Source organism: Streptomyces sp. GL_140 (genome assembly GCF_057834465.1).
In genome coordinates this window covers 5,686,343-5,744,013 of record NZ_CM174404.1, presented here as the reverse complement: position 1 = coordinate 5,744,013, position 57,671 = coordinate 5,686,343, and the positions used below count along the sequence as shown (strand labels likewise).

Below are 57,671 nucleotides of genomic sequence, written 5' to 3'. Positions count from 1 at the left end.
ACCTTGCGCTGCGCCTTGACGATGCGCGAGGCGGCGATCATTTCCATCGCCTTGGTGATCTTCTTGGTCGCCGTGACGGCACGGATACGACGCTTGTAGACCCGGAGCTGCGCTCCCATGAGTCAGCTTCCTTCCGTCGTCACTTGGAGACGTTGACGGCCGGCGCGTCCTCGCCGAGGAGCTTGCCGTCCGAGGTCTCGAACCCACGCTTGAAGTCAGCGATGGCGTCGGCAATGGCAGTGAGGGTGTCGTCCGACATCTTGCCGCCGTCGGCGATGGAGGTGAGGAGGTCCTTGCGCGAGACGCGCAGGTGCTCCAGCAGCTCCGACTCGAAGCGACGGATGTCGTTGACCGGGACCTCGTCCATCTTGCCGGTGGTACCGGCCCAGACGGAGATGACCTGCTCCTCGACCGGCATCGGCTGGTACTGGCCCTGCTTGAGGAGCTCGACCAGGCGCTTGCCGCGCTCCAGCGAGTTCTTCGAAGCGGCGTCCAGGTCGGAACCGAAGGCGGCGAACGCCTCCAGCTCACGGTACTGGGCGAGGTCCAGACGCAGTCGGCCGGAAACCTGCTTCATGGCCTTGTGCTGGGCCGAGCCACCGACGCGGGAGACCGAGATACCGACGTTCAGCGCCGGGCGCTGGCCCGCGTTGAACAGGTCGGACTCCAGGAAGCACTGGCCGTCGGTGATGGAGATGACGTTGGTCGGGATGAACGCCGACACGTCGTTCGCCTTGGTCTCGACGATCGGCAGACCGGTCATCGAACCGGCACCCATGTCGTCGGAGAGCTTGGCGCAGCGCTCCAGCAGACGGGAGTGCAGGTAGAAGACGTCGCCCGGGTAGGCCTCGCGGCCCGGCGGACGGCGCAGCAGCAGCGACACGGCGCGGTAGGCGTCGGCCTGCTTCGACAGGTCGTCGAAGATGATCAGGACGTGCTTGCCGGCGTACATCCAGTGCTGGCCGATGGCCGAACCGGTGTAGGGCGCCAGGTACTTGAAGCCGGCCGGGTCGGACGCCGGGGCGGCGACGATCGTCGTGTACTCGAGCGCACCGGCGTCTTCCAGGGCGCCGCGAACGGACGCGATGGTCGAGCCCTTCTGGCCGATGGCGACGTAGATGCAGCGAACCTGCTTGTTCACGTCGCCCGAGCGCCAGTTGTCGCGCTGGTTGATGATCGTGTCGACGGCCAGAGCGGTCTTGCCGGTCTGACGGTCACCGATGATCAGCTGACGCTGGCCACGGCCGATCGGCACCATCGCGTCGATGGCCTTGTAGCCGGTCTGCATCGGCTCGTGGACCGACTTGCGGACCATGACGCCGGGGGCCTGCAGTTCGAGGGCGCGGCGGCCCTCGGTCGCGATCTCGCCGAGGCCGTCGATCGGGTTGCCGAGCGGGTCGACAACGCGGCCGAGGTAGCCCTCGCCGACGCCGACGGAGAGCACCTCACCGGTGCGCTGCACCGGCTGGCCCTCCTCGATACCGCTGAACTCGCCGAGGACGACCGCACCGATCTCGCGCTCGTCGAGGTTGAGGGCGAGACCGAGGGTTCCGTCCTCGAACTTCAGCAGCTCGTTCGCCATGGCGGAGGGCAGGCCCTCCACCTTCGCGATGCCGTCGCCGGCAACGCTGACCGTACCGACCTCCTCGCGCGAGGCCGCGTCCGGCTGGTACGACTGGACAAAGTTCTCCAGTGCGTCCCGGATCTCCTCCGGCCGGATCGTGAGCTCCGCCATCTGGGTTCCCTGCTCTCCTTGTTGGGCCTGAAGCTTCTTAGGGGTCTGGGGGCGACCCCCAGGAATCTTCTGCAAGTTCTGCACGGCCCAACCGGGCCGCTAGGAATGCGTTGTTCTAGTTTTGGCTGGTCAGCCGGCCATGCGGCGCGACGCCTCGGCGATGCGGTCCGCGATGGTGCCGTCGATGACCTCGTCGCCGACCCGCACCTGGATCCCACCGAGGACCGTGGGGTCCACGTCGAGGTTCAGGTGCATCTGGCGGCCGTAAAGCTTGGCCAGCACCGCGCCGAGACGCTGCTTCTGCACGTCGCTGAGCGGAACCGCGGTGGTCACCGTGGCGACCATGCGGTTGCGGCGCTTGGCGGCGAGCGTGGAAAGGGACTCGAGGCCCGCTTCCAGGCTACGTCCACGCGGGTGCGTGACGAGACGCGTGACGAGACGCTCGGTGACGGCGTCCGCCTTGCCTCCGAGCAGGCTGTGGAGCAGCTTGCTCTTGGCGGCCACGGTCGCGGACCGGTCGGTCAGCGCGGAGCGCAGCTCCGTGCTCGACGTGACGATCCGGCCGAACCGGAACAGCTCGTCCTCGACGTTGTCGAGAGCGCCCGCGGTCTGGGCCGCGGTGAAGTCGGCGGTGGACGCCAGCTCCTCCAGCGCATCGACCAGGTCACGGGAGCGCGACCAGCGGGACCGCACCATTCCGGACACCAGGTCGAGGGTTTCCCCGCTGACCTGGCCGCCCAGCAGGCGGTTTGCCAGCTCGGCCTTGGCCTCGCCGGACTGCGCCGGGTCCGTGATGACCCGACGCAGCGAGACCTCACGGTCGAGCAGCGCGGTGACGGACGCCAGCTCGCCGGCGAGCTTCGCCGCGTCGACGGACGTGTTGTCCGTCAGCGCGTCGAGACGCTCGCGGGCGGTGGCCAGCGCGTCGCGGCTCGCTCCGTTCATCGGGCGGCCTCGGCCTTCTCCTCAAGCTCGCTGAGGAAGCGGTCGATCGTGCGGCTCTGCCGGGCGTGGTCCTCGAGGGACTCGCCGACGAGCTTTCCGGCCAGGTCGGTGGCGAGCTTGCCAACGTCCTGACGCAGCGCCTGAGAAGCGGCCTTACGGTCGGCTTCGATCTGGGCGTGACCGGCAGCGATGATCTCCTCACGCTGCCGCTGGCCCTCTGCGCGCAGTTCTTCCTTGAGCGCAGTGCCCTGCTCCAGCGCGTCCTGGCGCAGGCGCGCGGCCTCGTGCCGGGCTTCGGCGAGCTGGGCCTTGTACTGCTCCAGCACGCTCTGAGCCTCGGTCTGAGCGGCCTCAGCCTTTTCGATACCGCCTTCGATGGCCTCGCGGCGCTCGTCCAGAACCTTGTTGATGTTCGGGAGGAGCTTCTTCGCGAGGAAACCGAAGACGATGACGAAGGCGATCAGACCGATGACAAGCTCGGGGATCGGCGGAATGAGCGGGTTTTCCGTCTCAGCCGCGAGAACCAGGAGGTTCACATCAGTGCCTTTCGTCTAATCGGACTAGTGGTCGCGGTTCGTCAGCTGTAGACGAACGGCATGACCAGACCGATGAGGGCGAGCGCCTCACAGAAGGCGAAGCCGAGGATCTGGTTGGCGCGGATCAGACCGGCAGCCTCGGGCTGACGGGCGAGAGCCTGCGTGCCGTTACCGAAGATGATGCCGACGCCGACGCCCGGGCCGATGGCCGCGAGACCGTAACCAACGGAGCTGAGGGAACCGGTGACGCCATCGGCGGCAGCGAGGATCTGGGACATGCCAGTTCTTCCTTCTCTTTCACGGACCGGTGGGGGTTGGCCACCGGACGACAAGGGGTTTGTGGGGGGCGGGCCGGACTCAGTGGTGCTCGGCGAGCGCGCCCTGGATGAAGCTGCAGGCCAGGAGGACGAAGACGTACGCCTGGACGGCCTGGATGAAGAGCTCGAAGGCGGTCATCACGATGACCATCACGAACGAGACACCCGCGTAGGCGATGCCGATGCCGTTCAGCAGGTACCAGCTGGCGATCGTGAAGAGCAGCAGCAGGGTGTGACCCGCGAACATGTTCGCGAAGAGTCGGACCGCGTGGGTGAACGGGCGCACCAGGACGTTCGAGAAGAACTCGATGACCATGACGAGCGGGAGAACGCCACCCAGGCTCTTGTCGTAGCCGGTGAGGTTCTTGAGGCCGCCGACGAAGCCGTGACGCTTGAAGGTCACCGACATCCAGGTGAAGTACACCAGGGCCGCGAGGATCGCGGGGTACGCGATGATCGCCGTCGCGGGGAACTGAGCCACCGGGATGATCGACCAGAGGTTCAGGACCCAGACGAAGAAGAACAGCGAGACCATGAAGGGGACGTACTTCTCGCCCTCCTTCTTGCCGAGCGTCTCGTAGACGATGCCGCGGCGCACGAAGTCGTAGCCGGCCTCGGCGACCATCTGGAGCTTGCCCGGGACGACCTTCGGCTTGCGGAAGGCGGCCCAGAAGAAAGCGACGATGACGACGGTGCCCAGGAGCGCCAGCAGCATCGGCTTGTTGAAGTACGCGCTGGTCTGGCCGGCCGTGCCCCACATCGGCTCGAAGAGGAACGAGTGCAGGCCCGGGCCGGGGAAGCCACATCCGTCGAAGATGTGACAGTCGGTCTCGAAAGCGAGCACCTGCGTCGGGTCAGCACTCACCGCGGGCTCCTTCAGCGTGGCGCATAGGTACGGCAACCTCGTTGTGTCGGCGCGGCGGACAGCCGCTGTTCGGCACTGGACTGGTGTAACGGGTGTGGTGGCGGCGGTCGGGTATCGAGCCTCGCGATGGGACAGGCGTCAGCTCAGATGCCCGCGCCCGCATTGCCACAGTTGAAACCGGACGATAGCAGCATCCCGAACGCGCACTTATTCCGCCCCTACCCCTCACGACTTCTGGCCCGAATTTCCGGGCTTGTCGCCCTTCATCGAGTCAGGTTCGACGTAGAGGATCTTGGCCTTCATATGAGCACGAGCCTGCGCGGCGATCCACACGAGGGTGGTGGCGACGAGCGTGATCGCGAAGGCCTTGGGGTGGAAGAGCGTCGTGTTCTTGAACACGGCGAGGAAGACGAAGAGCAGCAGGATCTGGGCCGTGTAGAGCATCAGCCCCATGGCCTGGAACAGGTGCGGCAGTGATTTCGCCGTGCGCTGCAGCACGAGGAATCCGATGCCCATGAACAGCATCACCAACACCGTCGCCACGACGGCGCCCACGGCCCCCTTGCCACCGACGACGATCCCACTGATGACGGCGGCGAGAGCGCCGGCGACAGCTGTGGGTACGGCGGATTGCAGGAGGGATCGGACGTCATCTGACCGCATGGCGGTTTGCTCCGCGTGGTGGTGGGGGCACAGGGACTCGTACAGGACGAGAGTAAGCCCGGTCCGAGAGGGAACCTCGGGCCAATGGACCGTCGCACTACGGTCCTTCGGCTCTGTCGCCGGGTTTAGTGAACGGTATCACAAAGTATTTGATGAGAGCTTTACCCGAGGAGTGTGCTGACTGTCACACATGAGAGTGACCCTGCGCGTGTGTGCGCGACAGCCAAGTGGCTTGTCTGGTAAAGGACGTTCATGTCCGACATGTACTCAGCGCGTCAGCGCGAGGACTCGGCCTTACGCCGGTCGGGGAAGCGCGAACGGGGGCCCACCGCGGTCGCTCCGTTGACGCCGGACACCCCGGCCGCGATCGGCCGCACCGGCTCCGGCTCGACGGCGGAGGCGTCCTGGAGGGCGGCCTCGGCGGCGCGTTCCGCGTGCCGGTAGCGCGGCGGTACCAGTCGCTCCGCCCACTGCGGGGCCCTCGGGGTGAAGCGCGGCAGCAGGAGCAGGAGCAGGCCCACGGCGCTCAGGGCGGCGATCGCGAGCACGATCCACATCGAGGTGGAGTGCACCGAGTACGCCACCGCGCCGAAGGCGATCAGTCCTGACCAGAAGTACATGATGAGCACCGCGCGGCTGTGCGAATGCCCGAGCTCCAGGAGCCGGTGGTGGAGGTGTCCGCGGTCCGCCGCGAACGGGGACTGCCCCTTCCAGGTGCGCCGCACGATGGCCAGGACCAGGTCCGCCATCGGGATCGCGATGATCGTCAGGGGCAGGATCAGCGGGATGAAGACCGGCAGCATCGCGTGCGTCGCGTTGCGCTCGCCGCCCACGAAGAGCGCCATCGCGTCCGGGTCGACCTGCCCGCTGATGGAGATGGCGGCGGCGGCCAGCACCAGGCCGATGAGCATCGAGCCGGAGTCCCCCATGAAGATCCGGGCCGGGTGCATGTTGTGCGGCAGGAAGCCCAGGCACATGCCCATCAGGATCGCGGCGAAGAGGGTCGCGGGCGCCGCCGCCTCGATCCCGTAGCCGAACCAGATCCGGTACGCGTAGAGGAAGAAGGCGCAGGCCGCGATGCAGACCATGCCGGCGGCGAGGCCGTCCAGGCCGTCCACGAAGTTCACCGCGTTGATGGTGATCACGACGAGGGCCACGGTGAGCAGGTTGCCCTGCCACGGGGTGAGGGCGACCGTGCCGATCCACGGCACCGGGATCCACAGGATGGTCAGGCCCTGCATGCACATCACGCCGGCGGAGATCATCTGCGCGCCGAGCTTGATCAGGGCGTCGAGCTCGAACTTGTCGTCGAGCACTCCGACCAGCCAGATCAGGGCCGCACCGGAGAGCAGGGCCCGCGGCTCGTTCGACAGCTCGAAGACACCGTTGAGGTTCTGCAGGTGGTCCGCGACCAGCAGGCCGGCGCACAGTCCGCCGAACATCGCGATGCCGCCGAGCCGCGGAGTGGGCTCGCGGTGCACGTCGCGGGCGCGGATCTCCGGCATGGCGCCGACCGCGATCGCGAACTTCCGCACGGGCCCGGTGAGTAGATAAGTCACCGCGACCGTGACGCAAAGCGTCAGCAGATATTCACGCACGGGCTGCCCCAGATGTATCGCCGGCCATCTCAGCCCCACACACTAGCTGCGATGTACTCGCTGTCGGGGACGCGCGGGGGCGGTATCCCGGTTCCGGCACCTCCCCCTTGTCCCTACTTAAACCCCATACGGTGGAAAACCGGCCACCATTTCGTTGACGTCCCTACGGATCTTCGCGGGCTCCCCGCCCGCCAGCGCCGCTGTGAACAGTGCGGCGATCGTGCCCATCTCCTGCTCCCCCATCCCCTGCGTGGTCACGGCCGCGGTGCCGAGCCGGATGCCGCGCCGGTCCCCGTAGGGCAGGGCGCAGGTGTCCAGCACGATGCCGGCGGCGGCGAGCCTGCCCCGGGCGGCCGGACCGTCGATGCCCAGCGGCGAGGGGTCGGCGGTGATCAGGTGGGTGTCGGTGCCACCGGTGGTGATCTCGAACCCGCGGGCGGCCAGGGCGTCGGCCAGGGCGCGCGCGTTGGCGACCACCCGGTGGGCGTACGAGGTGAACGCGGGCCCCGCGGCCTCGCCGAAGGCCACCGCCTTGGCGGCGATGGTGTGCATCTGGGCGCCGCCCTGGGTGAAGGGGAACACCGCCCGGTCGATCCGCTCGGCGAACTCCTGGCCGCACAGGATCATCCCGCCGCGCGGGCCCCGGAGCACCTTGTGGGTGGTGGCGCACACGATGTCCGCGTAGGGCACGGGACTGGGCGCGGCCCCGCCGGCGACCAGCCCGATCGGGTGGGCGGCGTCGGCGATGAAGAAGGCCCCCACCTCGTCGGCGATCTGCCGGAAGACGGAGTACTCCGGGTGACGGGGGTAGGAGATGGATCCGCACACGATGGCCTTGGGCCGGTGGGTGTGCGCGAGCTCCTGCAGCTGCCCGTAGTCGATGAGCCCGGTCTCGGAGTCCACCCCGTAGGCGACGAAGTCGAACCAGCGTCCGGAGAAGTTGGCGGGCGAACCGTGTGTGAGGTGCCCCCCGGAGGGCAGCCCCATGGCCAGCACGGTGTCCCCGGGCCGCAGCAGCGCCGCGTACGCGGCCAGCACCGCGGCGGAGCCGGAGTGCGGCTGCACATTGGCGTGCTCGGCCCCGAAGAGGGCGCAGGCCCGTTCGACGGCGATCCGCTCGGCGAGGTCGGCGTACTCGCAGCCGCCGTGGTGGCGGGCGCCGGGGTAGCCCTCGGCGTACTTGTTGGCGAGCACCGACCCGAGTGCGGTGAGCACGGCGGGAGAGGTGAAGTTCTCGGCGGCGATCAGCTGCAGGGAGCCCGCCTGCCGCTGCGCCTCGCCGGCGAGCACGTCCGCCAACTGGGGATCCTGCTGGCGCAGCAGGTCCATCGGCTCGGTGATGACGCTCATGGCGCGACTCCAGGGGGTACCGCGTACCGGGTACCAGCCACTGTAGGCCGCTGCCGCGCATCGCGCCTCGCGGCGGGCCGCGAGGGTCAGCGGGAAGCCGTGACGCCCGTCAGGGCCGTGACCACGGGGTCCAGCGCCTGGTTGATCTCGTCGCCGATCGACCGGAAGAAGGTGATCGGCGCCCCGTACGGGTCGTACACCTCGTCCGCGTCCGGGGACGGCGCGAGCAGCCACCCGCGTAGAGCCGCGGCGGCCCGGACCAGCGCCCGTGCCCGCTCCGCCATGCCGTCTTCCAGCGGCGGCAGCGTCGCCGGGTCTATCGCCCGGACCAGCCGGGTGAACTCCTTCAGCGTGAAGGTCCGCAGTCCTGCGGAGTGCCCCATGGAGATGACCTGTGCCCGGTGGTCCCGGGTGGCGGTCAGCACCAGGTCCGCCCGTATGACGTGCTCGTCCAGCAGCTCGCGCCCGGTGAAACCGGACGCGTCCGCTCCGAAGTCGGCCAGCACCGCGGCGGCGTTGGCCTCCATCGGGGCACCCTCGTGCCCCCACGTGCCGGCGCTCTCGACGATGAGATCCCCGGTGACGAGGCCGCCCAGCCGGTGCGACAGCGCATGCCGCGTCAGCCGCTCGGTGATGGGCGAGCGGCACACGTTGCCCGTGCTGACGTGGAGTATGCGGAAGGTGCTGTCCCCGGCTATGCCACGCCCCTCAGGGCTCACGGGGCCACCTCTAGGTCGGGTACGACCTCCCGCAGCTGCTCGGCGGTCAGCGCCCCCTCGCGCAGCAGGACGGGAACCTTCCCGGTGACGTCGACGATCGACGACGGCTGGATGCCCGGAGTCGGTCCGCCGTCCAGGTACACGGACACGGAGTCGCCCAGCATCTCGCGCGCCGCGTCGCAGTCCTCCGGCGCCGGGTGCCCGGTCAGGTTCGCCGAGGACACCGCCATCGGGCCGACCTCGGTCAGCAGCTCGATCGCGACGGGGTGCAGGGGCATGCGTACGGCCACCGTCCCGCCGGTCTCGCCCAGGTCCCAGGCCAGCGAGGGCTGGTGCTTGGCGACGAGCGTCAGCGCGCCCGGCCAGAAGGCGTCGACGAGCTCCCACGCCTGCTCGGAGAAGTCCGTGACCAGGCCGTGGAGGGTGTTCGGGGAGCCGATGAGCACGGGGGTGGGCATGTTGCGGCCGCGCCCCTTGGCTGCGAGCAGGTCACCGACGGCCTCGGCGCTGAAGGCGTCCGCACCGATCCCGTACAGGGTGTCGGTGGGCAGCACGACGAGCTCGCCGCGGCGCACTGCGGATGCGGCTTCGCGCAGGCCCGTCTTGCGGTCCGTCGCGTCGTTGCAGTCGTATCGCCGGGCCATCAGCGGGCCTCCTCGTGCAGCAGGGTGATGTCGGGCTTCCGCGCGGTCGTGCCGGTCACGGCATGGCCTTGCGGGCGGTCGCGAAGCGCGGCCGGTTGTTGAGGTCGGGGTGGTCGGCGGCGTCGGCCCAGCCCCGCTCCTCGGCGAAGATCCACGGGACCTGGCCGCCCTGGGTGTCGGCGTGCTCGATGACCACGATGCCGCCGGGCCGCAGCAGGCGGTGGGCGGTGCGCTCGATGCCGCGGATGGTGTCGAGGCCGTCCTCGCCGGAGAAGAGCGCCATCTCGGGGTCGTGGTCCCGGGCCTCCGGGGCCACGTACTCCCACTCGGTGAGCGGGATGTACGGCGGGTTGGAGATGACCAGGTCGACCTGTCCGTCCAGCTCCGGCAGTGCGCTGAGCGCGTTGCCCTGGTGGACGGTGACCCGGGAGCCCTCGGCGTTCTTGCGGGTCCACTGCAGGGCGTCCTCGGACAGCTCCACGGCGTGCACGCGCGAACGCGGGACCTCCTGCGCCATGGCGAGCGCGATGGCGCCCGATCCGGTGCACAGGTCCACGATCAGCGGCTCGACGACGTCCATCGCCCGGACGGCCTGTATGGCCCAGTCCACGACCGACTCGGTCTCGGGCCGGGGCACGAACACCCCGGGCCCGACCTGGAGCTCCAGGTACCGGAAGAAGGCACGGCCGGTGATGTGTTGGAGCGGCTCGCGCGCCTCGCGGCGGGCTACCGCCTCCCAGTAGCGGGCGTCGAAGTCCGCGTCCTTGACGTGGTGCAGTTCCCCCCGTTTGACGCCGTGCACGAAGGCCGCGAGCTCCTCCGCGTCGAAGCGCGGTGAGGGCACGCCGGCGGCGGCCAGCCGCTGAGTGGCCTGGGCCACCTCGGCAAGCAGCAAGTTCACGCTGGTCCTCCGGGCTGCTGTCGTACGGGGTTCGGTGCGGGGGGGGTCCTGCAGGGGTACTGCGCGCGGGCAGGTCGGCCCGCGTCACGCACGGGTCAGTGCGCGGACGCCAGCTTGGCGGCGGAATCCGTGTCGACACAGGCCTGGATGACCGGGTCGAGGTCCCCGTCGAGCACCTGGTCCAAGTTGTACGCCTTGAAGCCCGTCCGGTGGTCCGAGATCCGGTTTTCCGGGTAGTTGTACGTACGGATCTTCTCGGAGCGGTCCACGGAGCGCACCTGGCTGCGGCGCACGTCGGAGGCCTCCTGCTCGGCGGCTTCCTGGGCGGCGGCCAGCAGGCGCGAGCGCAGGATGCGCATCGCCTGCTCCTTGTTCTGGAGCTGGCTCTTCTCGTTCTGGCAGGAGGCCACCACACCGGTCGGGATGTGCGTGATGCGCACGGCCGAGTCGGTGGTGTTGACGGACTGGCCGCCGGGGCCCGAGGAGCGGTACACGTCGATGCGGAGGTCGTTCATGTTGACCTCGACCTCGACCTCCTCGGCTTCCGGGGTGACGAGCACGCCGGCGGCGGAGGTGTGGATGCGGCCCTGGGACTCGGTGGCCGGAACGCGCTGGACGCGGTGCACGCCGCCCTCGTACTTCAGGCGGGCCCAGACGCCCTGGCCGGGCTCGGTGGCACCGTTGCCGCCCTTGGTGCGGACGGAGACCTGGACGTCCTTGTAGCCGCCGAGCTCGGACTCGGTGGCGTCGATGATCTCGGTCTTCCAGCCCACGCGCTCGGCGTAGCGCAGGTACATGCGCAGCAGGTCGCCGGCGAACAGGGCCGACTCGTCGCCGCCCGCGCCCGCCTTGACCTCGAGGAGCACGTCCTTGTCGTCGCTGGGGTCGCGCGGTACGAGCAGCAGGCGGAGCTTCTCGGTGAGCTCCTCGCGCTGTGCGCTCAGTACCTTGACCTCGGCCGCGAAGTCCGGGTCGTCGGCCGCGAACTCCTTCGCCGTCTCGATGTCCTCGGCGGACTGCTTCCAGGCACGGAAGGTCGCGACGATCGGGGTCAGCTCCGCGTAGCGCTTGTTGAGCTTGCGCGCGTTGGCCTGATCCGAGTGGACCGAAGGGTCGGCGAGCTTCTTCTCAAGATCGGCGTGCTCGCCGATCAGTTCCTCGACCGCCTCGAACATCGGGGGCTCCTGATGGTGAAAGTGAAGAAAAGGGCTGCGGGACGAGAAAGGCGCCGGCCCGGCTGCCCCCGTAGCAACAGGGTGCAGCCGGAAACCGGCGCCGGAGGCTCGCTACTTCTGTGCAGCCTTGCCGAAGCGGGCCTCGAAGCGGGCCACGCGGCCACCGGTGTCGAGGATCTTCTGCTTGCCCGTGTAGAACGGGTGGCACTCGGAGCAGACCTCGGCTCGGATGGAGCCCTCGGTCAGGGTGCTACGGGTGGTGAACGACGCGCCACAGGTGCAGCTGACCTGGGTCTCGACGTACTGGGGGTGAACATCGCGCTTCAAGGTGTCTCCTAGATTCGGGAGGGCGCCGGGTCGCAGGAGCCGAATTGCGCGCTGCGTGAACCGGGGCCGACAGACCAGTCTGCCAGGACCGGGCTGCCTGTCAAAATTCTGAGGACGCCTCCCTCAACGGCAGGGCCCCACGAACTATTCCGCGCCCGGACTCGACCCCCGTGACCAGGCGTTTCGCCGGTCCGGCCGACTACTGGACGATCGAGCCGACCGCGCCCTTGTCGCCGGCCGAGTTCGCGGTGGCCTCGGCGGGAACCGGCCGGTCGGCCAGGAGGGCGTCCCACACCATCTTGGACTCCTTGGTGAGCGGGACCACGCGGTTGGGGTCGCGGACGTCCCCGGTCACCGGCAGGGTGATCATCTGCATGCTGTCGGGGCCGATGCCCTGGAGGCTCTGGGCGAAGCCCATGAGGGACTTCACGTCGCCGAGCGCCTTGTCGGTGGTGAGCGCCTTGGTCGCGGAGTCGGCTATGTCGAAGAGCTTCTTCGGGTTGTCGAAGACGCCGATGGACTTGACCTGCTTGATCAGGGCCTTGATGAAGGCCTGCTGGAGCTGTATTCGGCCGAGGTCGCCGCCGTCGCCGACGCCGTGGCGGGTCCGGACGAGGCCGAGGGCCTGCTCTCCGTTCAGCCTGTTGGCACCGGCCGGCAGATCGAGGTGGCTGTAGTTGTCCTTGATCGGCTTGCTCGTGGTCACCTCGACACCGCCGAGGGTGTCGATGATCTTCTTGAAGCCCGTGAAGTCGACTTCCAGGTAGTGATCCATGCGGATCCCCGACATCTTCTCCACCGTCGCGACCGCGCAGACCGCCCCGCCGACCGTGTACGACTCGTTGAACATCCGGCGCGGGCCGCCCGGGTCCGTCCTGCCGTTCGACGTCTTGCAGGCGGGCCTGGTCACCAGGGTGTCGCGCGGTATCGATACGACGGTGGCCTTGCTGTGGCCCGCGTTCAGGTGGACGAGCATCGCGGTGTCGGAGCGGGCGGAGCCGCCGTCGTCGTGGCCGTACTCGCTGTTGGCGCCGCCGCGCGAGTCGGAGCCGAGGACGAGTATGTCCATGGAGCCGTTGTCCACGTTCTCGGGACGGTTCTTGCCGAGGGCCGCGTTGATGTCGACCGTCTTCAGGTTCCCGTTGAGCTTGAAGTAGAAGTAGCCGAGCCCTGCCCCGCCCAGGACGACCACTCCGGCAGCGGTCCACGCGACGACGGCGACGGCCTTGCGGCGCTTGGCCGGCTTCCGCCGTCGCCGGCCGCCCGCGGCGGCCCTGCGGCCGCCGCTCCTGTTGTCCTGGCTCATGCTTTCTCTGCCTGCCTGTCCTCGGCTCGGTGCGAATCGGTTCCCCGTTCCCCCTGACACAGACGGACGGACGTCTTCAAGGGTTCCACGCCCGTTTCGGGGCCGGAACCGCTCCCCCGAAGGGGACGGAACCGAATAAACATCGCGTAATGCCGCCCCTACCTGCGGTTTCCCTCCGCGGCGCGGAGTGGCTCCGGGGGCCGAGCCGGGTACGGAGTGTGGCCAAGGTCGCACCCGCGCACGCGGCCCCGTAGGCCTGCCCCGCGGAAAACGCGACCGCCCCCGTCGCGGGTGCGGCGGGGGCGGTCGGGTTCAGGCAGGTGCTACGAGGAGACCTCAGTCGTCGTTCTTGCCGCCGGGGGTCGTCTTCGCGATCTGCATGAGGAACTCGGCGTTCGACTTCGTCTGCTTCATCTTGTCGAGGAGCAGCTCGATGGCCTGCTGCGAGTCGAGCGCGTGCAGCACCCGGCGGAGCTTCCAGACGATGGCGAGCTCCTCGCTGTTGAGGAGGATCTCCTCCTTGCGGGTGCCCGAGGGGTCCACATCCACGGCCGGGAAGATGCGCTTGTCGGCGAGCTTCCGGTCGAGCTTGAGCTCCATGTTGCCGGTGCCCTTGAACTCCTCGAAGATCACCTCGTCCATGCGCGAGCCGGTGTCGACCAGCGCGGTGGCCAGGATGGTCAGCGAGCCGCCGTCCTCGATGTTGCGCGCGGCACCGAAGAAGCGCTTCGGCGGGTACAGCGCGGTCGAGTCGACACCACCGGACAGGATGCGGCCGGAGGCGGGGGCGGCGAGGTTGTACGCACGTCCCAGGCGGGTGATGGAGTCCAGCAGGACGACCACGTCGTGGCCGAGCTCGACGAGACGCTTGGCGCGCTCGATGGCCAGCTCGGCGACGGTGGTGTGGTCCTCGGCCGGGCGGTCGAAGGTCGAGGAGATGACCTCGCCCTTCACCGACCGCTGCATGTCGGTGACCTCTTCCGGACGCTCGTCGACCAGGACGACCATCAGGTGGCACTCGGGGTTGTTGACCGTGATCGCGTTGGCGATCGCCTGCATGATCATGGTCTTACCGGTCTTCGGCGGGGCCACGATCAGACCGCGCTGGCCCTTACCGATCGGCGACACGAGGTCGATGATGCGGGTGGTCAGCACGCCCGGGTCGGTCTCCAGACGGAGCCGGTCCTGCGGGTAGAGCGGAGTCAGCTTCTGGAACTCCGGGCGGCCGCGGCCGGATTCGGGCGCCATGCCGTTGACGGAGTCCAGGCGGACGAGCGCGTTGAACTTCTCGCGGCGCTCGCCGTCCTTGGGCTGACGGACCGCACCGGTGGTGTGGTCACCCTTGCGCAGCCCGGCCTTGCGGACCTGGGCGAGGGAGACGTACACGTCGTTCGGGCCGGGCAGGTAGCCCGAGGTCCGGATGAACGCGTAGTTGTCGAGGATGTCCAGGATGCCGGCGACGGGGATCAGGACGTCGTCGTCGGCGACCGGGGTCTCCGCCGGCGCGAACTCGTCGCGGCCACGACGGCCACGACGGTCGCGGTAGCGGCCACGACGGCCGCGACGGCCGTCCTCGTCGAAGTCGTCCTGCGGGCCGTTGTCCTGACGGTCCCGGTCCTGACGACCGCCCTGCTGGCCCTGGCCCTGGCCGCGGCCGCCCTGCTGCTGACGGTCCTGACGGTCGGTCCGGTCCTGCCGACCGCCGCCCTGGCCCTGACCGGCCTGGCCGGACTGGCCCGCCTGGGCCTGGCCCTGACCCTGGCCGCCCTGAGCCTGGCCGCCCTGGCCCTGCTCGTCGGCCTTGGGACCGCGGTCGCGGCGCTCACGGCGCTCGCCACGGTCGTTGCCGCGCTCACGGCGGTCGCGACGGCCGCGGCCTTCGCCTTCCTGGGCCTGCGCCTGGCCGGAGACGGCGGTGGCGGCCTCGACCTTGACCTCGGCCTGGGCGGCCGGAGCGGTCTCGGTCTTCTGCTCGACCTGCACGACGGCGGCGGGGGCCGAGCTCTCGGGGCTGCCCGAGGGGGCGGTCGCACGACGGCGGCGGCGCTCGCCGACCGGGGCGTCGTCACTGGCCGGCTGGCCCGGGATGTCGATCTGCGCCTGGGTGGCGGTCTTCTCGGCGGGGGCCTCGGCGGCCTCGCCCGTACGGGCCTTGCTGGTGGCGCGGCGCTTCGGCTTGGCCTCGGCGGCAGTGTCGGCGGGCGCGGAGGCCGCTGCCTTGGGGGCGCTGCTGCCCGCCTGCGCCTCCTTGATGACCTCGATCAGCTGGCCCTTGCGCATCCGCGCGGTGCCCCTGATGCCGAGGCCCGACGCGACCTGCTGCAGCTCGGCCAGGACCATGCCATCGAGGCCGGTGCCGGAGCGGCGACGCTTGGTCGCGGCGCCCGCGGCGGGGGCACTGGTGTCGACATTGGTGTCGGCAGCGCCCATCAGATCGGTGGTGTCGCTCACGAAGGGTCCTTCCCTGGAGCGGACGTCGGCCTGTCTGGCTCGGCGACCGGTTGTGCTGTCCGACGACAGTCCATTACCTGATGGGGCATGGGCTGCAGCCGGGGCGGTGGTCCGCCCGTATAGATACGGCGGAGAGAAACGTGCATGTGCATGGGTGGTTCCGGCGAGAAGCCCCCGAGCTGGAAGCGTGGGAATGTCACGCCGATTCCGGAGCGTGCTCGAAACTGCTGGCAGCGATCAAAGCAGTCGGGGAGGCTCCCGGAAGAAAGGTGGTCCCTGATAGGGACACTGAGCACCAAGCCATGGCGGCTTCGGATGCGCACTTGAGACTAACACTACCGGATCCAACAGATATTCCCCCTCTCAATCACCGGCAATCGCGCCCTTCCGCGCGGGCGGCCTGCCCGGGCCGCCTGCACCCGGGAGCCGGCGGTGGGCTTCCCTCGCCCACCGCCCGCGGCAACTCTCAGCCGCCCTGAGTTCCCAGCGGAAGTACGCTCGCGCCCGCGGCGTCGAGGGCGAGCCGGTTCGCGGCCCACCCCTCGCCCGCGAGCTGCGCGACCTTGTCGGCCGCGCCGTTGTCGACCAGCGCCAGGACCGTGGGGCCCGCGCCGGAGATGACCGCGGGAATGCCGTCCGCCCGCAGCCGGGCCACGAGCGCCACGCTCTCGGGCATCGCCGGGGACCGGTAATCCTGGTGGAGTCGGTCCTCGGTGGCCGGCAGCAGGAACTCGGGACGCCTGGTCAGGGCCTCCACGAGCAGGGCCGCACGGCCCGCGTTGACGGCCGCGTCCACGTGCGGGACGGTGCGCGGCAGCAGGCCGCGCGCGGTCTCCGTCAGGACCGGCTTGGAAGGTACGAAGACCACCGGAACGATGGAATCGGCGGGCTCCATGCGGATCGCCTTGGCGCTGCCGCCGTCCATCCACGCGAGGGTGAAACCGCCGAGCAGACAGGCGGCGACGTTGTCGGGGTGGCCCTCGATCTCGGTGGCGAGCTCCAGCAGCGCCGCGTCGTCGAGCTTGGCCTCTCCGCCTATGGTCACGGCGCGGGCGGCGACGATGCCCGCACAGATTGCGGCGGAGGAGGACCCCAGGCCGCGGCCGTGCGGGATCCGGTTGGCGCAGACCACCTCGAGGCCGCGCGGCTGGCCGCCCAGCAGGTCGAAGGCGGTACGCATGGAACGTACGAGGAGGTGGCTCTCGTCCCGCGGAAGGGTGTCGGCACCCTCGCCCGCGATGTCGATGTTGAGGCCGGAATCGGCCACGCGGACGACGACATCGTCGTAGAGCCCCAGGGCCAGGCCCAGGGCGTCGAAGCCCGGGCCGAGATTGGCACTGCTGGCGGGGACGCGCACCCGTACGGCGGCGGCGCGGAACGCTGGACCGGCCATCGTCCGATGACACTCCTTGTGACTGTGCGAGACGAGATATTCGCTGGCTCGCTGTGAATGTACTGGAGAACGTACGACACCCGAAGGCCCTGTGGGCAGCACCGCGGACATATGCGCGGCGGCGGATGTAAGTACAGCCTATCGAAGGAAGGTTCTTCTCCGACATAGGGCGCACGGCAGGCGCACGACGCGTGTCGCGGACACGCGTGGGCGCGGCCGGGCTTCTTGCGGGGTTATCCGTGCCGTACGGCCCGAGTTGCCGGATTCCTCAGCCTTCGAAAGACTTCCGGAATCCGGCAACTCGGCCACTACGGGTACTGCCGTGCTCCTGGGCCGCGCTACCGGCTCAGACGAGTCCGAGGCGCACGGCGGCGGCCTCGGCGTCGACCGGGATGGTGATCGGCTGCGGAGCGCCGGCGACCGCCCAGTCGGGGTCCTTCAGGCCGTTGCCGGTGACCGTGCAGACGATCTTCTGGCCGGGGTCGACCAGTCCGAGCTCGGCGGCCTTGAGCAGGCCGGCGACCGAAGCGGCCGAGGCAGGCTCGACGAAGACGCCCTCCTGGGCGGCCAACAGGCGGTAGGCGGACAGGATCTGGCGGTCCGTCACCTCGTCGATGAAGCCGCCCGACTCGTCCCGGGCCGCCAGGGCGTAGTCCCAGGAGGCCGGGTTGCCGATCCGGATCGCGGTGGCGATGGTGTGCGGCTCCTTGACGACCTCGCCGCGCACGATGGGCGCGGACCCGGAGGCCTGGAAACCCCACACGCGGGGCGTACGGGAGGCCAGGCCGTCGGCCTTGTACTCCTTGAAGCCCTTCCAGTACGCGGTGATGTTGCCGGCGTTGCCCACGGGCAGCACGTGGATGTCGGGGGCGTCGCCGAGCGCGTCCACGATCTCGAACGCGGCCGTCTTCTGGCCCTCGATGCGCACCGGGTTGACCGAATTGACCAGCGCCACCGGGTAGTTGTCGGACAGCGCGCGGGCGAGGTCGAGGCAGTCGTCGAAGTTGCCGTCGACCTGCAGGATCTTGGCGCCGTGGATCAGGGCCTGGCCCATCTTGCCCAGCGCGATCTTGCCGCGGGGCACGAGGACTGCGGAGACCATCCCGGCGCGCACCGCGTAGGCGGCGGCGGAGGCCGAGGTGTTGCCCGTGGAGGCGCAGATGACGGCCTTGGCGCCGTCCTCCTTGGCCTTGGTGATCGCCATGGTCATGCCGCGGTCCTTGAAGGACCCCGTGGGGTTCGCGCCCTCGACCTTGAGGTGTACCTCGCAGCCGAGGCGCTCGGAGAGCACCTGCGCGGGGACGAGGGGAGTGCCGCCCTCGCGGAGCGTGACCACGGGAGTCGCATCCGTCACCGGCAGGCGGTCCCGGTACTCCTCGATGATGCCGCGCCACTGATGGGTGCGATTGCTGGTCATGGGTCCTTACTCCCCTTCAACACGCATGATGCTGGCCACACCGCGGACGGTGTCCAGCTTCCGCAGCGCCTCGACGGTCCCGGAGAGGGCGGCGTCGGGGGCACGGTGAGTGACGACGACGAGGGAGGCCTCGCCGTCCTTGCCCTGCTGGCGGACGGTGTCGATCGACACCCCGTGCTCGGCGAAGGTGGTCGCCACCTGGGCGAGGACGCCCGGCTTGTCCGCCACATCGAGGCTGATGTGGTAGCGGGTGACGACCTCGCCCATGGCACTGACCGGCAGCTGGGTGTACGCGGACTCGCCCGGCCCCGTTGCCTGGGTGAGCTTGTTGCGGCAGACGGCGACCAGGTCGCCGAGGACCGCCGACGCGGTCGGCGAACCGCCCGCGCCGGGCCCGTAGAACATGAGCCGCCCGGCGGCCTCCGCCTCGACGAAGACGGCGTTGTACGCCTCGCGGACGGAGGCGAGCGGGTGCGTCAGCGGGATCATCGCGGGGTGGACGCGGGCCGTGACGGACTCGCCGTCGGCGGCGCGCTCCAGGATGGCGAGGAGCTTGATCGTGCAGCCCATCCGCTTGGCGGACGCGAAATCGGCGGCGCTGACCTCGGTCATGCCCTCGCGGTAGACGTCGTCGAGGCGGACCCGGGTGTGGAAGGCGATGCCGGCCAGGATCGCGGCCTTGGCGGCGGCGTCGTAGCCCTCCACGTCGGCGGTCGGGTCGGCCTCGGCGTACCCCAGGGCGGTGGCCTCGTCGAGGGCCTCCTGGTAGCCCGCGCCGGTGGAGTCCATCTTGTCGAGGATGAAGTTCGTCGTGCCGTTGACGATGCCCATCACCCGGTTGATCTTGTCGCCCGCGAGGGACTCGCGCATCGGGCGGACCAGCGGGATGGCGCCGGCGACGGCGGCCTCGTAGTACAGGTCCAGCCCGTTGGCCTCGGCTGCGGCGTGCAGCGCGGCGCCGTCCTGGGCGAGCAGCGCCTTGTTCGCGGAGACGACGGAGATGCCGTGCTCGAAGGCGGTGGTGATCAGGGTGCGGGCCGGCTCGATCCCGCCGATGACCTCGATGGCCACGTCGATGTCGCCGCGTTTGAGCAGGGCGGTCGCATCGGTGGTGATGAGCGCCGGGTCGATGCCCTCGCGCACCTTGGAGGGACGGCGCACGGCCACGCCCGCGATCTCGACGGGCGCGCCGATCCTGGCCGTCAGATCGTCGGCGTGCGTCGTCATGATGCGAGCCACCTCTGAGCCGACCACTCCACAGCCCAGCAGCGCCACCTTCAGCGGACGCGTACGCATCATTCGACCTACGCCTTTCGATCTTCACAGCAGTACCTGGGGAACGGCTTGCACCCCGGGTGTGAACCAGTCTCACTCAATGGACATCAGTTTCCACCCTCGGTCCATTGAGTGAGACACCTATTTGAGGGCCTGGGGGGCTCCCCCCAGAAGAATGCGGATCATCCGAGGTCGAGGCGCAGGAGATCTTCCTCCGTCTCGCGCCGGACGATGACGCGGGCCTGCCCGTCGCGCACCGCGACGACCGGCGGGCGCAGCGCGTGGTTGTAGTTGCTGGCCATCGAACGGCAGTACGCACCGGTCGCGGGCACCGCCAGGAGGTCCCCCGGGGCCAGGTCCGCGGGCAGGAAGGCGTCCTTCACCACGATGTCACCGCTCTCGCAGTGCTTGCCGACGACACGGACGAGCATGGGCTCGGCGTCGGAGGTGCGGGAGACCAGGGTGACCGAGTACTCGGCGTCGTAGAGGGCCGTGCGGATGTTGTCGGACATGCCGCCGTCCACGGAGACGTACGTACGCAGCCCCTCCAGCGGCTTGATCGTGCCGACCTCGTAGAGGGTGAAGGCGGTCGGCCCGACGATGGCCCGTCCGGGTTCGACGGAGATGCGCGGTGCGCGCAGTCCGGCGCTCTCGCACTCGCGGGCGACGATCTCGTGCAGGGCCTTGGCGATCTCGTGGGGCTCGCGCGGGTCGTCCGCGGAGGTGTAGGCGATGCCGAGGCCGCCGCCGAGGTCGATCTCGGGCAGCTCGACCCCGTGCTCGTCGCGCACGGCGGCCAGCAGCCGCACCACGCGCTTCGCGGAGACCTCGAATCCGGCCATGTCGAAGATCTGCGAGCCGATGTGGGAGTGGACGCCGAGCAGCTCCAGGCTGTCGTGGCCCAGCGCGCGCCGTACGGCCTCGGCGGCGGACCCGTCGGCGACGGCGATGCCGAACTTCTGGTCCTCGTGCGCGGTGGCGATGAACTCGTGCGTGTGCGCCTCGACGCCCACCGTCACGCGGATCTGCACGGGCTGGCGCACGCCGAGCTCACGGGCGACGTGCGCGACGCGGGCGATCTCCTGGAAGGAGTCGAGCACGATCCGCCCGACGCCGGCCTCGACGGCCCGGGTGATCTCCGCGGCCGACTTGTTGTTCCCGTGGAAGGCGATCTGCCCCGCGGGCATCCCGGCGGCGAGCGCGGTGGCGAGCTCCCCGCCGGAGCACACGTCCACGTTGAGCCCTTCCTCTCTGAGCCACTTCACGACTGCCTTGGAGAGGAAGGCCTTCCCGGCGTAGAAGACGTCGGCGCCGGGCCCGAAGGCGTGCGCCCAGGCGCGGCACCGCGTCCGGAAGTCCTCCTCGTCCATGAAGTAGGCGGGCGTCCCGAACTCTTCGGCGAGCTTGGTGACTTCGATCCCGCCGACGGTCACGACGCCCTCGTCGTTGCGGCGGACGGTCCGGGCCCAGACCTTTTCGTCCAGCGCGTTGAGGTCGGCGGGCGGCGGGGAGTAGTGCCCCTCGGGCAGGACGTCGGCGTGGCGGGGGCCGGCGGGGTGCGCGGAACGGCTCATCTCGAAATTCTCTCTTCGCAAATCATCCGGATGGCAAGCGAATCATCACATCGCATCACGTGCGCATCACGGGCATCACAGGTGGTCGGGTGCGTCGGTACCGAGCAGGGCCAGGCCGCCGGCCAGCACCGTCCCGGCGGCTTCGGCAAGGGCCAGCCGGGCACGGTGGGCGGCCGAGGGTTTCTCGTCCCCCTTGGGCAGGACGTGGTACTGGAAGTCGAGCAGGGCGTCGGCCAGCACGACGAGGTGCCGCACGAGCCGCTCGGGCGCCCGGTGGTGCGCGGCGGCTTCGAGGACGAGGGGATAGTCGACGAGCGCACCGAGCACGGCGTGGGCGCCGCCGACCTCACCGACCTCACCGGGATCGGCGCGGAACCCCAGCTGCTCGGCATTACGGGTCAGCGCGCGCGCCCGCGCGTGGGCGTAGCGCACGCGAAAGAACTCACTGGTCTCGTCCTGCACCAGCAGCCACGCGGGAAACACGGGTGTCTCGTGCGCGGGCACGGAGAGCATCGCCCAGGCGGCGGCGTCCGGGCCGTAGCGGGCGACCACGTCCCCGTCCCGCTTGGCGACGGGCGCGACCTTGGCGGGCCCGCCGTCCGCCGACCCGCCCTGACTGTGCACGATCCGCAGCACGGCATGACGTACGACGCGCTCGCGCAGCTCCCCGTCGGGGGCGAACCCGTACCGCGCGCCCCGGGCACGTACGTCCCGTACGACCTCGTCAACGGCACCGGCACCGGCACCGGCGCCGGAGGCGAGCACGAAGTTCAGGAACCCGGCGCCGGTGATCTCCACGCGCTCGACCCCGGAAAGGGCCGCCAGCCGCGGGGCCAGCACCTCGGCCACTCCACGGGGCGCGACTCCGGCGCCCTTCGCGACCCCGAAGGCGACGGGTGAGGCGTAGTCCCCCACTCCCCCGGGCCGGGTCCGCTCGACGACGACCCGCTCGGGCACGACCGCTCCGGCGGGCAGCTCCCCGTCCTCGACGGCGCAGCGCACGGCGCGCACGACGGAACGGGAGAGGTCAGCGGGGGTCACGTGACCAGCCTAGGGGAGAAGCCCCTGCGTCACGCGAACGGTTTCGCCATGTGAACAGAGGGGACGCGCCCACCGAACAGCGAGGGGTTCGATGACCGGGGTGACCAGAAGGGGACGACACCCACTTGAGAACGCCCGAAGGACGCCGAAGGACGCCGGAGGACGCCGGAAGAATGACCGGAGGACGACTGCAGGAAGACCGGGGGTGCCCCTCAGCCCCTCCCCCGCCCGGCTGGAGCCCCTTTCCGCTCCCTGCGATCGCGCCGCTCGATGAGCCGCCGCACGATGCGCACCAGTTCGGTGGGCTCGAAGGGCTTGGCGAGGAAGGCGTCCACGCCGGCGGCGATCCCCGCCTCGACCTCCTGCTGCGTACAAGCGCTCACGATCGCGACGGGCAGGTGCCGCGTCCGGGGGTCGGCCCGCAACTGCGCGGCCGCCCCGAAGCCGTCCAGGCGAGGCATGACCACGTCAAGGGTGATCACATCGGGCATCACGTGGTGCACGACATCCAGACACTCGGCACCATCGTTCGCGGTCACGACCTCGAAGCCCTCCAGCTCGAGATTGACCCTGATCAGCTGCCGGATGACCTTGTTGTCGTCGACAACAAGCACCCGGCCCGAGGTGCCTGACACAACTCGAGAGTAGGTCGACCCCGGCCCCCGCGTCCGGGTTTTCGCCACTTCCACCCCCTCCGGGCGACCCACACCCTCTCCACCCGCAAACGGGTTCCTGATCACTCACCGGAAGCTGGTAGTGTTCAACCCGTCGCAGCAACACCAGCGACAGCGCCCCCGTAGCTCAGGGGATAGAGCAACGGCCTCCGGAGCCGTGTGCGCAGGTTCGAATCCTGCCGGGGGCACTTCGCAGGAAGTGCCCAAGACCCCGCCATCAGCGGTCACGCTGAGAGTGGGGTCTTCGCGTATGCACAGCCAACTGCGGCCCTGTGCACCCGTATGTCAGACCCTGTGGACTGTTCATGGACAGGATCTTGGTCCATCGCCGCAGGTCAGCAGCAGAAATGCGGAAGGCCCCCGGACAGGTCCAGGGGCCTCGCAGCGTATCGCCAGTCGCTCGCGATCACTCGAACTCGCTGAGCAGATCCTCGATCCTCCGGTTGGCCACCTCCTGCCGACCGTCGAGGCACTTCGCGTACCGACTGAGCAGCACCTCCACGCTGTTGCCCGCCCGCTCGGCAACCTCGGTGGGGTCGACGCCGGCGTTGAGCCACGTGGACAGCGAGCCCGGCTGTACCCGCCCACGTACGAGACGGCGTGCAGGAGCAATCGGGCTTGCTCCGGATTGACCACCACGCGAGGGTCGACCTCGTTCGACACCTTGGGCTTCTGCCAGCGAACCGCTGAGAGCGGGTTCTCCCGGAATTCCCCGAGATCTACGGCGTAGTGCAGGGCGTTGACCAGAGTGCGCCGCTTTCGCCGTACGGTCTCGGCAGCATCCGCACTCCCATCCCCAGTGCAGGATGTTTCCGATCTCCGGGGGAAGCTCCCTGCTGTCGGGACCAGGCAGCACAAAAGCCCAGTTCCGAAGTGCTTTCCGCATCTCGACATCGCGGGGCCGGCCAGGTCGGTCATCCAGCAGGGCCATCTCCAAACCGCCGTGGTCCCGGATGAAGCTCTCAGCAAGTTCCTCGCACACGGGCCTGCCCGTACCTGAGCGAATCTGACCGATCTGGCTGATCTTCCGGACGGCCGCCGTAAACTTGCCGACGAGCTGTGTGCGCTGTCGGCCGGACGCGGCCGTCCGGTACATCCGACCACTCCGGGCCCGTCCGTACCGCCGATGTGATCCCAAGTTCGCCACGGGTGGGGGATGGAAGCACGATGTACAAGCTGAACGACACGGACCCAACCTCTCTGGGCCCGTTCCGGCTGCTCGCCGTGCTCGGACAGGGCGGGATGGGCCGTACATATCTGGGCCGCCGGCTCCCCCTGGACAACCTCGGCCCCGAGCACGAGGCCGGCTACCACCTCACGGGTTCCGAAGTGGACACCGAGCCCGTTCTCGCGGCCGTCAAGGTCATCAGGCCCTCCATGCTGCGGGACAGCACGGAGAACTCCGAGGAGAAGGCCCGGGCCCGCTTCACGCAGGAGATCGAGACGATGCGCACGGTCGTCAGCGCTCGGGTTCCCGCCTTCCTCGGTGCTGACGCCGAAGCCGAACGGCCCTGGCTGGCCATGGACTACGTGCACGGCCCCACCCTCCACAAGTTCGTCCACACCGTCGGGGCCCTCGGTCTCGGCGCTTACGCGGCGCTCGGTCTCGCGCTGGTCGACGCCCTGCGGGCCATCCACGGTGTGAAGCTGCTGCACCGCGACCTCAAGCCGGGCAACATCGCCATGGGGCCGACCGGGCCCGTCGTGCTCGACTTCGGTCTCGCGGTCCTGACCGACCGGGACAGCATCGGAGCCCTCACCAAAACAGGCATCGGCATCGGGACTCCCTCCTACATGTCGCTGGAGCAGGCGACCGACACCAAGCACGTCAAGGAGCCGGCGGACATCTACGCCCTCGGGGCGGTCCTCTTCTTCGCCGCCGCGCAGCGGCCTCCCTACCCGCATGGGCCGGCGGCCGCGGAGCCGAGCTGGGACGGGGTGCCTCCGGCCTGTATGCCCCTGCTGGCCAAGATTCTGGTCCAGCTGCCGAGCGCGCGTCCGTCGCTCGACGCGGTCGAGGAGAGCCTGCTCCAGCTACTCGCGCACAACGGACTGACCCCCGAAGCGGCAGACGGTGAACTCCGCGCCCTGGTCGCGAGTTCGGGCCTGATCCCGGAGCTGCCCGAGGAAGCCGTGGCCGACCATGCCGACCCGCAGGCGCAGAACGCGGCTCAGCAGGCAGTCGACCAACAGGGCGCTCCTGACGAGCACTCGGCCAGCGACGTCCCGGATTTCTACCGGCAGTTCTTCGGCGACGCAGAAGAGCCGGTCGACGTGCCCTCCCCGCCTCCGGCGGTCCCGGTGGAGTACGTGCCTACCGAGCCCGACCCCAAGGCGAGCCCCGCGCCGCCGCCGTTCGTCCCGAACCAGCCGACGGTCACCAGCTACCGGCTCGCTCCCCCACAGCCTCCGGCGGCGCCGAAACCCACACCCGTCCCCGAGGCGCCGCCCGCCGCGCTCAAGGCCGCTGAGCGCCTGCGCAAGGCATACGCCCACAGCGGACGCCTCTGACTGTCGGTGCTTCCGGCAGGCCCGATCGGCAAGATCAGGCCATACGACCCCCGTCCGCAGGATCGACCCGCCCCTAGGGTTGACCGTGGCCACCTCGGGTGTTCAGCCGCGCGTACACCCTTGCCCACAGCACAGAATCACGCTCACGCGAGTACGCCGTGTGTGTCGCACGTCGAAAGGACCGCCCGCCATGCCCGACGCAGCGCCCGACCTCCTTTCGGGTCCGCCCCCGGCGGGGACCGTGATCGAGGTCCGTGACGAGGAGTGGCTGGTCCGCAGCAGCAGCGTGGTCCGCCCCGGCGAGTTCCTGATCGAGGCCACCGGTGCCTCGGATCTCGTCCGCGGACACCAGGCGCGCTTCCTCACCTCGCTCGACGGGATGCCCCGCGTCCTACGGCCCGAAGACACTGCCCTCACACCCGACCTCTCGAAGGGGTACCGGCTCAGCCGCCTCTTCCTGGAGGCCGTGCTGCGCAAGACCCCACTCCCCCAGATCGAGCGCGGTCTCGCCCTGACGGACGGATTCCTGCTGGACCGCATGGACTATCAGTTGCGCCCCGCGGTGAAGGCACTCGCGAATCCGCTGCGCCCCCGGCTGCTGATCGGCGACGTCGTCGGTCTCGGCAAGACGTTGGAGATCGGCATCCTGCTCGGTGAGCTGATCCGGCGGGGCCGCGGCGAGCGGATCCTCGTCGTCACCCCCGCTCCGGTGCTGGAGCAGTTCCAGCACGAGATGTGGACGCGTTTTTCGCTGCCGCTGGTACGGCTCGACAGTGTGGGCATCTCCCGTATCGAGCGCAAGATTCCGGTCGGCCGGAACCCCTTCACGTACTACAAGCGCGTCATCGTATCGATGGACACGCTGAAGAACGCCAAGCGCTACGGGCCGTGGCTGCAGAACATCGAGTGGGACGCCGTCGTCATCGACGAGTCGCACAATCTGATGAGCCGGAGCAGCGACCGCCGGATCCTCGCGGATCTCCTGGCCAAGCAGACGGACGCCCTGATCCTGGCCAGTGCCACACCGCACAACGGTGACATGCGCGCCTTCACCGGACTGGTCCGGCTGCTCGACCCGATGGCGGTCAAGGACCCCGCGCAGCCGAAGGCGGAGGAGCTGCACCACCTCATGCTGCGCCGTACCAAGGTCAGCGAGGAGGTCGCCGAGGCCCTGGAGGGCTCCTGGGCGCCGCGTGGCGAATCGCGCCCCGTCTACTGCGAGGCGGGCGAACTGGAGGAACAGGTCTTCGCCGAGCTGGCCCGCTCCTGGCTGACGAACCCGGATGCCAAGGGCGCCGACCACCTCTTCCCCTACGTGCTGCTCAAGTCCTTCCTGTCCTCGCACCGCGCCCTGTTCGCCACCGCCCGTGAGCGACTCGCCAAGCTGGGCCGAGCCCTGCCCGAGGGCCACAAGAAGGTCACCGATCCGTCGCCCTCCGACGCGCAGGCGTTCTCCCCCGTACCCGAGGTCGCCTCCCTGCTGCGACTGACCGAGCTGGCCCGAGAGATCGAGCGGGCCTCCGCGGACGGGATCGGATCGACGACCAAACTCGCGGGCCTCGTCGACCATCTGCGCAGCATCGGCGTCAAGGCCGGCAGCTCCACCCGGGCGGTGGTCTTCTCCGAGCGCCGCGAGACCCTCGACTGGCTCGGACTCGTGCTGCCCCCACTGCTGGGCTGGCGCGGGGAGGCAGCCGAGTCTGCCGTCAAGGTGATGCACAGCGATGTCTCCGACACCGTGCAGATGGACTACGTCGACGAGTTCGCGCGGGCCGGCGGCGACATCCGGCTGCTGCTGACCGGCGACGGCGCGTCCGAGGGCGTCAACCTGCACCGGCAGTGCCACCACCTCGTCCACTGGGACCTGCCGTGGAGCCTGATCCGCGTCGAGCAGCGCAACGGCCGCATCGACCGGTACGGGCAGACCCGCAGCCCCGAGTTCCGCGCCATGATCCTCAAGAGCGGCACGGAGGGTGCCCTCGACGACCGGACCATCGCGGAGAAGGTCCTCGCCCGTGAGGCGAAGGTCCACCAGGTGCTGGGCGCCGTCGAGGCGGCGACCAAGGAGAACGACTGGGGCAAGGAGGAGCGCCGGGTGATGGAGGCCCTGCTCCGCCAGGCCACCCCGGAAGAAGCCGTACGGGACCTCGTGGCCGTCGCGTTGGAGCCGGAGGAGGACGGAAGCCACGGCGACGTGGACACCGTGCTTCCCATCGAGCGCCAGACGATGAGCGAGTTCGGCACCGGCCCGGACTTCGACGGGCCCACCGACTTCGAGGATTCCGGCTTCGACATCGACCTCGACGCCGATTTCGACGCTGATTTCGACCTCGACCTGGACGACATCGGCCCGGCCGAGCCGAACCCGTCGGCCCCGCACGCGCCCGGCCCCGCACCCGCGGCCGGCCACTCCTCCTCCGACATCCCCACCGTCGACGGACTCCGCCTCTTCGACGCCGAGTCGGCCGAGCGGAACCGTCACGAGTTCGTGCTCACCGGGCTGGACGAGCTCGCCGAGCTGGAGTCCTTCCGCCTGAAGACCGCCAGTTCCGGCACGGACCTCAGTTTCGACACCCCCGAGGACCTCGCCGACCGCCTCGGCGTCCTCCCGCCGGGATATCTGCGGGACCAGAACATCACCCACCGGATGAAGCTGACCTTCAGCCGCGAGGACGCCGCCGACTCCCTCAAGCGCGCCCGCGAGGATTCCGGCTCGTACTCCCTGTGGCCCGACGCGCACTACGTCGGCGAACTGCACCCCGTCATCGAGTGGATCACCGACAAGGTGCTGGTCCAGCTCGGCCGCCAGCAGGCCCGCGTCCTCCAGGTCTCCCCCGCGGCCGCCCCCGTCCCGGTGGTCCTCACCCAGGGCGTGTGGTCCAACGCGGAAGGCCGCCCGACCGTGGTGGCCTGGCTGGCGATCGACCGGCTCGACAGCACCGAGCCCCGGGTACGCGAGCTCACCCCGGCGCTCCTCGCGGACTTCGGCATCGGCCCCGGCATGGCCGACCACTACACGGCCGGGGACCTGGCCCCGCTCCAGCAGCTGGTCCCCCAGGCCGTGTCCGAGACCCGGCGTGAGCTCAAGAAGCTGGCCGCGGTCGCCGACAAGGAAGTGGACGCCCCGCTTCGCGCGTACGAGGAGCGCGTCGGCATCTGGCGGCAGACCTCATTGCCCGGCTTCGAGGGCGGCCGCACCGCCCGCGACGAGGCAGCCGACCGGCTGGCGACGGCCGCAGCCCGGCTGCGGACCTCCGGCGACCCGATGATCCGGGTACTGGCCGTACTGGAGCCCGGCGCATGACCCACCCGGGCCACCCCAACGCGTACATGAACAGCCGCAGCAGGAACAGCGAGCAGGAGCAGCAGGCGTGACGTTCGACTCCCTGATCAACGAGAGCGAGTACTTCCCCTCGTTCTACCTGGACGACATCCTGCCCAAGCAGCTCGCCGGCGGCCCGCTGAAGGAGTGGGCCGCGATGGAGCGCCAGGGGCAGGCCACGCCCCGGCAGAGTCTGCGCGACCTGACACGCCCGTACATGGACGTACGGGCGGCGCTCGGAGCCGACGCGGAGAAGTACAACCCCCTGCCGTACGCGCGCGCCGTCGCCGCCCAGGAGGCGGCCGCGGCCGTACTGAAAGCCCTGGGCCCGGAGGCGGAGGCGCCGGCCTTCCAGCCCTCTCCCGCATCGAGCGAAGCCGACAACACTCCCGAGGGCGAGTGGCGGACGGCCCTGGCCGGCTGGCACACGCGGGTGCTGGAGGCCCTCGGCTTCGTACCCGCGCCCGGTCACTTCACGGTCCGTACCCCGACCGGCCAGGTCGCCGCGCCGGTGGCCCACCACGAGCCGGGCATCGTGGTCCTGACCGGCGGTTTCGCCGAGGACCTGGACGCCACACGGGGTGACGGTCAGGCCAACCGGCTGCCCGCGCCCGTCCGGGTGTCCGCGTCCAAGACGCTGGCCACGGTCCGCGAGCTGGCCTCCTGGCTGCTGAACGGCGAGAACGCTCCGCGCTACGCCCTCCTCCTCTTCGGCGGCATCATCATCCTGGCCGACCGCGAGGCGTTCTCCCGGGGTCGCTACCTCGCCGTGAACCTGGACACGGCCCTGCCCCGCAAGGCCGCCAAGGGCGCGAAGGCGAATGAGATCGACCTGATCGCGGCGATCTTCGCCGCGTCCTCGCTGCGCCCCGGCGACGACGGCTCGGACGACGAGATCGCCAAGCTGGTGGCGGAGTCCCGGGACCACTCGGTAGGGGTGACCGCCGAACTGCGCGTGGGCCTGCAGAAGTCCGTCCAGCTGATCGCGAACGAGGTCCTGGAGCTCGCCCGCACCGAGCACGGCGTCCACCCGGAGGACCTCCCGGAGTGGCTGCCGGAGGTCCTCAAGGAGCCCGGCGACCTGCCGAGGCTCCTCACCGAGGAGTCGCTGCGCTACCTGTACCGGATCCTCTTCCTGCTGTACGCGGAGGCGCGGCCCGAGCTCAGCATCCTGCCGGTGAAGAGCGAGGAGTACGCGACCGGCTACAGCGTGGCCCGGCTGCGGGAGCTCGTCGTCCAGGAGAAGCTGGGCAGCGGCTCCCGGAACGGTCACCACTTCCACGAGTCGCTGGCCCTGCTCTTCGAGAAGGTGTTCACCGGCCACCCCGTGGCGGACACGGTCACCAGCCGGGACGCCGTACGCGAGGAGGCGCCGGCGCTCGCCGAGGACGACGGCTACGAGGGCGTCCGCATCGAGGCCCTGCGCTCCCGGCTCTTCGACCCCGAGTCGATACACCTCGTCGGCAAGAAGATCGCCTACCCGTACGGCGAGCGCCCGGACGGCTCCCCGGCACCCGCCAAGCCGCTGGACCTCCGGCTGCGCAACAAGGTGCTGCACCAAGTCCTGCGCCACCTCACCCTCGTGGAGGGACGCGGCAAGAGCCGCGGTGGCTTCATCAGCTACGCCAACCTCAGCATCAACCACCTGGGCGCGGTGTACGAGGGGCTGATGTCGTACACCGGTTTCATCGCCACGGAGGCCCTGTACGAGGTCGCCAAGGGCGGGAACCCGGAGGGCGGCTCCTGGCTGATCACCGCCAGCCAGGTCCGGTCGAGGCTGTACGCGGACACGGCGGGCGACAGCGTCTTCGTCAAGGACGGCATCGACCCGGAGACGGGTGAGCCGGCTTCGGTTATCCACCCGGTCGGGTCGTACGTCTACCGGCTCGCCGGACGCGACCGGCAGACCAGTGCCTCGTACTACACGCCGGAGTCCCTGACCCAGGCGACGGTCGAGCAGACGCTGCGGTTCCGGCTGGACGACGACGGGGAGATCGACCCGCGCGAGCCGGAGAAGTCACCGAAGCTGGCGGTCACGGCGGCGGAGGTGCTGCGGTGGCGCGTGTGCGAACCGGCCCTGGGGTCGGGGGCGTTCCTCAACGAGGCCGTCAACCAGCTTTCGGAGCTGTACCTGAAGCTGGCGCAGCACGAGCGGGGCGAGCAGATCGACCCGGAGGAGTACCCGCGCGAGCTCCAGAAGGTGAAGGCGTACATCGCCCTGCACAACGCGTACGGGGTCGACCTCAACAAGACGGCGGTGGAGCTGGCGGAGATCTCGCTGTGGCTCAACACCATGTACCCGGGGATGCGGGCGCCTTGGTACGGGCTTCACCTGCACCGGGGCAACTCGCTGATCGGGGCCGCGCGGAAGGTCTACCCCGGGCAGACGCTGAGCAAGGGCGGCTGGCTGAAGCCTTCCGCCCAGGAGGCCCCGAGGGTGGTGCCGCTGACGGAGAAGCTGCCGGGGCGGTCGGTGCACCAGTTCCTGGTGCCGGCGCTGGGGTGGGGGTCGGTCGGCGAGTCGGTGTCGGTGCGCAAGAGCACCGGTCAGAGTGTGGTGGCGGGCGCCGTCGCGGACTGGCTGGAGCCGGAGCTCATCGAGGCGATGAAGAAGTGGCGCTCGGGCATTCGGCGATCGCCGAAGGGCGCGCCGAAGAAGGGCGGGGAGAAGGCGCCGACGACGACGAAGGCGAAGACGATCGCGGCGGAGGAGCGCTCCGGCCAGGGCGCCTTCGACCTGGGCCTCCCGATCTGGGACCAGCCCGGCTTCGACGCGGTCGAGGAGCAGACCCCCGCAAAGGCCTCGAAGCCCGCGAAGGCGGTGGCCGCGACCCCGGACGAGGAAGACGCGGGAACCGGCCGCTACCAGACCAGCCGGCTGCGGGCGCTCGCGGAACGGGTGGAGTACCTGTGGGACCTGGTTCAGCTGCGGCTGAAGCTGTCGGAGCAGGAGATCTCGCGCGGGATCCCGGTGTGGGGTGTCGCGCCGGGTGGCACGGAGCAGTCCGGTCCGGTCATGGACCGGGACGCGGTCCGGCAGGCGCTGCGGGTGGAGGGCAGCCCGTACTGGCGGCTCAAGCAGGTCATGGACGCGTGGTGCGCGCTGTGGTTCTGGCCGCTGGAGGAGGTGTCGCTGCTGGACGGGTCCGCGCCGGATTACTTCCTCGGCGACCGAGACCTCAAGAAGATCAAGAAGGGCGGCAGCCAGGACCGGAAGGTGGCCCTGAGGTCCCTGGATGACTGGATCGAGTTCGCCGAGGCCCTCGTCGGGAGCGTGGATGTCGACTCGGGCGAGGGCGCGAGCACGCTGTTCGTGATCCCCGAGGTCAAGGACCTCAAGGATCTCGACCTCGTGGAGAAGACCCTCGACGAGAAGATGATCGAGCTGTCGGCGTGGGTGGAGTTCTCGAACGTCGGGGACCTCTTCCCCTGGCACGGGACGGCCGTCCGCATCGCGAAGGAGCGCGGCTTCTTCCACTGGGAGCTGGACCTTGCGCACGTGTTCGCGGAGGGCGGCTTCGACCTGATGGTGGGGAACCCGCCGTGGGTCAAGCAGGAGTGGAAGGAAGCTGGAGTCCTGGCGGAGTTCGAGCCGTGGTTCGAGCTTGCGGAGAAGCCGAGCAACGAGGCGTGGGCCGATCTCAAGGCGGCGGTCTTGGAGCAATCGGACGCCCGAACGGCGTTCCTGGGGGAGCTGGCAGACTCGGCGGCGATGTCCGAGTTCCTGTCCTCGGCGGACAACTACCCCGAGCTGGTCGGGACGCAGCCCGACCTGTATCGGGCATTCATGCTGGTGTCCTGGCGCACTACCGGCGACAAGGGGGTCGCCGGATTGATCCACCCCGCAACGCATCTCACTGGAGCAAAGGATAGAAGGCTACGGCGAGCCGCTTACCGGCACCTTCGATTGCATGCAGATTTCGTGAATGCAAAACTCCTATTCGCCCCACCTGTTGGCCACACCACACACTTCAGCATGAACATCTACAGCACACTCCGGGAGATCCATTTCCAACACATCAGCTGGCTCTTCCACCCCCTAATGCTCACCCATTCAGTTCGACACGATGGCTCAGGCCCCACGCCTGGCATCAAGCATCAGGGTACGTGGGACACGCGCCCACACCATGACCGGATCATCACAGTAGACCGTTCTACCCTCACAAAATGGCAAAAGCTGACGGGCGACGAGGTACCATCACCCGCCGACGAGACCAAACTGCTGTTCCCGGTGACCGTTTCCGAAGAATCCGCCATCTCGGCGCTCGCCAAGTGGCCATTCAAGCTTGGCGCACTAGGACCGCGCATTACCCGCGGTTTCGACGAAAAGAACGATCGCGCTTCGGGTTATTTCGAATGGAATTCTGGTCCGGTAGAAACCTGGGATGACGTAATCCTCCAGGGTCCATTCTTTGGAATTGCGACGCCTTTCGCGAAGCAGCCCATCAAGAATGCGCGCACGTCGACAGACCTTGAAGCGTGGAACCATTCAGAGATGCCTCACAACGCTATCCCTCGCACGAGCTACCGTCGCAGGAAATCCATGCCAGAGTTCAAAGCAGCTCAAAGCAAGTGGCTGGACCGCGACGCATTCGATCGCGCAACAGAAGACCCGGTAAAATTGGCGACAGCCGAAAATGCCGTACGTGAACTCAACTCCGAACTCACCGGAGACTCATTCGACACTCAAGTGCAGGCATGGCTTCAAGCGGAATGCGAGGTTCCCTATACTGAATTCTATCGGGTCGCCTGGCGTCAAATGATCCCGCACGACACTGAACGCAGCTTCTTTGCAAGCCTGCTACCACCTGGCCCCAGTCATATTCACGGCATCAGGAGCCTCACCGTAGAGAGCCAAGTCGATACGGCCCTAGTGGCCGGATTCTTTGCCGCGCTGCCTTCCGACTATCTACTTCGCTCCACGAACACGAAGAACCTCGATACATCAGAGGCCAAACGACTTCCGGCGCCTTCGCCCGTACACCCTCTGAGCGCAGATCTCCTCCTCCGGACGCTCCGCCTAAACTGCCAAAGCGATGCGTACGCCGCGCTGTGGAGAGATCTTCACGACAATATGCGGCAGGGCGATTCATGGGCCACGCCCGTCTGGCGCTCCATGCTGCCCCCTCTCGCCGAGGGCGTCACTGCGGCCTGGACTCGCGACACCCCGCTTCGGAGTGAAATCGCACGGCGCGCAGCGCTCGTGGAGATCGACGCACTCGTGGCGGTGTGGCTCGGGATCAGCGCGGATGAGCTCGTTGCCATGTACCGGGCGCGCTTCCCCGTGCTCCAGCAGTACGAGGAGAACATGTGGTTCGACGCGACCGGGCGGCGGATCGCCAAGGCACACCAGCAGCACGGTTACGGCCAGCCCAAGGACGCATGGAAGCAACTCAGCTCGCACGAGAACTTCCCGCTCGAAGCGACCGTGCCCGACGGATATGAAGGGCCGCTCTACCGTGCGGACCGCGTGAAGGAGATGCGGGCCGCGCACGCCGAGTTCACGCGGCGGCTGCGGGCGGCCGGCTGGGAGCCCGGGGACACCGAAGCGCCCGGCTCCGCTGAGCAGTAGAACGGGCTGAGATGCCCGGAGCCCTGCCGCGCTGACACAGGCGGCAGGGCTCCGGACAAAGAGGACCGGTCAGGCCAGGCGGGTGGCGGCGAGGGCTACCAGGCCCGTCCACGCTTCTGGCGACACCGTGACGATCGGGCCCGCGAGGTCCTTCGAGTCCCGGACGTGCACGGAGCCGCCAGCGGTCGCGACCTCCACGCACTCGCCGCCATTGCCCGTGCTGTAGCTGCTCGTGAACCACGCCGCCCCCGGGACAGCTGGTTCAGTGCGCTGAATGGTCATCTCTCTCCCAGCAGTTTCTCGATGAACGCCGACGACTCACGCGGGGTGAGTGCCTGGGATCGGATGATGCCATAGCGGGACTCGATCACCCGGACCGTCGCTTGGCTCGTGTACAGGCGGCTCTCGTCCTGGACTTCGGCATAGGCAATGCGCTGACCCTGCGCGGTGTCGATCAGGCTGAACGGCCCGCCGAGTGCGCCATGATCCTCCCGATCCGTGGGCATCACCTGGATTTCTACGTTTCGCTTCTGACTGATGAGCAAGATCTGCTCCAGTTGCCCTAACAACGTCGACCACCCGCCCATTGGCCTCCTGAGAGCGGACTCCTCGATGACGAAGCTCAGAAGGGGCGCAGGCCGTCGGTCATAGATGACCTGCCTCCCCAAACGGGCCGCCAAGCGTTGTTCGATGACGTCGTCGTCCAGCAGCGGTCGCTGCATGCGGAACACCGCCCGCGCGTACTCCTCCGTCTGCAACAAGCCCGGCACCGCGTACACGGCGTAAACAGAGAGGGCGATCGCCCGAGCCTCCAGCCGCGCCGCGTCACGGAAGAACGCCGGATACTGCGCCCGGGCCATCTCCTCCTTCAGGGTTTTCAACACACCCCCGGCGCCCAGCACCTCATCCGCCCGGTCGATGAAGTCCGGCTGCGGAATGCGCCGCCCCTGCTCGTACGAGGCGATGGTCGAAGCCGAGTAGCCGAGACGCGCCCCGAGTTCGGCCCGCTCCATCCCCGCCGCCACCCGCACCAGCTTCAACAACTGCCCGAACGCCGTGACGATCCCCGACCCGGGATCGTCGTCCTCCGGGCGCTGGTCCTCCGACCCGCCCTCCGGACCAACATCCTGCTCCACCGGCCCCACCGCCCGTCCGACACGCACTGGCCCACGTACAGGTCACGCATCACCGCGTACAAGCAGCCCGCGTCAGTGCGTCACGACTGGTCACGCTACGCCACCGCCGGAAGGGTTGTCCGCATGATGGAACAACCCGCCGCCCCGGCCACCCCCACCCAACTCGGCAACCCCACCCACCACTTCAGCATGCGTTTCAGCTCCACCCCACGCGGCGCCCGCCTCGCCCGGCGTCTCGCTGCCGTCCGCTTGGACGCATGGGGGCACCCGTACGACTCGATCGCCCACGACGACGTCACGCTGATCGTGGCCGAGCTGTGCGCCAACGCCGTCCGCCACGGCCACGTACCCGGCCGGGACTTCCGCCTCGCGCTGGCCGGCACCATCACCACTCTCCGTATCGAGGTCACCGACACCCGGGCAGAACGCATCCCCACGGCGCGAGCAACCGCCCCGCTCCCCGAGTCCGGCCACGGCCTCCCCATCGTCGCCGCCCTGTCCACCCGCTGGGCCTGGAGCCCTCGCGCAGACGGTGGGCCGGGGAAGACCGTCTGGGCGGAGTACGAGCTGCCGTAACCCCTCCCATCAGCCGGTTCCGGCTGAAACCGGCTGCGGTGTCAGACCTCGCGCGTAAGGTGGACGACATCATCGACGTGATCACTTACACGAGTCCGAAGCCGTCGGGGTCGGTGTCGCAGTCGTACCGAACGGGAGGGCCTGCGAGGCCATGCGACCCACACTCGCCGCGCAGGCACTGCGCGATACGACGGTCGAGTACCTGACGACGACCTTCGCCCTCGCCGAGCCCGAGACCCAGCGTGCGCTCACCGACTTCCTGACCGATCCCGCCGACGGCCTCTTCCGCGGGCCCTACCTCAGGATCCGTCGGCCCTTCCGGACCGCCGAGGGCGACTGGCAGCAGCACCTCGACTGGTGGCAGGGCGGCGATTTCCGGCCGTACGCGCATCAGGCCGAGGCCTTCGCCAGGCTCACGACCAAGGGTGGGCACGTTCCGCAGCCGACCTTGATCACCACGGGTACCGGTTCCGGCAAGACCGAGTCCTTCCTCCTTCCCGTGATCGACCACTGCCGGCGGGCGAAGGCGGCCGGGAAGCCGGGGGTCAAGGCCGTCCTGCTGTATCCGATGAACGCCCTGGCGGGCGACCAGGCCGGCCGACTCGGTGATCTCCTGGACAAGGACGAGCGGCTCGCCGACGTCACCGCCGGGCTCTACATCGGTGAGGCCAGTTCGACGAAGAACGGCTCCCCCTACGGCCGGGTCATGGTCGAGCGGGCCGAGATCCGGCGCAATCCGCCGGACATCCTGATCACCAACTACAAGATGCTCGACCTCCTCCTCCAGCGCCAGCAGGACGCCCCGCTGTGGGCGGACGCCGACGTGGCGTACATCGTGATCGACGAGTTCCACACCTACGACGGCGCCCAGGGCACCGACGTGGCCATGTTGCTGCGCCGGCTCGGGGCGGTCCTCGGGGCGGCCGAGGAGGGACGGCCGCTCGGATCGATCTGCCCGGTGGCGACCTCGGCGACCCTCGGCGAGGCGGCGGTCAAGGACAACCAGGTGGCGGGCGGGGCCGGGCCACGGGCGATGCTCGACGTGGCCTCGCAGGTGTTCGGCGTGCGGTTCCCCGATGATGCGGTCATCGGTGAGGAGCGGCGGGATCTGAACGCCTTCCTCCGTCCTGCGGACCTGACCCTGCCGCTGCCCTCCCCCGCAGAGCTGGCGGCCCTGCCCGATCCCGCCCCGGGCCCGGACGGTCTGGACGCGATCGCCAAGGCAGTCCTCGGCTGCGATGCCTCGGACCCCCGCGAGCTCGGGCGCCGGCTGCTCGCCCATCCGCTGACGCACGAGTTGCTCGCGCGGGACCTGGACCAGCCGCTGACCGCCGTGGAAATACTCGGCGCCTTCCCCGCGAGCTCCGCGTGGCGCGTGGCCGCGACCCAGGATCCCGAGACCGCCGCCGAGGCGCTGGCCCGGTTCGTCGCCCTGATCTCGGTGGCCCGTGATCCGGATGCCCCCGCGGACCGGGAGCGGCCGCTGCTGCTCGTCGAGACGCACCTGTGGGTCCGGTCCCTGTCCCGGGTGCTGCGGTTCGTCGCGCCCCGGCCGGTCTTCTCCTGGTCGGACACCGATCAGGCCGCCGCCGCTGCCGTCGCGTCCGCCGCGCAAGAGGAACGACGCCGCTCGGTGGCACGCTCCGGGCGGCTGCCGTCCGCGTACTGCCGGCACTGCGGACGCTCCGGCTGGAGCGCCGTCTGCCCCGAGCGCAACCCCATGTCCCTGGAGAGCGCGCCGGACCAGATCTACCGGCAGAGCGTGGGCAGCGGAAAGGCCCGGGTCCGGGCCCTCATCGCGGCCACCCCCGCCGAGGCGGCCGAGCAGGCGCGCCAGGCACTGGCTCGCAGCACCCGGCGCGGACGCCGGTCCGCGACCCGCGAGGCCAGCGTGCTCGTGCTGGAGGACAGCGGCGAGGCACTGCGGCGCATCGACCCCGACGAGGTGCTCCGCGCCGACGGCTCGATCGCCGAGGCACCGGAGAACGGTGTCTTCGTCAAGGTCTGGTACGACACCCCCGACCAGGACGAGTACGCGCGGCAGGACCGCTGTCCCGCCTGCGGGCAGGCGCAAGGCATCCGCTTCCTGGGTGCCGGTGTGGCCCCGCTCGCCTCGGTCGCGGTCACCCAGCTGTTCACCGGCGGGGAGCTGCCCAAGAGGGACGAGGAGGGCAGGGACCGGCGCCGGACGCTGATCTTCAACGACTCGGTGCAGGACGCCGCCCACCGGGCCGGCTTCGTGTCGAGCCGTGCCTGGAAGTTCTCGCTGCGCTCGCTCGTGCACGAGCAGCTGGAGGAGCGGACGGCCCAGGTGCCCGAGTTCGCCGCGGACGGGGTTCCGCTCAACGAGCTGATCGCGGCGCTGGTGCGGCGCGCCTCAGTGGACCAGGAGAAGCTCCTCTCCTCCGTGGTACCGCCCGACCTGCACGACGTGGACCGGGTGAAGCGGCTGCTGGCCGGGAAGAAGCGGCTGCCCGCCGGGACTTGGGACCTGGTCGGGGAGCGGCTCGCCTTCAACACGCTCCTGGAGTTCGGGCTGAATTCCAGGATGGGCCGGACCCTGGAGCTCACGCGTACGGTGGCCGCCGAGGTGCGGCTCGCGGACCCCGACCTCGCGGCGAAGACCGCGGAGGGTCTGTACGAGGTGCACCTGAGCCGGCAGCTGCCGGTGGATGCCGAGGCCGAGCCGTCGGCCGAGGCGGACGAAGGGGTGGCCCCGGCGCCGAAGCCCACGCTGCCGCCCACCGGGCCCGAACGGCGGCGGCGCTTCGAAGGGTTCGTCCGCGGGCTGCTGGAGCACGTGCGCGTCAGCGGTGGTGTCCAGCACCATTGGTTGGACGCCTTCATAGAGAACGAGGGCCGCAGCCGCTACTCGATCTGGACCGGACGCCCGGAGGGCATGCAGGCCTTCGGGCGGAATTCGGACGCGCCCGCGTTCGTGCTCGTCGGGGCGCGCAGCGGTCGCAGCGACTTCGACCGGGTCGACACCAAGGAGAGCTGGTACACCGACTTCGCCGAGCGCTGCCTGGGCATGGACCGCGACCTGGCCGCCGGGTACCTGGCCGAGCTGCTGCCGCTGCTGGCAGGCAAGGAGATCGGTGCGCTCGCGTACCGGCGTACCGGCGAGAACAAGGCAGGGGCGAACAACCGGGGCCACGGCGTGTACGGGCTCACCCCCGGGCACATCCGGGTGCGGCCGCTCAGCGACGAGCAGACCGCGCACGCCGCGCTGGCGTGCCCGGAGTGCGGCTGGACCCAGACCGTCCCGCCCGAACGGGTGCCGGTCTGGCAGGGGCTGCCGTGTCCGCTCAAGGGCTGCGCCGGCGAGCTCGCCGTTCCGTCCGAGCACGCGGGCGGGCGGGCCGTTCGTGACTTCCGCCTGGACTACTACCGCCGCCTTTACCGGGAAGCGGGCCCGTACAGCGTGGTCTCGGCCGAACACACCGGTGTCCTCAGCCGCAAGGAGCGCGAGGAGGTCGAGAAGGGTTTCCGCCAGGGGCTCGGGCACACCGACCCCAACGTGCTGTCCTGCACGCCCACACTGGAACTGGGCATCGACATCGGCCAGTTGGAGGCGGTCATCCTTGCCTCGCTGCCGCCGAGCACTGCCGGATACGTCCAGCGGGTCGGCCGCGCCGGGCGTTCGACGGGCAACGCCCTCATGGTGTCCCTCGCCGATACCAGCCCGCGCGCCCTCTACCACCTGGCCGAGCCGCGGCAGTTGATCGCGGGGCGGATCCTGCCGCCCGGCTGCTTCCTGTCGGCAGGCGAGCTGCTGCGCCGCCAGTACACCGCGCACCTGATCGACCTGGCCGCCCGCGGCCGGCTGGAGGGTGTGCTGCCGTTGCCGGACAGGGTGACGGCGCTGTTCGGCCGGGTGGGCTGGCTTCGACTGTTCGGGCAGGCCGTGACCGGCCGGATGGACCTGGTCGATGAGTTCCTGAAGCTGTTCCCCGAGATCGAGGGGGTTGCCGACTCGGGCGTCACCCGCGACACCCGGAAGGCGCTTCGCCGGTACGCCGCCGGTGGCCTGGCCGAGGAGCTGACGAAGGCCGAGACCGCCTGGGAGGCCGAGCGGGCCGAGCTCGTGGACCGGCGGGCCATGATCAACGAGGCGGTCGACGCCCTGCACGAGAACGTGGAGGACGAGGCGCGGGAGAGGCGGAACCTCGCGCGCGACGCGGCCGCCGTCGCCAAGCGGTTGCAGGAGTTCGCCCAGGCCGGCGCCCAGGGGTTTCTGGTCGAGTGGGGTCTGCTGCCGAACTACAGCCTGGTGGAGGACGGAGTGCGGCTGGAAGCCGCGCTGACCCGCAAGGAACCCGCCCGGCGCACCCGTACGGCGGCGGGTGCCGCCGACGGCTCCGGTGACGCGCCGAAGTCACAGTGGCGTACCGAGACCCGGCTGTACCAACGCCCTTCGGAATCGGCGCTCACCGAGCTGGCCCCCGGCAACTCGTACTACGTGCGCGGCTACCGCCACGAGATCGACGGCTTCGACCTGGGGCCGAGGCCCAAGGAGGGCGAGACGGGCAGCGAGGAGGACTCTCGCTCGGCGCTGCTCACCTGGCGGGTCTGCCAGGAATGCGGGTACGTCCGCACGCGCGGCGCCGAGACCGACACCTCACCCTGCCCCCGCTGTGCCGGCCCGGGTATCGGCGGGCGGTCCGCGCTCCACACGGTGATCGTCCCCCACAAGGTCACTTCCCGGGACAAGCGGGACGACTCGCGGATCATCGACGACCACGACTCCCGCACCCAGCGGCACTACACGACGACCACTGCCGTCGACATCGCACCGTCAGCGATCAAGGACAGCTGGCGGCACACCGGGACGACTTTCGGTGTCGACCACGTGCGCGAAGCGGTCATCCGCCGGTTCAACCTCGGCCCGGCCAAGCACAACCGCCGGCCCGACACGTTCTTCGCCGGTGAGCAGGTCGCCCTCACTCCCTTCGTCGTCTGCCCCCTGTGCGGTGGGGCCACCGACCGCGAGCCCGGACACGGCCCCGTCCAGGAGGAGCTGACGGAGTCGCTGGCCAACAGGCCCGAGCTGGCGCACCACCGGCCGTGGTGCACCACCCGCCGCCGGGACCGGCCGGTGCAGTCCGAGGACCGTCGGGTCATCACCGCCACCGAGCACAAGACGGAGGCACTGCGCATCCTGCTGCAGGCCGCGACGCTCCACGTCCCCGAACGGCTCGCGTCGTTCTCCGCGGCCCTGCACCTGGGCCTCGCCCTGCGGTACGGCGGCGATCCCGCCCACATCCGCTCCACCCCGAGCAGCGAGCCGGACCGGGAGACCGGGCTGACCCGGCACTACCTGGTGCTGTACGACGCCCTGCCCGGCGGAACCGGATACTTGCAGCGGCTCGTCGAGGGCGAGGACGGCGAGGAGTTCAGGGCCGTACTGGCGGCTGCCCAGGCTTATCTGCGCGACTGCCCCTGCAAGGAGGGCCGGCGTCGCGCCTGCCACTTGTGCCTGCTGGGCTACGCCCCGGAGCGCGAGTACCCGCTGCTCGACCGGCAAGAAGCCCTCTGGATGCTCGACGACACCCTCGGCGAGGACGGGTCCAGCCGGTGGGCGGTCAAGGAAGTACGCAAGGACGAGGAGCGGCGGGCCGAAACGGACCGGGAACGCTTCGCGGCTCAGGCCCAGAGCGATCTGGAGCGGCGCTTCATCGAGTGCTTCGACCGCTGGCTCGCCCTCCCCGCCAACCAGGCCGACGTCGTGCACGAGGAGACGCCGACGGGACGCCAGGGCAAGCAGTTCAGCCTGCGCCGGCGCGACGGCTCCCCGATCAGGTGGGAGTCGGTCGCGCAGAAGCCCTTGCACGAGCACGGCACCGTGCCCGATCTGCTGCTGAGGCCCGTCGCGGGCGAAACGACGAGTGACGGAGCGCCTCCGCTGTCCGTCGCGATCTACCTCGACGGCTATCGCTGGCATGCCTCGGCCGCCACGAACCGGATCGCAGGGGACGCGGCCAAGCGGGCCCGGCTGCGCGCCGACGGAACCCTCGTCTGGCAGATCACCTGGGACGACGTCATGGCCTGGGAGCAGGAGCTGAGGGCCTCCGACGCGCGGGGCGCGGCGGAGGCTGACGAGGCGGCGAAGGCACTCGCGCCCGCCCTGGCCGGCCCCTCGGCACAGACGGCCTGGCCGCCGTACGTGGTGGACGGGGACAAGAGCCCCGGCGGCGCGGCTCGGATCACCTGGAAGGGGAAGGGGCAGGACCCGGCGGAGATCGACCGGATGTTCGCGGGCGCCATCCCATCGCTTCTCGGCTTCCTGGCCGATCCGGCGCTCGGCCGCTGGCAGGCGCTGGCCCAGCAGTGTGTGGGCGGGTTGCTGAAGCTCGTGCGCAATGAGGACACCGCCAAGGCAGACCCCTCTGCGGCCGTGTCCTGGATCGAGGCCGCCCTGCGGGGCGAGGAGCCGCCCTCGGTGAGCGGCGCGGGCCTGCACCTCTTCAGGGTGAGCGATGCCTCCGGGCTTCCGCTGGTCCTCGTCGTGGACATCACTGGCAAGGGCCAGCGGTGGAGTGCCCTGACAGTTCTAGACGACCGGCCCGAGGCCGTCCAAGGGGACGGGCCCGCGCACCGGAGGCGGTGGAAGGCCTGGCTGTGCTGGGGGAACGTCCTCCAGTTCCTCGACCCGACGGGCATCGGCTGCGCCGACGGCCTCCAGTTGGCCCGGAGCGGACTGGACGCCTTCGACGCGGGGCTGCTCGCCGCCACGGCCATCCGGGCCGGCGGTCTGCTGCCTGCGCTGCGCGAAGACCTGCCCGGTACCGGCTTCCTGGCCTCCGTGCCGCCGAAGGACCAGGTACGGGAGCAAGCCGAGGCCGCCCCCGGGCACCTCGCCTCTCCGGCCGCCGGTTCCGGGGAGTCCCGGACTGCCGTCGAGCAGGCTGCGTGGAAGCTCGTGTTCGAAGAACTGTCCTACGCGGGTGATCCGGCGATCATCGTGCTGGCCGAGGGGCTTGCGGCGCACGGAGACATCGTGCCCGCCACGGCGGGCTGGGACGTCATGGGCATCCCCCGCCCGCTCGAACTCGCCTGGCCCGACCACAAGGTCGCCGTCGTCCTGGCCGAGGACGCGGCGGACAGCGGCTACATGTCCCAATGCCTGGAGGCGGGTTGGCACGTCCGCGCCCCTGACGGCTGGGATGAGGAAGAGCTCGTGGCACTGCTGCGCGAGAGGCAGCGGTCCGCGGCGGGAGAGGGAGGGGACCGGGGATGACCAGTGCCGTAAGGACGCGCGTCGCTGTCGCACCGCAGGCCAACGAGGACATCCGACGCCTCGATTCGGGGACCAAGGACGCGGTCGGCGAGTTCGTCCGCCGGCTGCGCGCCGACCGGTCCAACCGCGCCCTGCGGCTCACGCCTCTGCGCGCCGCCGGTGACAACGGCAGACTGTTCCTCGCCGCGCTCGACAGCAACAGGATGGGGTTGCTGCTGGAGACCGAGGAGAACCGCTTCAGTCTGCTGGCCGTCCGGGTCGGTCCCTCGGCCAGGGAAGAGCTCGCCCGGCTGACTGTCGAGATCAACTCCGTCTCAGGTGGCGTGGAACTCGTCGACCAGAGCGAGGTCAGCGCGAATGTCGTGGCCCTGCCCGTACGGGAGAGCGAGGCATCGGCCCCGCAGGAGAAGGAGCTGGCCGAATCCGCCGGACCCCTCCCCGTACTTGCCCATGAAAATCCCCCGCGTTCTCTCCCCGTCCCCCTCTTCGCCCGTTACGAGGACGAGGAACTGATCGGGCTCGGGGTGATCGCTTCCCTGCTGCCCGCCCTGCGCCGGATCACGGACACCCGGCAGCTGAACGCACTACTCGGTCACAATCTGCCGGGGCTCACCCGGGACGTCCTGCTGGCCCTTCATGACGGGAGGGAGCCGCACGAAGTCCGCCGGTTCATCACGAGCCAGTGGCAGGCCGACGAGGTGGTCGATCCCCATGACTGGGCCTCTGCGGCCCGTCGGCCCGTTTCCCAGGCCAGCACCGAGGACGCCGCCGTACTCGATGCGCTCGGCGACAGCTTCGACGCCTGGCGGTTGTTCCTCCACCCCGAGCAGCAGCGCCTGGCCACCACCACCTTCAAAGGCTCGGCAAAGGTCACCGGCGGTCCGGGCACGGGCAAGACAGTCGTGGCCCTGCACCGGGTTCGCCACCTCGTGGCGCAGCTGCCGCCGGGGCATACCCGTCCCGTGCTGCTGACGACGTACAACACGAACCTCGCCGCCGACCTCAAGGAGCGGCTGCACCGGCTCGGCGGCGACGAGCTGGTCCGCCGGGTGGACGTCAAGTCCGTGGACCAACTGGCCCGGGAAGTGGTCCAGGAGCACCCACATGCGGTGCTCGGGACGCCTGTCGAGGACGAGGAGGCCATGAACCTCTGGCACACCATCTGTGCGGAGGTGGGGGTGTTCGACTACGACGCGGAGTTCCTCGACTCTGAGTTCAAGCACGTCATCCTGGCGCAGGGGCTCGGCAACTTGGACATGTACGTGCGGGCCGAGCGCAAGGGCCGGGGTATCCTCCAGCGCCCTGCGCGCCGCCAGGTGTGGTCCCTGGTCGAGGCATATCGCGCGAGCCTGTCCCGGCATCCCCGGAAGACGACGTACGCGCTGATCGCGGACGAGGCCGCCAGGATCGAGGCCCACCGGATGGCCAGGGCCGCCGAGCAGGCACGCTACAAGGCGGAACACGGCGGACTCGATCTGATCCACCGTGAGGCGGGCAGCGGCATGTGGCTGAGGCCCCGCTACCAGCACGTCGTCATCGACGAGGCGCAGGACCTGTCCGCCTCCCACTGGCGGATGCTCCGCGCGATGGTCGCGCCCGGGCCGGACGACATCTTCCTCGTGGGGGACGCACACCAGCGCATCTACTCCCACCAGGTGGTGCTCGGCAGGCTCGGCATCAGCACACCGGGCCGTGCCTCGCGCCGCCTGACGCTCAACTACCGCACCACGCGGGAGATCCTGGGCAGCGCACACGGCCTGGTCCACGGCGATGCCTTCGACGACCTGGACGACGGGGCGGACAGTCTCGACGGCTACCGGTCCGTACTGACCGGATTGGCACCCCAGTACTGGCGGGCACCCGACTGGCAGACGGAGATGCGCGCCGTCGCCGCCTTGATCAAGGAGCGCCACGACCGGTACGGCACGCCGTACGCGGCGATGGCCGTGAGCGTGCCGGACAAAGCATCGGTGACCCAGCTCGCTTACACCCTGGCGTGCGAGCCGTTCCTCATCCCCGCCGCCGAGATCGGCAAGGACGGCCCCCGGGACACCGATACGGTCCGCATCGGCACGATGCACCGTTTCAAGGGGCTCGAATTCCAGCGGGTCTTCCTCGCGGGCGTCAGCGAGGGCCAAGTACCGCACCAGCGGATCGAGGCGTACCGGATGGCCAGTCCCGACCGCTACCGCCAGGAACAGCAGAGGGCGCGCTCCCTGCTCTTCGTCGCGGCCACCCGGGCCCGGGACGAACTCGTCGTCACCTGGAACGGCAAGGCCAGCCGATTCCTGCCCGAACGTGCTGATCAGGACGCCGGGAACGCCGTTGAACTCCTGTCCGGCGACGGTCCACCGTCCGGTTCGGCAGCCGCGTGAGATCCGGACCTCCGGGGTTATCGCCGGACACTCCAGCCCGCCGATCGCGGCTCACGTGCCCGGACGACACCCCGTGACGTCCGGAACGGCAACGGTTCCGACCACAAAGCCGGTGTGGGGCTGATTGTCAGTCGCCTTCGCTACGGTTGCGCCGTTCATCGCGACGGCTCAGGCCGCTTCGGCCCGCCAAGCGGCCGCCGCGGCGGCCGTGCCACCCTCGCCCTCCCAGCCGGACGGCAGCGGCGCGGTGGCGGTGAACGGCTCCGGTTCCAGGCGGGGGCTGGGCGCCGCGCCCTCATCGCGGAGCGCACGGGCGACCTCGTACGGGAGTTCCACCAGGTCGGGACCGGAGGGGATCAGCAGTCCGCGCACGGCCAGCCAGTCGGTGCCCTCGTCGCCGCTGCCGCCCTCCCGGAAGACGTACTTGGCGTCGGCGCCCGCGTACTGCGACCCGTACCGGCCGGCGAAGCAGTGGGTCCGCAGCAGCGGCGGGCCGGGTACCAGGCGGTCCAGCAGCTCCAGCGCCCGGACCGGGGCGTCCGCCACCAGTGCCCGCACCCGGGCGGGATCGGCGAGCAGCGCGGTGATCAGCTCCTGGGCCTGGTCGCGGGTACGGGCCGCCCCCTCGCCGAAGAGGTTCGCGGCGATCCGCTTGACCTCGGGGGCGTTGTAGGCGGTGGTCAGCAGCCGGTCGGCCGTGCGCCCGTAACCGTCGAACCCGGCGGCGCGGACGTGCAGCAGTGGGGGGGGGAGCGCCAGTCGGCCCTTGGGCGCGGGGAGCAACAGCGCGCGCTCCCTCAGTCGGGTGAGTGCGTGTTCCGCCCGCTGCCGCTTCTCCCCCGGCTCGAACCAGGACAGTACGTCCCGCTCAGGCACCAATCGGTCCGCGGGTTCCACCGGGGGAACGGGCTTCCGCTGTTGCCAGGGATATCGGGGCCCATCCTCGGCCTCGTCACCGGCTGCGGGGCCGTGCCGCTCCAGAGCAAGGGCGGCGATGGAAGCGAGCAATTCCAGTTCTCCGGCGGTGCCCGCCATCAGGCCCTGGCCCACCGACTCGTCGGTGAGCAAGTGTTCGGCGAGCTCGCGGAGGGTGGTGATCCGTCGGTACCCGGAGGCGAGCGGCAGATCCCGCTCTTCCAGCAACGCGGTCAGCCGCTGAGGATCCAGGGTTCCCAGCCATTTCACAAGGGCGGTACGCGCATTCACCCGGCCAGGCCAGCGCCGTCCGATCACCCCGCGGGGGTGAACCTGCCACGCCTCTCGGACCGCCGTTCCCGGTCGGTGCCGTCGCGATCCACCGCCCCCGGCCGACGGTTTTCCCTGGGGCCACCCCCGCAGGGGCCGCGCCGGCCGCCGCCGGATTCGGCCCGCCGGACGGTGCCGAGTGGCCAAGATCACTGCGGGCAGTAATCGGCCGTTATTCCCGGCAACGAGGATAGAGGTCGCAAATTGCGCATTGCCGGGCGGCTGAGCTCCTGTCAGAGTGCCCCGGACCTCTGCGCGCAATTGCGCGGAGACGCACATGTGTGGGGGAGAGCTCAAGCGTGTCCAATATACCAAGATCCGGACCGCCGAACCGAGTTGTACGGCAGACCATGAAAATGGTGCCGGGGAATTCGCGTCGGCAGATATCCACCACTGTGGTTATTGCTCTTTCCACGGCAATGCTGCTGTCCGCGCCGTACGTCGCGCAGGCGACCACGCCGCAGCCCGTTTCCGGCACCGCTGCCGCCGGGGGCGTGAGCAATCCGCCCGCCGCGCCCGTGCCCAGCAGTCCGGCCGAGAAGGCGCGCGCGGAAGCGGTGAAGACCGGCAAGGACGTGCCGGTACCCGAACTGACCACGGAGTTCAGCACGACCGTGGTGACGCCGAAGGGCAAGCTCCGCACCGAGCGGACCCTGCTGCCGGAGCGCACGAAGGGCAAGAAGGGCGAGTGGCTCGCTCTGGACGACACGTTGGCCGTGGGGGCGGACGGTGCGGTCGCTCCGAAGGCATCGAGTTCCGGGTTGGTCATCTCCGGTGGCGGATCGGGTCCGTTGGCGACCATGACGACCGAGGACGGCAAGCAGCTGTCGGTGTCGTCGCCGTTCCCGGGCGCGCTGCCCAAGCCGGAACTCACGGGGAACGGGGCACTGTTCAAGAACGTCGCCGTTGACACCGATCTGCAGGTGAACGCCACCAAGTGGGGCGGATACACCACGGTCGTGATCCTGCGGACGCCGGCCGCTGCCGCCAATCCGGCCGTTCACGATCTCGTCTTCCCCACCACCACCAAGGGCTTGACCCTTGCGAAGGGGGACGACGGCGGTCTCACGGCCACCGGCGGTGACGGCGGCGGATTCCGAGCGCCCGCGCCGCTGATGTGGTCCGCCAAGGAAGCCCGCCGGCCGGACGCCCGGGCCGCGAAGTTCGCGAACCCCGACGCCGCGGCATCGGCATCGGCCGGGGCTCCCCGCCCCGCCACCCCGAGCAATGCCCAGGGCCCCGGCACGGGTGCCACCGTGGCGGCCATCCCCGTCACCCGTGCCGCGGTGACCGGCTCGCAGGCCCAGGCCTCCGGTGCCATCGCGCTCGCGCCGACCCCGGAGCTGCTCGACGGGGACAACACCAGCTACCCGATCTACGTGGACCCGTCCTGGTCTCCGGACGCCCGCGGCAAGCAGCACCACGCGTGGGTCGGCTCGGCCTGGCCCGGCACGAGCAACTTCGACCGTACCGGCTCCGCCGACCGTGACCACCCGGGCGTCGGCTACCAGGGCTGGGAGACCCAGACGGGTGTCGAGCGCGCCCTGTACGAGTTCGACATCAACGGATACGCCGGCGCGACCGTCAACTACGCCAACCTGCGGGTCAACCAGTACATCTCCTCGGACTGGTCGTGCACGAACACGTACTCCGTGGACGTCTACCGGGCGAAGGAGTTCGGCAGCTCGGTCTCCTGGAACAACCACGAGATCCGTGAATGGATCGGCGACCACGACGTCCCCGGCAACGGCAACAGCTCCGACTGCTACTCCGACGTCCCCGTGGACTTCAACATCACCAACGCCATGCGTGACGCGATCCGCGACACCAGCAAGCCCATCGCCTTCGCCCTGCGAGGACCGGAGGGCTCCGGTAACAAGATCGCTTTCAAGCGCTTCAACTACAACGCGACGCTGAGCACGGAGTACGACTTCCCGCCCCGCGTCCCGGACAACCCGCACGCCATCCCGACCCCGCGCCGCGTGGTCGCCGGTGACACACAGGCCTGTCCCCCGGACGCGGTGGCCTCCCAGTACGGGTGGATCACCACGACCAACGTCACCCTCGCATCCACGGTCAGCAGCCCCAACCAGGGCCAGCTCACCGAGTGGGTGGACCTCTACGACGAGACCACTGCCACCACCGCGCACCAGAACTGGTCCGGATTCATCGGCACCGGCAGCGAGGCCCACTACACGACTCCCTTCGGCACGCTGAAGGACGGCCACAACTACGGGTGGGCCACCCGCGGCGACGACGGCCTGATCCGCGGCCCCTCCAGCGCCACCTGCCACTTCGCGGTGGACCTCACCCCTCCGGTCATGCAGTTCGGGCAGTTCACCGACCCGGCCACGCAGTTCCCGCCGGCGGGCAACGGCCAGATCAGCAACCTCCGTCTCGGTGACACGGGCAGGATTCCCGCCACGGCCTTCGACGCGAGCCCCGGTACGGGGCTGCGCAGCTCGGGCCTGGCCTGCGTGGAGTACGGCTTCGACCCGCAGCTGGTGGGTGCCACCCGCAAGTGCGGCAGCCCGCTGGTCTTCACGGGCATGAACGTCACGCCCACCCACTGGGGCACCAACACCGTCTACGCCCGGGTCCTCGACGAGGCCGGCAACGCCTCGCAGACCCTGTCGTACTCCTTCTACGTCCCGTGGAAGGACGGCCCCGTCGCCTTCGGTGACACCAGCGGAGACGCCCGTCCCGACATCCTGATCCCGGACGCCGCGGGCAACCTGATCGCGTTCGGCCGCGCCAGTGACCAGAGCCCCGAGAGCATGATCCCCAGCGGTACGACCGCCAGCGCCCTCCAGGGGCCGGAGGCCTCGGGCGGCAAGACCTGGAAGGACTACCGGGTCTCCCACCGCGGCGCCCGCGACCCCGGTGTCAACGTGGACGACCTCTTCGTGCACCACGACACGACGGGGGCCGGCGATCCCGGTGGCTCGGAGCTCTTCGCCTACGACAACAACCTGAGCAATCCGGGCACGTACGACCTGAGCAAGAAGACCACGCTCGAGAAGCCCCTGTGCAACACCGCGTACGCCTCTTCCTGCGCGGGCTACGACGCGGCCGACCCGCCGTCGTGGACGAACACCACGCAGATCACCATGACCGGCTCGACCAAGACCACGCGCACGCCCAGCCGCGCCGTCACCGAGGCCACCGGGGTGCTCGCGGTGGAAGCGGGCAAGCTGTGGTTCTACCCGGTGAAGTCGAACCAGACGCTGGCCTCGCCGAGTCTGGTCGACGCCGGCGCCACGTGGGGCGACAAGGACCTCATGGTCCCGGGCAACGCGCTGCACATCGGCGACACGGCCGACAGCGCTCCCGCCCTGTGGGTGCGCAACCGGACCACCGGTGACATCTTCCAGTACCAACTGCAGACGTCGACGCGTGCGGACACCCTCCTCGCGGTGACCGGCATCGCCGCGCAGCCCACCGCGCGGATCGGCTGGGGCGTCACGGGCGCCGTCTACTCGCGCGTCGGCTCCGACGGCGACGTGACCGACGACGGCGTACCGGACCTCTGGGCGCAGGATGCCAAGACCGGCATCCTGTACGTCTGGCCCGGCGTGGCGAGCGCCCCCGTCGCGGGAATCCGTACGGTGACGGGCTTCACCGCCCGCCATGCCCGCGGCGACGGCCTGACCCCGAGCATCGAACTGCGGCTCGACGGCAACGCGAAGGCCATCCCGGCCGCCGGCAACGCCACCACCGCGACGGCCGTCACGTACGCGTCGGCCGTGGTGGACGGCAAGGCCCGCACGGTCGGCGTCTTCGACGACGCCACCAAGTCGGTGGTCACCGGCCCCGCGAAGGCCGTCGACACCCGCAAGTCGTTCACCGTCAGCACGTGGGCGAAGCTCGACAAGGCCGACGGCGTGATCGTCAGCCAGGACCAGGCCCACGCCAGCGGTTTCATGCTGTGGGCCGACTCGGGCAACTGGCGCTTCGCCATCGCCCGCGGCGACGACGACGGCTGGCCGCACGACTTCAATACGGCCGTCACCCCGGCGAACGCCTTCAAGGCGGGAGTCTGGACGCAGCTCACGGCCACGTACAACGCCACGACGGGTGCGATGAGCCTCTACGTCAACGGCGTGCTGGCCTCCAGCGGCTACCACGCGGCGAACACCAGCCCCGCCCCGAGCGGTTCGCTGGTACTCGGCCGCTACAAGTACCAGAGCCAGCCCAGCAACTACCTCAAGGGCAGCATCTCCAATCTGTCCGTCTACCAGGGCTACACCCCCGAGGTGACGGCGTCCAAGGTCCAGGTCCGCTTCGCCGCGGCTCCGGACGTCTGCTTGGACGCGCCGAACGGCAACTCCGCCAACGGCGTACGTCCCCAGATCTGGAGCTGCAACACCTCGGACGCCCAGCAGTTCGACGTCACCGCCGACGGCCGGCTGACCCTGAAGGGCCAGTGCGTTGCCGCGAGCGCCGGCGGAACCGCCCCCGGCACCCCGATCATCTTCTGGGGCTGCATAGACGACCCCGGCCAGCAGTGGCTCCCCCGCGCTGACGGCAGCCTCTACAACCCGAGGTCGAACTCCTGCCTGGACGTCCCCTGGGCCGACCGCAACGCGGGCACCCAACTCCAGGTCTACGGCTGCAACGGCACCACCGCCCAGCGCTGGAGCATCCCGACGGTGACGGCGGCGAACCTGCCGTTCTCCCCGTAGTCCCTGTGGCCCTGAGCCTTCGGCAGCCTCCGTTACGGGGCTGCGAAGACCGGCTGATCCATTAGCGGCAAGTGACGCAGTGCACAGCCACTTGTCGGCGATGCAACAGAGGCCCCACCGGAAATAAATCCGGTGGGGCCTCTGTCATGTGCCCGCATCACTCAGGCATTAACTGTTCGCTGCCCGCAGCTCACCAGAATCGGCAACCGGGAATGTTACTCCGTTCCCTCTTCCGGATACCGTTCAGCCTGAACCTTGACAGATTCCCCACTGGACGTTTCCCCTTCGTGGACATGGCGTCCGGTCGACAGAAGGTCAGCTTCTGGAACCATGAACGTCTCGTCCCCGATGAGGACGGCATAGATCCTTCCGGACTCGCCTCGGCTTTTTCCAAGAATCACCCCACTGGAGCCGCCGATTCCGAGTTCCGCTGCATAGCCGGTCTCCAGCACAGTGACGATCTCATCGAAATCCATCCCCCTCACTTATGGGTCACCTCCCCAAAGGGATCGACATTGACATGCTTATCATCCCGCGAGAGCCAGCCAATTTTCTCTTTCCCTTGCTTCGACAATTGCACATCCCACTCGAAGGGATGGCCCGCCGTACGCGAAGGGCCCACCGTCCATTCGTTACCGAATCGATCGATGTACCCACCGCTACGGCCGCGAGGCAGAGGGCTTGCAGGATTGTAGCCCTTCGGGGGTACGTACCGGATACGCCCCTGGCTCGGTAGGCCGAATTCACTTCCAGGCCCTGCAGCTCGCATTCTCGACTTGATAGTCCAGCAATCGCTGTTATGAACGAGGACCGGCGTCTCTCCCGCCAGCACGTAGTACGTATGCAGATCCTCGACCGTGACGTTGTACGTGCGAATGCGGAGGTCGAAGGTCACTGCCCCCTTGACCAGAACAGTGGATCCGTCGTCGGAACGCAGCGTCATACCCGCGAGGATTTCACCCGCGGGAATCCAGCGGTTCGCCGAGACGGACCAGAAGGGATGTTCGTACGTTGCCGTGAGGTCACGGTCACCCTCGGGAGTCGAGAGAGTGATGTTGACGAAATGCTTGTCGTCCTCCGTGACGATGAGATTCGTAACGGCCCGGGGACCGGTCTCACCCGTCTGCGGATCTGTTGCGAGAACCAGGTCGCCGGTCTTTATTTCTTCGATGGGCCGACGGGACCCATCAGACATTTCCACTTGAGTGCCGGCCAGGAAGCATTTTCCGCAGGGCACCTTCCCCTTGCCTCCGCCCAATCCCATGGACAGAACGAGGTCGAAGAACGGGTTCTCGCAGACTGGGCAACGATTCGGCGGCTCGATGCTTTTTATTTCTTTGTAGTTGCCATAGAACTTGAATATCTCGTTGCAGGCGCCTGTCCCGTCGAGGTCACACGCATGGTCCCGGAACCAGAGTTCAACATTCAGTTCATAGCTGAGATCATCACGGTACGTACCGTTTCCTTGCATTTGCGCGACGGACGGGTACCCCTTTGATTGATATTTCTTGACCAGCTTGAGCGGAGGCAGGTCAGGTATGCCGTCTCCGAGGTCGTAGTCCACCCAGGTGTCACCGCCACCCGGAGTGCCGTCTTCATTGCGGTTGCTGCCGCTACCGGCGCTGGGGCCATGGGGCTGGCCGTCCGCACTGCAGAACGGCGGGCACTCCTTTCTCTCCGGGGCCCAGACGGACTGGTCGTTGTGGAAACTGCAGCCGTCGCAGTAGAGGCCGGACGGGTCGGCCAGGTTGACCGGGTCGTTGTTGCTGTAGGCGTAGCCGTTCCACTGCTGGGGGTTGATCGGCAGCAGTACCGGGTCGGCGCTGATGAACCGGCCCGTGGCGGGCTGGTACTGGCGGGCACCCAGGTTGGTCAGCCCGGTCGCGGTGTCCAGCGTGCCGCCGACGAAGCCCTTGTCACCGCCCCACGTGCCCGGCGCCGGCTGTGTGCCGCGCGGGTTTCCGAACGGATCCATCGCGCGTCGGGAGACGGCCAAGGTGTCCGAATCGATCGTGAGCTGGCCGCTGCCGTGGTGGTCGGCGAGTTGGATCGTCATGGCACCCGTACCGACGCGGACCATGGCCAGATCGCCGGGGATCGCGTAGTACCGCGTGCCCGTCAGGGCCTTGGTCGTCGTGTCATAGGTGAGCTCGTCCGTACCGAGGCGGATCGTGTTCCTGCCCGGGTTGCGCTGGATGAGCTGGTTGCCGGAGGCGTCGTAGAGGTAGGAGGTGGTCTGGTCGAGTGCCGACCATTTCTGGCCGGCGGGCACAGTGGTGGCGCAGTCGCCGAGGAGAAGGTCGACGCTGTTCGTGCTCACGTCACCCGGTACGGCGAGGCAGCGGGTGGCCGCCGCGTTGTAGAGGGTTCCGTCGGCGCGCTTGGTCCAGGTCTGGGCGGGAGTTCCGTCGCAGGGCTGGAGCAGGATGGTGGAGCCGGTCGTGGTGCCCGTGGTGGTGAGGCACTTGTTGAACACCTTGAGCAGCGAGCCGGTCAGGGTGAACTTCTGGCCGCCGTTCCCGTTGCAGGTGTAGATCTGGGCCGGGGTGCCGTTGGCGGAGCTTCCGCCCTGCATGTCCAGGCACTTCCCGCCGATGCCCGTGATCGAGATGGCGGGCGTGACGCTTTCCAGCTTGCCCTCGGCGTTCCAGACCAGCCCCGAGGTGCCGGTCTTGGAGGTGTACAGGCTGGTGGTGTTGCCGACGGCGTCGTAGCGGTTGCTGCCGGACACCGTGGTGGAGGTGCCGACCTTGCTGCTGGTTCCGGTCAGCGCGTGCGCGCCGCCCGTGCCGGTGCCGCTGTTGACCGTTCCGGCGGCCGGGAAGGTCTGGGTGGTGACCGTGTCCTTGGTGGTGTCCCCGGTGAGGTCGTGGGCGGTGAACGTCTTGCGGTTGCCCGTGACGTCGTAGGTGTAGTCGTGCCAGTAGGGGCTGGACCCGCCGACCGTCGCCGCGGAAGGCGCCGTGCTGGTGCACCGGCCCTGGTCCGCGGTCTGCTTGAGGCCTGCGGCGGGGACGGTGATGCCGGCGGTGTCGGTCCAGGCCGTCGTCATCCGGCCGAGGCTGTCGTAGGTGAAGCATTGCCGGTCGGTGGCCGAGGGCGTGTTGTCCGGAACCGTGGTGACCGAGGTGATCCGCCCCGAATCGTCGTACGTGTAGCCGGTCTGCTGGACCGCGCCGGTGACCGAGGTCTGCTTGTCCAGGTACTGGTTGCGCAGCCGCCCGGTCGACTGGTCGTAGTCGGCTGTGACCACGACCTGCTTCGCATACGGGTTCACCGTCGAGCGGATGACCCTGCCCAGAGCGTCGTAGTCGCTCTGCACGTCGTACGTGGTCGCGCCGGCGTACTTGTACATCTGGCCGTAGTCGTTGTACGAGTACGCCATGTCGTCGAACGGCAGACCACCCATCGCGGGCAGCGTCGAGGCCTTGACCTGGCCCGTGAGCTTGTCGTACTGCGCGGTCGTCGTGTAGTTGAAGGTGGTGCCGGCAGCCTGACCCACCTCGGTGCCCGGGATGGCGATGGTGGAGGCGGTGACGCGGTAGGCGTCGTCGTACGCCGTCACGGTGGTGGTGTAGGCCTGGCCCGCGCTGCCCCCGACGTATCGGGTCGAGGAAGTCGACTGCCCCTTCGCGACGGTGTCGAAGGTGGATCCGGTGAGCTGCTTGGCCGCGGTGATGGAGCCGTCGTACGAACCGGTCCTACGCCCGGCCAGGTCGTAGGTGTAGAGCAGCTTCTTGTTGCGGGCGTCCGTGGTGCCGGCAACGCGCGAGGCGTTGTCGTACTGGGTGACCGTCGCTCCGGCGTCCGGGTCGACCCGCTGGATCTCCCGTCCCTGGAGGTCGTAGGTGTACTTCCAGGTGTTGCCCGCCGCGTCCTTGTGCGTCTCGGGAGCGCCTGCGGGGGTGTAGGTGTACGCCGTGACCGTGGCGTCGGCTCGGTTGCCCGTGGCTGTGGCGGTGCTGTACTGCCAGGCCTCGGTGGTGCGCCCTCGGACATCAGTGAACGTACTGCCGGGGTAGGACCCCTGCGGGGGGACCACGTCCGTGCGGCCCGCGTCCGGGTAGCTGGTCGTCGTACGGGACTGCTCCACGCCCTTCGACCAGGACGCCGTCACGGTCGGCCTGCCTCGGCCGTCGTAGGAGGTCCGGGCCTGCTGCGGGATGGTGGAGTCCGCCGCCACGACGAGGGTGCTGCCGGGGGCAGCGGAGTTGTCGTACCAGGCGGTGCTGACCGTGGCCTCATGGCCCTGGGAGTCGTACTTGCTGTCGCTGACGAGCCGGCCCGTGTAGGCCGGGTTGGGGGAAGACGACTGGATCTGCCGGCTGCGGCCGAAGCCGTCGAGCAGGTCCACCGCCTTCGTCCGGACGGGGGTCTGCCCGTCCTTGGTGAGCGTGTTCGTCGTCATGGAGGACGGCACACCCGGCTTGTCGGACAGCGAGTAGGTGAAGGTCTTGTTCGCCTCGGGGTTGGACTGCGGGGTCCGGCCCGGCAGCCAGACGGCCTTCACCCGGCCGAGGGCGTCGAAGGTCTGGGTGGTGACCTTGCCGTTGGGGTCCGTGGTGGTCAGGCGAGCACTACGGCGGGTGTCCATGGCGTGGACGGTGTCCCAGGTGGAGGTGGCCCCCGGTGCCGACACGGAGACGGTGATGGTCTGTGCCAGTTCACCGGTCGCGGCCGGGGTGTACGTGGTGCTCGTGGTGGCGCCACCGGGGTGTTGCGTGTCGGTGGTGCGGGGGTCGGTCACCGTCGCCACGCGACCGTAGACGTCGGCCGTGAGAGTGCTGGTGGTGACGTAGGCCGGGGTGCCGTCCGCGTTGTAGTGGTCCAGGACCTGGGTGCCGGACGGTGCGCCGATCGCCCCCGCCTGGCCATGGGCCAGGCCGTCGAACAGGCTTCGCTTTCCGCCCACGGTGTTCGTGGCGTCCGGCGAAGCCGTACACGCGTTGGGGCCGGAGACCGTGAGCGTCTCGGAGAGTAGGTCGGTGCGCTGGGCGTCCGGTCCCGTCGCGTACTTGGGGCGGGTGCAGAGGTCAGGCAGGCCGTCCGCCTGGTCGAGAGTGGTGTCCGCCCGGTTGTTCTGAGCCGAGTCGGTGTGCGCCGTTTCGGTGCGGGTGCGCCAGGTGCCGTCCGCCTTGCGCTCCTGGCTGGTGGCCGTGGTCGTGGTCGAGCCGTAGCGGGCCACGAGGTCGGGCAGGCTGTTGCCGACGACGTGCCGCGCCGTTTCGACCTCGCCCGAAGCAGCGTTCACCGTACGGGCCACGACCGTGCCGTTGGCCTGGTCGAAGGTCTCGGTCTGGAGGACCGCGCCGCTGAGCCAGTCCACGTCGGTGACGTCCCGGCCGAGCGCGTCGGTCAGGTGGGCGCTGCGCGTGCTGTCGTCCTTGCGCTTGTCGCCGTCCATGCCGGGCCGGTACGTGGTGCGCGACTGGGACCGCGGGCCGTCCGTGCCGCTGCCCACGGTGGACGTCACGGTGGTGAAGCCGCGGAAATCACCCCAGGTACGGGCGTTGGCCTCGGTGAACTCGCTGTCGTCGCGGTGCCAGGCGGCCGGGCCGTAGGTGTAGTTGGAGATCTTCTGCGGTGCGTCCGTGGTGGTGTCGTTCTCCGTGACGGACTTGACGGTGTAGTGGTTGAACCAGTCCAGGACCGGGTCCGCGTCGGTGACCGAGCCCTTCGGGTTCCAGCGGACCGGGTAGCAGGCCATGGTGTTGTCGTCTTCTGCGGCCGGCATCACGTGGTTGATGCGGGAGCAGCCCGGCAGGTTGTAGTCGACGTTGAGGACGGCGCCGGTCTCGGTCTTGATCTGCTGGATCCGCGCCCGGTTCATGAGCGGCGGGGCCGGTACGAGGTCCGTGCCGTCGACCCGGTTGGGCATCAGGACCGGAGTGAACGTGACCGGCGTCATCGGGACGGCCGGAGTTTCGGCCTTGCCGGTGCGCAGGACGGAGTCGAGCCAGAGGACCTTCTCGCTGGTGGCGTCCTTCGGGTCGGGGAAGGAGTGCTTGAGGTCGTAGGAGTCGATGTCCTTCCAGGCCTTGTTGATGCGGACCTGGGAGGTGATGTTGGCCAGGCGCCGGGTGGTGAAGTAGGTCGGGCTGTA

General features: G+C 69.3%; 34 protein-coding genes, 1 tRNA gene and 1 pseudogene (2 of these 36 running past the window's edge). 8 read left to right on the top strand and 28 right to left on the bottom strand.

What is annotated here, in order from left to right:
* The 22 genes from AC3IYJ_RS26680 to AC3IYJ_RS26575 form a co-directional block, all read right to left on the bottom strand.
* Window positions 1–119 carry the 5' portion of a F0F1 ATP synthase subunit gamma gene (locus AC3IYJ_RS26680; protein WP_489397262.1) on the bottom strand. 799 nt of this gene lie to the left of the window's left edge, so the window shows 119 of its 918 coding nt (coding positions 1–119); its start codon is at window positions 117–119; its stop codon lies off the left edge, out of view.
* 20 nt (window positions 120–139) lie between these two features.
* On the bottom strand, window positions 140–1,735 hold the full coding sequence (atpA, locus tag AC3IYJ_RS26675; RefSeq protein ID WP_489397261.1) for a F0F1 ATP synthase subunit alpha: 1,596 nt from the start codon (window positions 1,733–1,735) through the stop codon (window positions 140–142).
* 129 nt (window positions 1,736–1,864) lie between these two features.
* Complete coding sequence (locus tag AC3IYJ_RS26670; RefSeq protein ID WP_489397260.1) at window positions 1,865–2,680, bottom strand: F0F1 ATP synthase subunit delta; 816 nt, start codon at window positions 2,678–2,680, stop codon at window positions 1,865–1,867.
* Window positions 2,677–3,216, bottom strand: a complete 540-nt coding sequence (locus AC3IYJ_RS26665; protein ID WP_330298599.1) for a F0F1 ATP synthase subunit B — start codon at window positions 3,214–3,216, stop codon at window positions 2,677–2,679. The genes AC3IYJ_RS26670 and AC3IYJ_RS26665 overlap by 4 nt, the downstream gene beginning before the upstream one ends.
* Before the next feature lie 41 nt (window positions 3,217–3,257).
* Window positions 3,258–3,494 (bottom strand): ATP synthase subunit c family protein, encoded by a 237-nt coding sequence (locus AC3IYJ_RS26660; RefSeq protein WP_030153776.1) that lies wholly within the window; start codon window positions 3,492–3,494, stop codon window positions 3,258–3,260.
* A gap of 79 nt (window positions 3,495–3,573) precedes the next feature.
* Window positions 3,574–4,413: a F0F1 ATP synthase subunit A gene (atpB, locus tag AC3IYJ_RS26655; protein ID WP_489402939.1), complete on the bottom strand. Its 840-nt coding sequence runs from the start codon at window positions 4,411–4,413 to the stop codon at window positions 3,574–3,576.
* A gap of 210 nt (window positions 4,414–4,623) precedes the next feature.
* Window positions 4,624–5,061: a Cg1360 family ATP-synthase-associated protein gene (locus tag AC3IYJ_RS26650; protein ID WP_489397259.1), complete on the bottom strand. Its 438-nt coding sequence runs from the start codon at window positions 5,059–5,061 to the stop codon at window positions 4,624–4,626.
* A gap of 275 nt (window positions 5,062–5,336) precedes the next feature.
* Window positions 5,337–6,659 (bottom strand): MraY family glycosyltransferase, encoded by a 1,323-nt coding sequence (locus tag AC3IYJ_RS26645; protein WP_489397258.1) that lies wholly within the window; start codon window positions 6,657–6,659, stop codon window positions 5,337–5,339.
* 117 nt (window positions 6,660–6,776) lie between these two features.
* Window positions 6,777–8,009, bottom strand: a complete 1,233-nt coding sequence (glyA, locus tag AC3IYJ_RS26640) for a serine hydroxymethyltransferase (RefSeq protein WP_489397257.1) — start codon at window positions 8,007–8,009, stop codon at window positions 6,777–6,779.
* An 86-nt stretch (window positions 8,010–8,095) separates the two neighbouring features.
* Window positions 8,096–8,728, bottom strand: coding sequence for an arsenate reductase/protein-tyrosine-phosphatase family protein (locus AC3IYJ_RS26635; RefSeq protein WP_384663407.1), 633 nt, complete (start codon window positions 8,726–8,728; stop codon window positions 8,096–8,098).
* Window positions 8,725–9,372 carry an L-threonylcarbamoyladenylate synthase gene (locus AC3IYJ_RS26630; RefSeq protein ID WP_112448421.1) on the bottom strand — a complete coding sequence of 216 codons (648 nt, stop codon included), beginning with the start codon at window positions 9,370–9,372 and terminating at the stop codon, window positions 8,725–8,727. Before AC3IYJ_RS26630 ends, AC3IYJ_RS26635 begins: the two co-directional genes overlap by 4 nt.
* Window positions 9,373–9,427: 55 nt before the next feature.
* Window positions 9,428–10,273, bottom strand: a complete 846-nt coding sequence (gene prmC / locus AC3IYJ_RS26625) for a peptide chain release factor N(5)-glutamine methyltransferase (RefSeq protein WP_489397256.1) — start codon at window positions 10,271–10,273, stop codon at window positions 9,428–9,430.
* Between the two features lie 95 nt (window positions 10,274–10,368).
* Window positions 10,369–11,448, bottom strand: a complete 1,080-nt coding sequence (prfA, locus tag AC3IYJ_RS26620; protein WP_489397255.1) for a peptide chain release factor 1 — start codon at window positions 11,446–11,448, stop codon at window positions 10,369–10,371.
* Between the two features lie 111 nt (window positions 11,449–11,559).
* Window positions 11,560–11,775: a 50S ribosomal protein L31 gene (rpmE, locus tag AC3IYJ_RS26615; RefSeq protein WP_112448418.1), complete on the bottom strand. Its 216-nt coding sequence runs from the start codon at window positions 11,773–11,775 to the stop codon at window positions 11,560–11,562.
* Between the two features lie 199 nt (window positions 11,776–11,974).
* The gene (locus tag AC3IYJ_RS26610) at window positions 11,975–13,081 is read right to left on the bottom strand and encodes an LCP family protein (RefSeq protein ID WP_489397254.1); all 1,107 of its coding nucleotides are present in this window, start codon (window positions 13,079–13,081) and stop codon (window positions 11,975–11,977) included.
* A 336-nt stretch (window positions 13,082–13,417) separates the two neighbouring features.
* Window positions 13,418–15,532, bottom strand: a complete 2,115-nt coding sequence (gene rho, locus AC3IYJ_RS26605) for a transcription termination factor Rho (RefSeq protein ID WP_489397253.1) — start codon at window positions 15,530–15,532, stop codon at window positions 13,418–13,420.
* A 466-nt stretch (window positions 15,533–15,998) separates the two neighbouring features.
* Window positions 15,999–16,925 carry a homoserine kinase gene (gene thrB / locus AC3IYJ_RS26600; RefSeq protein WP_489397252.1) on the bottom strand — a complete coding sequence of 309 codons (927 nt, stop codon included), beginning with the start codon at window positions 16,923–16,925 and terminating at the stop codon, window positions 15,999–16,001.
* A gap of 346 nt (window positions 16,926–17,271) precedes the next feature.
* Window positions 17,272–18,342, bottom strand: coding sequence for a threonine synthase (thrC, locus tag AC3IYJ_RS26595; protein ID WP_489397251.1), 1,071 nt, complete (start codon window positions 18,340–18,342; stop codon window positions 17,272–17,274).
* 6 nt (window positions 18,343–18,348) lie between these two features.
* Window positions 18,349–19,638 (bottom strand): homoserine dehydrogenase, encoded by a 1,290-nt coding sequence (locus AC3IYJ_RS26590; RefSeq protein ID WP_489402938.1) that lies wholly within the window; start codon window positions 19,636–19,638, stop codon window positions 18,349–18,351.
* Window positions 19,639–19,799: 161 nt separating this feature from the next.
* Window positions 19,800–21,191, bottom strand: a complete 1,392-nt coding sequence (gene lysA, locus AC3IYJ_RS26585) for a diaminopimelate decarboxylase (RefSeq protein ID WP_489397250.1) — start codon at window positions 21,189–21,191, stop codon at window positions 19,800–19,802.
* Window positions 21,192–21,266: 75 nt separating this feature from the next.
* A complete protein-coding gene (gene nrtL, locus AC3IYJ_RS26580) occupies window positions 21,267–22,232 on the bottom strand; it encodes an ArgS-related anticodon-binding protein NrtL (RefSeq protein WP_489397249.1) in 966 nt (321 codons plus the stop codon).
* Between the two features lie 212 nt (window positions 22,233–22,444).
* Window positions 22,445–22,939, bottom strand: coding sequence for a response regulator (locus tag AC3IYJ_RS26575; protein WP_489397248.1), 495 nt, complete (start codon window positions 22,937–22,939; stop codon window positions 22,445–22,447).
* A gap of 83 nt (window positions 22,940–23,022) precedes the next feature.
* On the opposite strand from AC3IYJ_RS26575, the gene AC3IYJ_RS26570 reads away from it, so the two are divergent.
* Window positions 23,023–23,094 (top strand) — tRNA-Arg (locus AC3IYJ_RS26570).
* Window positions 23,095–23,312: 218 nt separating this feature from the next.
* On the opposite strand, the pseudogene AC3IYJ_RS26565 reads toward AC3IYJ_RS26570, so the two are convergent.
* Window positions 23,313–23,837, bottom strand: a pseudogene (locus AC3IYJ_RS26565) (tyrosine-type recombinase/integrase); the annotation flags it as partial.
* Window positions 23,838–24,073: 236 nt separating this feature from the next.
* On the opposite strand from AC3IYJ_RS26565, the gene AC3IYJ_RS26560 reads away from it, so the two are divergent.
* The 3 genes from AC3IYJ_RS26560 to AC3IYJ_RS26550 all read left to right on the top strand — a co-directional run bounded on the left by AC3IYJ_RS26560 (window position 24,074) and on the right by AC3IYJ_RS26550 (window position 34,311).
* Window positions 24,074–25,417 (top strand): serine/threonine-protein kinase, encoded by a 1,344-nt coding sequence (locus tag AC3IYJ_RS26560; RefSeq protein ID WP_489397247.1) that lies wholly within the window; start codon window positions 24,074–24,076, stop codon window positions 25,415–25,417.
* A gap of 190 nt (window positions 25,418–25,607) precedes the next feature.
* A complete protein-coding gene (locus AC3IYJ_RS26555; RefSeq protein WP_489397246.1) occupies window positions 25,608–28,721 on the top strand; it encodes an SNF2-related protein in 3,114 nt (1,037 codons plus the stop codon).
* Between the two features lie 67 nt (window positions 28,722–28,788).
* Entirely contained in the window at window positions 28,789–34,311 is a 5,523-nt protein-coding gene (locus tag AC3IYJ_RS26550) for an Eco57I restriction-modification methylase domain-containing protein (RefSeq protein WP_489397245.1), read from the top strand.
* 69 nt (window positions 34,312–34,380) lie between these two features.
* Here the strand turns inward: AC3IYJ_RS26550 and AC3IYJ_RS26545 are convergent, their stop codons facing one another.
* Window positions 34,381–34,593 (bottom strand): DUF397 domain-containing protein, encoded by a 213-nt coding sequence (locus AC3IYJ_RS26545; RefSeq protein WP_489397244.1) that lies wholly within the window; start codon window positions 34,591–34,593, stop codon window positions 34,381–34,383.
* Window positions 34,590–35,447 carry a helix-turn-helix domain-containing protein gene (locus AC3IYJ_RS26540; RefSeq protein WP_489397243.1) on the bottom strand — a complete coding sequence of 286 codons (858 nt, stop codon included), beginning with the start codon at window positions 35,445–35,447 and terminating at the stop codon, window positions 34,590–34,592. The genes AC3IYJ_RS26545 and AC3IYJ_RS26540 overlap by 4 nt, the downstream gene beginning before the upstream one ends.
* 123 nt (window positions 35,448–35,570) lie before the next feature.
* On the opposite strand from AC3IYJ_RS26540, the gene AC3IYJ_RS26535 reads away from it, so the two are divergent.
* The 3 genes from AC3IYJ_RS26535 to AC3IYJ_RS26525 all read left to right on the top strand — a co-directional run bounded on the left by AC3IYJ_RS26535 (window position 35,571) and on the right by AC3IYJ_RS26525 (window position 45,638).
* Window positions 35,571–36,023 (top strand): ATP-binding protein, encoded by a 453-nt coding sequence (locus AC3IYJ_RS26535; protein ID WP_489397242.1) that lies wholly within the window; start codon window positions 35,571–35,573, stop codon window positions 36,021–36,023.
* A 151-nt stretch (window positions 36,024–36,174) separates the two neighbouring features.
* Window positions 36,175–43,263 carry a DEAD/DEAH box helicase gene (locus AC3IYJ_RS26530; protein ID WP_489397241.1) on the top strand — a complete coding sequence of 2,363 codons (7,089 nt, stop codon included), beginning with the start codon at window positions 36,175–36,177 and terminating at the stop codon, window positions 43,261–43,263.
* Window positions 43,260–45,638: a UvrD-helicase domain-containing protein gene (locus tag AC3IYJ_RS26525; RefSeq protein ID WP_489397240.1), complete on the top strand. Its 2,379-nt coding sequence runs from the start codon at window positions 43,260–43,262 to the stop codon at window positions 45,636–45,638. The genes AC3IYJ_RS26530 and AC3IYJ_RS26525 overlap by 4 nt, the downstream gene beginning before the upstream one ends.
* A 168-nt stretch (window positions 45,639–45,806) precedes the next feature.
* Here the strand turns inward: AC3IYJ_RS26525 and AC3IYJ_RS26520 are convergent, their stop codons facing one another.
* Window positions 45,807–46,844: a hypothetical protein gene (locus AC3IYJ_RS26520; RefSeq protein WP_489397239.1), complete on the bottom strand. Its 1,038-nt coding sequence runs from the start codon at window positions 46,842–46,844 to the stop codon at window positions 45,807–45,809.
* Window positions 46,845–47,302: 458 nt separating this feature from the next.
* On the opposite strand from AC3IYJ_RS26520, the gene AC3IYJ_RS26515 reads away from it, so the two are divergent.
* Window positions 47,303–51,568: a ricin-type beta-trefoil lectin domain protein gene (locus AC3IYJ_RS26515; RefSeq protein WP_489397238.1), complete on the top strand. Its 4,266-nt coding sequence runs from the start codon at window positions 47,303–47,305 to the stop codon at window positions 51,566–51,568.
* Between the two features lie 215 nt (window positions 51,569–51,783).
* Here the strand turns inward: AC3IYJ_RS26515 and AC3IYJ_RS26510 are convergent, their stop codons facing one another.
* Entirely contained in the window at window positions 51,784–52,044 is a 261-nt protein-coding gene (locus AC3IYJ_RS26510) for a hypothetical protein (protein ID WP_489397237.1), read from the bottom strand.
* A 5-nt stretch (window positions 52,045–52,049) separates the two neighbouring features.
* A protein-coding gene (locus AC3IYJ_RS26505) for a polymorphic toxin type 17 domain-containing protein (RefSeq protein WP_489397236.1) crosses the window boundary here: on the bottom strand, window positions 52,050–57,671 show its 3' portion. The gene runs 1,617 nt beyond the window's last position; only the last 5,622 of its 7,239 coding nucleotides appear in the window; the start codon falls outside the window, past its right edge; it ends in the stop codon at window positions 52,050–52,052.

What these genes read in the sequence shown, in the direction of transcription:
- atpA (WP_489397261.1), bottom strand. Translation starts at nt 1,735, where the DNA reads ATGGCGGAGCTCACGATCCGGCCGGAGGAGATCCGGGACGCACTGGAG.
- AC3IYJ_RS26670 (WP_489397260.1), bottom strand. Translation starts at nt 2,680, where the DNA reads ATGAACGGAGCGAGCCGCGACGCGCTGGCCACCGCCCGCGAGCGTCTC.
- AC3IYJ_RS26660 (WP_030153776.1), bottom strand. Translation starts at nt 3,494, where the DNA reads ATGTCCCAGATCCTCGCTGCCGCCGATGGCGTCACCGGTTCCCTCAGC.
- AC3IYJ_RS26650 (WP_489397259.1), bottom strand. Translation starts at nt 5,061, where the DNA reads ATGCGGTCAGATGACGTCCGATCCCTCCTGCAATCCGCCGTACCCACA.
- glyA (WP_489397257.1), bottom strand. Translation starts at nt 8,009, where the DNA reads ATGAGCGTCATCACCGAGCCGATGGACCTGCTGCGCCAGCAGGATCCC.
- AC3IYJ_RS26630 (WP_112448421.1), bottom strand. Translation starts at nt 9,372, where the DNA reads ATGGCCCGGCGATACGACTGCAACGACGCGACGGACCGCAAGACGGGC.
- prfA (WP_489397255.1), bottom strand. Translation starts at nt 11,448, where the DNA reads ATGTTCGAGGCGGTCGAGGAACTGATCGGCGAGCACGCCGATCTTGAG.
- AC3IYJ_RS26610 (WP_489397254.1), bottom strand. Translation starts at nt 13,081, where the DNA reads ATGAGCCAGGACAACAGGAGCGGCGGCCGCAGGGCCGCCGCGGGCGGC.
- thrB (WP_489397252.1), bottom strand. Translation starts at nt 16,925, where the DNA reads ATGGCCGGTCCAGCGTTCCGCGCCGCCGCCGTACGGGTGCGCGTCCCC.
- thrC (WP_489397251.1), bottom strand. Translation starts at nt 18,342, where the DNA reads ATGACCAGCAATCGCACCCATCAGTGGCGCGGCATCATCGAGGAGTAC.
- AC3IYJ_RS26590 (WP_489402938.1), bottom strand. Translation starts at nt 19,638, where the DNA reads ATGCGTACGCGTCCGCTGAAGGTGGCGCTGCTGGGCTGTGGAGTGGTC.
- lysA (WP_489397250.1), bottom strand. Translation starts at nt 21,191, where the DNA reads ATGAGCCGTTCCGCGCACCCCGCCGGCCCCCGCCACGCCGACGTCCTG.
- AC3IYJ_RS26560 (WP_489397247.1), top strand. Translation starts at nt 24,074, where the DNA reads ATGTACAAGCTGAACGACACGGACCCAACCTCTCTGGGCCCGTTCCGG.
- AC3IYJ_RS26555 (WP_489397246.1), top strand. Translation starts at nt 25,608, where the DNA reads ATGCCCGACGCAGCGCCCGACCTCCTTTCGGGTCCGCCCCCGGCGGGG.
- AC3IYJ_RS26545 (WP_489397244.1), bottom strand. Translation starts at nt 34,593, where the DNA reads ATGACCATTCAGCGCACTGAACCAGCTGTCCCGGGGGCGGCGTGGTTC.
- AC3IYJ_RS26535 (WP_489397242.1), top strand. Translation starts at nt 35,571, where the DNA reads ATGATGGAACAACCCGCCGCCCCGGCCACCCCCACCCAACTCGGCAAC.
- AC3IYJ_RS26530 (WP_489397241.1), top strand. Translation starts at nt 36,175, where the DNA reads ATGCGACCCACACTCGCCGCGCAGGCACTGCGCGATACGACGGTCGAG.
- AC3IYJ_RS26525 (WP_489397240.1), top strand. Translation starts at nt 43,260, where the DNA reads ATGACCAGTGCCGTAAGGACGCGCGTCGCTGTCGCACCGCAGGCCAAC.
- AC3IYJ_RS26515 (WP_489397238.1), top strand. Translation starts at nt 47,303, where the DNA reads ATGCTGCTGTCCGCGCCGTACGTCGCGCAGGCGACCACGCCGCAGCCC.
- AC3IYJ_RS26510 (WP_489397237.1), bottom strand. Translation starts at nt 52,044, where the DNA reads ATGGATTTCGATGAGATCGTCACTGTGCTGGAGACCGGCTATGCAGCG.